Below are 57,671 nucleotides of genomic sequence, written 5' to 3'. Positions count from 1 at the left end.
GCCAACGAAGGGAAATCCTCTAAAATTAAATATCAATTTAGCACTTATGGTAATGCATTGGATATTTTAATAAAGCAGGGTAAACATTCTATAGTTATAGATGCGAAATATAAACTTCATTACAAGCATGGTGAAGTGCATGCGGACATGAGACAAGTAGCAGGATACGCCCGATTAAATAAGGTATTAAACGAACTTGCTTATAATAATGACGATTTTGTTAAAGATGCAGTATTACCATGCTTGATTATATACCCTGATGTTAAAAATGGTATTGATTTAGAAAAAAATCTATCTGCATTTAACATTGAAAACCTAATAACTCCGTATAGGAGAGTAAAGGCCTATAGTGAGATATATAAACTTGGGGTAAAACTTCCGTTAATATATGAATAGTAAAATATTGATCAGGCTTAACCTCTAAAAGCATTTATCACATAATTTCCCAAATCAACACTATATTCTTAAATTGGGCACAATTAGCCTTATGACCGACGAGATAACAGCAGCATTATTAAAGTTTAGAGACGAGCGCGATTGGGCGCAGTTTCATAATCCCAAAGATTTAGCCCTTGCATTGAATATAGAAGCAGCTGAATTGTTGGAGCTGTTTTTATGGAAAAATGCGGAGGATGCCAATGTTGATAAGATCAAAGAAGAATTGGCTGATGTTTTTTCTTATGCGTTGTTATTGGCCGAAAAATACAATCTGGATGTAAAACAGATTATTCTTGATAAGATTAAGCTTAATAATGCTAAGTATCCTGTGGATAAAGCTAAAGGGACGGCTAAAAAGTATAATGAACTATAAATGAGTAAGCGTTATCTAATTAGCAAGTCTGAATTTTCCGAACAAAGTTTAACAGATCTAAGTTTAAAACATGAGAATTTTTTATCCTGGCCATTAGTTTACTTTTTAAGTGAAAACAATAAGTATGAAGCTTACGTTGGGGAGACTACCGACCTTGTTAGTCGGATGAAAGCCCATTTAAAAAGTGATCACAAAAAAAATCTTAAATCAGCACATTTAATTTCAAGTGATCTTTTTAACAAATCTGCAACGCTTGATATTGAATCTAATTTAATAAAATACATAGCTGCCGATGGCCGCTATCAGTTACAGAATAGTAATTTGGGTATTGCTAACCATCATTTTTACCAAAAAAAGGAACTTTACTGGGATATATTTAAAGATATTTGGTCTGAACTCCGAACGCTGGGTATTACCAGACATTCTTTAGAATATATTGATAATAGCGACCTTTTTAAGTATTCGCCTTATAAAAGTTTGTCGGATGAACAGGTTACTGGTCTAAAAACGATACTTAAATGTTTGTTGGATGATCGGGCAAAAGTAAGTTTAATTGAAGGTGGTGCAGGAACAGGAAAGAGCATTTTAGCTATATTTTTATTTAAGCTCTTAAAAACAGATACCGAAGATTTTAATTTAACTGATTTTGACGAGAATGATCTGGAACTTTTTGAATTATTTAAAAAAGTTAAGCAACAATACGGTCATTTGGAAATGGCTTTGGTGGTGCCTATGTCGTCGTTTAGAAAAACAATAGAAAAAGTTTTTAAAGGGATTAAAGGTTTAAAATCGAATATGGTTATCGGGCCTGCCGATGTGGTTAAAAAGAAATACGATTTATTAATCATTGATGAATCACATCGTTTAAGGCAAAGGGTAAATTTAGGCGCTTATTTTGGTGCCTTTGATCAAAACTGTAAAGCACTAGGTTTCGACAAAATGACGAGTTCTGAGTTGGACTGGGTTTTAAAACAAGCCAATAAAAGCATCTTATTTTATGATGAACAGCAAAGCATAAAACCTTCTGATGTGTCGGCCAGTGCATTTAAGAATTTAAAGCAAAAAGCAGATACCCGTTACGAAATATTGAAAACTCAATTTAGGGTTAAGGGCGGGGCGGATTACGTAAAATTCATTCAAGGTCTGTTTACCGAGCAAAATAAGGTATTAAAACCTTATGCCGCTGGCTTAAACTATGAGTCATATCTCTACGAATCTTTAGATGATATGGTGAATGATATCAAATTAAAAGATCAGCAATTCGGCTTATCCAGATTAGTTGCAGGTTTTGCCTGGAAATGGATTTCAAATAAAGATAAAAGCAAATTTGATATTGTTATCGAGGATACAAAGTTGCAGTGGAATGCCGTAACCGTCGATTGGGTAAATACACCAAATGCCATAAATGAAGTTGGTTGTATACATACTATTCAGGGCTATGATCTAAATTATACTGGCGTAATCATTGGACCTGAAATTGGCTATGATCCTATATCAGAAAAACTAATTATTCATGATCAACTATATCAGGATAAAAATGGTAAAAACACCATTAAAGACCCTGAGATATTAAAAAACTATATTATTAATATATATAAAACCATTTTATTAAGGGGAATTAATGGAACTTTCGTTTACGTTTGCGATCCAGCGCTGCGTAATCATTTTAAAAAGTTTTGGCGGTTAAAAGAAACCTTTGCTGAAGTTAAGCCGCTAAACATACATCCGAACAAAATCAACGGGCAATGCATTCCTTTTTATGATTTAAATATTGCTGCGGGTTCATTTTCCGATTATCAGCAAGTTGAAAATATTAACTTTTTGGAGTTGCCTGAAAGCTTAAGGACAAATACCGATCTATTTGCTTGCAAGATTGTTGGCGAATCTATGAATAAAGTTATTCCTAACGGATCCATTGCGTTATTTAGAAAATATAGCGGAGGCTCCCGTAATGGATTGATTTGCTTAGTCGAATCAACCAGTATCTATGATAAAGAGTTAGGTGGTCAGTATACTATTAAAGAATACAGAAGCAAGAAAACCCAAACTGATGATAGTTGGGTGCATGAAGAAATTACCTTACATCCTTTATCGACCGATGAGTCTTTTAAGCCTCTTGTTTTAAGAGATGAAGACACTACTGATTTAAAGGTTATAGGGATTTTTGAAAGAGTGTTGGCTTAACACATTATTTTAAGTAAAAATTTTCTCTCAATACGGAAACCCGTAATTTTTACGTCTCATGGCCCGGTATCTTGGTGCCATGAAAAGATTTTATTACATCCTGTTCTTAAGTATTGGTATACTGGCCTGTAGCAAACAAAATGAAGTTGGGGCGGGTACAGATACCGAAACTTATACGCCATGTGGCACTTATAAATCCGGGCAAAAATTATATCAAGGCTCTAAAGACGGTTGCTTTTATTACAATAGCAAAGGTAATAAGGAATATGTGGAGAGGAGTGCGTGCAAATGTTAATTCAGCTTTATATCTTAAGAAGTAATTTTAGAACTTGCAAAGTTCAACTTATTGATCTATATTACAATATCTAAATAATTCTAGCTCAATTCTTTCCGTTTTTTCTCTCAAATCCTTTTTATAACAACCATTTTGTAATGCTGAATCGCAAAACTCAAAATTGTTGTTTGTACTCAGCTGTTTTACCTATTCCTGATTATGATTATATGAAACAACCAGACCAACTGATCTTAGATATCTATACCTCTAAAGCGCAAGCTGATAAAGCAATTAGTTCTTTAAAAGGAATTTTGCTTGGAATAAACTTAGATGGAGAAGTAAATGAAAAGGAAATTAATGAGCTGCAAAAATGGGCGAATGCACATGATGCTTTAATAGGTAGAAATCCTTTTAATGAGTTTATGAATATTATAGCAGAGGCAGCTAGTCAACAAATCCCAACTAAAGAAACTATTGAAGACTTGTATTGGCTATGTCAAAAGTTTGAGAACGAAAGCTTTTATTATAATCCCATCACCTCTGACCTACAAACCTTACAAGGGCTTTGCCATGGAATTCTGGCAGATGGCGTAATCAATGATCAGGAAATTATTGATCTCAATAAATGGTTAGAAGAAAATGAACACTTAAACACATATTATCCCTATGATGAAATTAGAAGTTTAATTCTATCTGTTCTTTCGGATAATAAAATTGATGATGAAGAACGATTGGTTTTAAAAGCTTATTTCAAAGAGTTCGTGAATCTCCAGAATGAAGATATAAATGAACAGATTAGAAAGGAAACAGCGCATATCAATATCTCTGGTTTATGCACAAGTGAGCCCAATGTTACATTTGTTGGCAAGACTTTCTGTATCACAGGCATACTACAAAGAATTAGCAGAGAGGGTTTGAAGAAAAAAATCCTCAATCTTGGAGGTATACCAACTGATGGTATTACGCTTAAAACAGACTATTTAATAGTCGGTGATAATGGTAACCCTGCATGGGCATTTTCTTGTTATGGTCGCAAAGTAGAGAAAGCTATAAATATGAGAAAGGACGGGCATACGGTAATGCTAATCCACGAATTTGATTTTGCTGATATTATTGATGATTTTAAATAGTGCCTAAAAGCCAAGAAATGGATAAAATTAAAATTGATTTAACAAATTGCTTTGGCATTGGAAAGCTAAGCCATGAGTTTGATTTTACAAAATCTAATACTTTTCTCATTTATGCACCTAATGGCACAATGAAAACATCATTTGCTCACACGTTTGATCTTATCTCAAAAAAAAATGCAGATAGAATTTGTGACCGTGTTTACAGCTCAAGATTGTCAGAAGCAATAGTTCTTGTAGATGGAAATGAAATTGCTCCGGAAAAGGTATTAGTAATTAATGCAGAGGATACATCTTTCGATGCCACAAGTAAAATAAGTTCTTTTTTAGCCAGTAAAGAGTTAAAAAAACGTTATGATGAAATTTATATAGATTTAAATGAGCGTAAAGGTGAATTTATAAAAAAATTAAAGGTTATTTCACAGAGCACAGATTGTGAAAGTGAATTTGTAAATACATTTTCTGAAGGAGCTAATATCTCTTTTTTTGAATTATTGCTAGTACATTTTGAATTTTTAAAAGAAAACTTTGAAAAAGTTACTTTTAGATATAATGACATCTTTGATAAAAAAGGCAATGTCGAAAAATTTCTATCTAAAAATAAAACTACACTCAATCAGTATGTAACTGATTATAAAAATATAATTTCAAAATCTAAGTTCTTTAACCAAACGGGAGAAAATAATTTTGGAACATATCAAGCTAACGAGATAATTAATTCGACTGCCGACAATGCTTTTTTTAAGGCGGGGCATAAATTTGTATTAGAAGATGGTACTGAAATCGATGATTACGAAAAACTAAAACAGGTTGTTCAGGAAGAAATACAGAATATTCTTAAAGATGAAAAACTACAAAAGGCCTTTGATAAGCTAGACAAAGGAATAGGCGCCAATGTTGAGCTGAGAGCATTCAAAAAAATAATTGAAAGAGATAATCTTTTACTCATTAAACTTGAAGATTATCAAAAGTTTAAAAAAGAAGTTTGGCTTAGTTATTTATCTGAAATTAAGTTTGAGGCTGAAGAATTATCAAATTATTATAAAGAACAAAAAAAGGAATTAGAAGCTATCATAAAAGAGTCTAAAAAAGAATTCGATCTATGGAATAAAATTATCAAAACATTTAATGATAGATTTTACGTGCCTTTTAAAGTTATTCTAGTAAATCAGGAAGATATAGTTTTAAAGCAAGAAACTGCAAACTTAGAATTTGAGTATTCAGATGGAGATGACAGTCCGGTAAGACAAAATCGTGATAATCTTTTAAGTGTTCTTAGTAAAGGCGAGCAGAGAGCTTATTTTATATTACAATTTTTATTTGAGATCGAATCGAGAAAACAAAGCCCTGATAAATCATTGCTTATTTTTGATGACATAGCAGATTCTTTTGATTATAAAAACAAATTCGCCATCATAGAATATATAAAGGATTTACATAATTTAGGTGCTTTTAGGATCATAGTTTTAACACATAATTTTGATTTTTATAGAACTGTTGCCTCTAGACTCTACTTACGCCGAGGAGTTATATACATGGCAACGAAATCAAAAGGTAAACATATAAATCTACATAATGGTCAATACTTAAAACATATTTTTACATACTTTATCGACAGATTTGATGATCCGAAGGTTTTTATAAGTTTGATAACTTTTGTTAGAAATTTAATAGAATATAGTGAATCTGATACTTGCCATCAGTATTTGATACTTACAAATTGTTTACATAAGAAAGAAATAAGTTCAGAATTAACTGCACAAAATATATTTGACATATATAAAAGCCGGCTTATTAAACTTGATGGAAAAACAGTCACATTCGGTGGAGAAAACCTTGTTCAAATGATTTTTAGTACAGCTAATAGTATATCAAAAGAATCTAATATTGATGAAATATTACTTGAAAATAAAATTACGCTTGCAATTGCTATTAGATTAAGAGCTGAAGAATATTTAATAAGCAAACTTGCAGATATCGATTTAACAAAGATAACATCTAATCAAACACAAGAATTATATAAAGAGTATAAGAATAAATTTCCATTAAGTATTGCGTTGATTACTTTAGATAAAGTTAATTTGATGACTCCTGAGAATATTCATATGAATGCATTTATGTTTGAACCATTAATAGATATGTCTGTATATCATCTAATAGATTTGTATAGAGAAACAAGTAATTTGTATTCTCCTGTATAGATACTTGTTTATCGTAGACATATACTAATTTGCATCATTATACTTTACCCGCTGTGATTTTTTTGTCATCTCCGTGGTTAAAATACAATTTGTGGTTAACCCTTAGCCCTCACCGATTTCAAAAACACAAACCCCACCACACCCGATAAGATCGAAGCCGTTAAAATCGCAAACTTCGCTTCCGAAACATGTAACACCTCGCTAAACGAGAGCAGCGCAATAAAAATCGACATCGTAAAACCGATTCCTGCGAGCATGCCCAAACCTAAGATGTGTTTCCAGCCTGCTCCGGTGGGTAAATCGGCCCATTTCAGTTTCACGGCAAGCCAGCTAAAAAAGGTTACCCCAATGGTTTTGCCAGCAAATAAACCTACGATAATGCCGAGGCCTAAAGGAGAAACCAGTCCCGTAAGCATTTCTTTCTGGAAAGTGATATTCGTATTGGCCAGTGCGAAAACCGGCATAATGAGGTAATTCACGGGAGTGGTTAAAAAATGTTCGAGTTTTTCTAAAGGCGATTCGATGTCGGTTTCGTTGGTGGGGATGGTGAAAGCCAGTAATACCCCTGCAATGGTGGCATGGATGCCCGAGTGGTGGATGAAATACCAGAGGAATATGCCGGGGATAAGGTAAAATACCAGTTTCTTTACCCCGAAATAATTCATTAAGCTTAAAAGCACCAGGATGCCCCCGGCCATGGCCAGGTATTCGAAATGGATCTGTTGGGTATAAAAGATCGCGATAACGAGAATGGCACCGAGGTCATCTACAATGGCCAGAGCGGCCAGGAATATTTTTAAACTCGTAGGAACGCTTTTACCCAGCATGGCGATAATGGCGAGTGCAAATGCAATGTCGGTAGCCATGGGGATCCCCCAGCCGCCAGCCGTTTCTGCGCCTTTATTAAACAGGCTATAAATTAAAGCGGGTACGAGCATGCCTCCTAAGGCGGCGATTACCGGTAAGGCTGCGCTTTTAAGGGAGGAAAGTTCGCCTTCTACCAGTTCGCGTTTGATTTCGAGTCCTACGAGCAGGAAAAATATGGCCATTAAGGCATCGTTTATCCAGGCTAAAATGCTGTAGTTCACTTCACCAAAGCCTAATTTGGTTGCTAAAAAGGCTTCGAAACTTTCTTTTGAGGCGGTATTGGCGATGAGTAGGGAGATGGCGACGCAAATGAGGAGTAAAAAACCGCCTACTTGTCCGGACCGGAAAAAACGCTGAAATGCTTCTAGGTTGATGAGTTTAGCCATAGGGGTAAAAATAGGAAAAATGAAGGGATGGAGGGGGTAAAAGGGTTATAATTATTCTTGCTTAATTCGGTTACTGATGAAAATCTCTATCGGCTCAATACTAATACGGTCAGCCTTGCCTCGCTGTTTTCTGTCATCCTGAGGTACGAAGGATCTCTAAGTGCTTAGCACTTGTTTGTGTTTGCTCACCGGCTAATAAGTTTCCCTTCGCTCAATCTTGCCTCGGCTCACCGCCGCCGAGGGGCTCTTACTTTTGGCTTGATCCAAAAGTAACAAAAAATCAAGGCTTGGATCTGATGTCGGATAAATTCGTCAAAGCTTTTAGGTCGCCAGCACAAGCCCCCGATGAAAAATCGGGGAGGGCGTGCTGCCTCTGGGCGGTGGTAGGTCGAAAAGAGATGCAAAAGCTTTAACGTTTTCTCCTTCCATCAGTTCCGAGGCCGGTAGCAGGGAGCAGATAGCATGACGCTTGAATGAATGCGTTAATTTATTTACAAGTCCTTTCCCTTCCAGGGGAAAGGTGCCGATAGCCGGATAGGGGTTTAATGCACTCGCTATAACACGGTCGTCATCTGATACCTATCGGATCCCGCGCAGGGGGGAACCTTAATGCTTTCGCTATTATTGTAAAATTATGTTGGCTTTTGCCTGGCATTGCTTCGTTGTTTTTTGTCATCCTGAGGCACGAAGGATCTCTGAGTGCTTAGCACTTGTTTCTATTTACTCATTGGCTAATAAGCTTCCCTTGCTCAGGTTTGCCTCGGCTACCGATGAAAAATCTCTATCGGCTCACCGCCGCCGAGGGGCTCTTACTTTTGGCTTGATCCAAAAGAAACAAACAATCAAGGCTTGGATCTGATGTCGGATAAATTCGTCAAAGCTTTTTAGGTCGTCAGCACAAGCCCCCGATGAAAAATCGGGGAGGGCGTGCTGCCTCTGGGCGGTGGTAGGTCGAAAAGAGGTGCAAAAGCTTTAACGTTTTCTCCTTCCATCAGTTCCGAGGCCGGTAGCAGGGAGCAGATCGCATAGGACATATTGTAGGGTGCGGTAATTTGTTTTTCAAGGCCTTTCCCTTTCAGGGGAAAGGTGCCGATAGGCGGATAGGGGTTAGGCACTGCGATCAATAAAAAAAGCCGCAGATACTTAAATCTGCGGCTTTTTGGTGTCGCTTCCGAATGAATCCGGGAGGTTGATGTTTATTTGCATTAAGATTCCCGCCTGCGCGAGATCCGATAGCTATCGGATGACGACCCTTCTTTTAAAATAAAATTATGGTTTCTTGCCAATATTTACACGGATATTCACTTCGAAATCGCCGTCGGTATAACCGCTGATGGCTGAAGTGGCGGTATTATAATAGGCCATAAAATATAAAGTCGATTTATAGTTCATTCCAAAACCAACGGTAGCATTCTGCGTATTGTGGTACATCGCCATCAGGTATAATTTATCGTTGGCGAAGTTTGCGTTTACACCTGCATCCCATAAATTTTCGTAATTTTTAATGCCCCTGAAAACACCTTTTGGCTCCAGGCTGATGCCATTGATGCCCGATCCTAAAGCGAATTTATAACTCACTGCGGAATAAAAGGTGGGCTTATCAGCAAAGTTTAAATCGTCTTTTCTGAAAACGGAACGCATGTTGGGCACGGCACCTTCAACGGTTAAACCTTTTGAAGTATAGGAAATACCGAAATCGCCATCTAAATAATAACCCCTGTCGTTAAAACGGGCGATGGATGGATCGTTAATATCACTATTCCTTACGCTGCTTAAATCAAGCTTGTCCTGGCTAGCACCAAAAGAGATCCCGAAGTTTAATTTCTGGTCGTCGCTGTTTAACGGAAGGTGATAGGCAAAGGTACCCACCGCTTTGGTACGCTGAATGCCCCCCGATTTCTCGTTGTAGATATTTATACCCCAGCCAACTTTGTTCACCTGCTGATCTAAGGTTACACTTTGTGTAATGGGTGCTCCCGGAATGTTCGACCATTGTTTGCGGAAACTTCCGTTGATGTTAAAACCTTCATCGATACCGGCCATTGAGGGGTTAACGAGGTAACGGTTCTGGAAATACTGTGCATTGAGTGGAAGGATCTGCGCTTTTGCAGATCCTAAAAATAATGTAGTTGCAGCAAATAGAAACGTTACGCGACGCATTTGCTTTATGTTTTTTGTAATTGCTCTCATGTCTGTAATTAGTCTCTGATGATGTTGATGTAACCTTTAAATGTACCGATACCATTACCTAAATCGATGATGTAATAATAGGTTCCTTCACTCAACGGACTGCCGTTTATGGTTCCGTCCCAATCATTGGTATAGGTATGTTTGGTGTATAACATCCTCCCGGCCTTATCGAAAATCTTTAAGGTATTGTTTGGATAATAATCGATGTTTTTTACGATAAATTTATCGTTGTATCCATCACCATTTGGCGTAACTACGGTACTGGCTTCCAGTTTATAATCTTCTATTACAGTAATGGCAATGCTTTGATCGCTCACACAACCACTTGCATTGGTTACGGTAACCCGGTAAGTGCCGCTCTGTTTCGGACGGATGGTTAAGGCTGGCGTGTTTTGTCCGCTAACCACATCAGAGCCTGACCAGTTGTACTGCGTACCGCCGGTAGCCGTTAAAATAATGGCATCACCTTTCGAAATCGATAAACCTTTATTGCTGCTGATCGAAGCCACTGGTAAAGCGTTTACGGTTACGGTTGCCGATCCGGTTTGTGTCTGGCTGGCATAAGCATCGGCCACGCTCACTAAAGTATAAGTAAAGGTACCCACCGTGTTGGTTGGCACGCTAACCGTCGCGGTAGTCGAGTTGGTGGTTACGGTGCGGTTGCTGCCTCCATTTACGGTATAGGTAAAGGTATAAGGAGCCGTTCCAACTGAACCTGTAAAAGTGATGTTTGGCGATGAACCGAAGTTACACACGGATGTATTGCCTGCAATGGTGGCCACAGGTAAAGGACGAATAATTACCGTTGCCGAACCCGTTTGCGGCTGACCACAGTTTACATCGGCCACACTTACTAAATTATACACAAAGGTTCCTACTGCCGAAGTTGGTGCTGAAACCGTTGCGGTATTGCCTGTTGAAGTTACCGTTCTGTTTGTACCACCATTAATGTTATAGGTGAAAGTATATGGTGCGGTTCCGTTGGCACCGGTGAAGGTAATATTAGGTGCTGCGGCCAGGTTTGGTACCGCTGTTGAACCCGAAATGCTTGCGGTGGCCAAAGCCCTTACTGTGATGGTTGCAGTTCCACTTTGTGCCTGGCCTGCGTTTACATCACTCACATTCAGTAAATTGTAGTTAAAAGTACCTGCAACGTTTGATGGAGCAGTTACCGTAGCTGTGGTGTTTGTACCTATAGTACTCACCGTTTGGCTTGCACCACCATTAATGTTATAGGTAAATACATAAGGCCCAGTTCCGTTTCCACCGGTAAAAGTAACCGTTGGTGCCGTTCCGTTTAAACATAAAGCGGTAGTTCCGGCAATGCTGGCAACTGGGATAGGATTAATTTTAACCGTAGTGGAGATGTTTTGAGGTTGTGTACTGTAAGCATCTGTAATGCTGGTTACCGTATAAACAAAGGTACCCACAACATTGCTCGGCGGGGTGATGGTTGCAGTACCTGTTGCTGATGTTAAGGTTTGGCTTGCACCACCGTTAATGTTATACGTAAAAGTAAATGGTGCGGTACCTGCAGTTGCGGTAAAGGTAATTACCGGAGCAGTGGTATTCACAGGAATAGAAATATTACCGCTTAATGCTGCAACCGGTTTAGCATAAATGTGCAGTTTGGCTGCGGTATAGTTAATCGCGTAATTGGTACTTAAAGCCAATGTTCCCTGTTGAATGGCATAATCGCCGGCAGTTTCGCCTGCAACACGGGTTAATGCGCCTGTAAAAGTATCTGTTCCAACCAATGCAGGTGTAGAAACATAGGTAAAGGCCGGATCAACTGTGCTTTCCACCTTGGTTTTGGCATCGGCCGTTACTGTAATGGCTTTTGGCGAAATGGTCAAAACCTGTTGTTTGGCAACTGCCGGGTTAAAGAAAGTATCGCCCGGTTGATTGGCAGTAATGGTCACTGTACCTGCTTTTACAATGTGGATATCGTTATTGCTGATGGTGGCAATATTGGTATCGCTGCTGGTATATTCAATGTTAATGGCTGTATTGTCGCTCGTGGCCCCTGCAACTAAATCAGGATCGCCATAAGTAGCGGTTCTGGTAGGCGCAAAGGTGATGAGCTGGTCTTTTTTAACGGTTGCATCGTCTCTGGTATACCAGATGGGGGAGGTAATGATCCGGCTTCCGTCTGATTCCACAATATCAGCATAATAGTAACCTGTGGCCAAATTGGCAAGAGCATTATCGGTATAAGTTAAACTTGCCGTTGGACTGGTGGTTAACTCTACGGGATTGGTGCCGCTTCCGGGTGTTCCGTATAAAATCCGGATGCTGGTTACCGCACTGGTGGTAATTGAACTCACCGAGAGCTGTGGCGCACCAGCCGTTTTAAATACACTTCCTACAGGCTGTTTGTTGATGGTGAAGACAACTTTCGCGGCCGAATCTTCTGAGGCGTAAAAACGCATCTTTTTAATGGCATCCAATAAATCGTTTTCGGTAAGGGCAGGGGCAAGTACCACTAACCTGGCACGGGTATGTTTACCAAAAGTTAAATTGTGGTTATCATGATCGATGGTTGCACCAAGGTGATATCCCCTGGCGAGCATGCGGTTATAATAACTTAAATAACTCATCGAGCTTGCGGGATCGGAATAGGTAACATTGGTCGAAAATGCAGGACCACTTTCTAAAGCCGCACCTACAATTGCACTATCAGCACTTAAATCGTAAGTTGCCGAGATGTTATTGAAATCTGTTGTGTTAGGATGGGCCAGGGTAGCTACAGCATTCAAACCATGGCGGTTAATAATCCTGAATAAACCTGCAGGACCAGTATAAGTACTTTTAGGTACATAAATCTGGTTTTCGCCGGGTTCCCAGCCGATCAATGAATCTATACCGTACACAATTACGTGTCCACCGCCACTGATTACACCCCATTCCATACCATGAAGGGCAACGAAAGTAGAAGTAGTTGCATTTTTAGCAGCGATGATACCGGGTTGCCAGTTCGCTAATGACATGCCCGCCTGTGTATGGTTATGCTCTGATATCCCAAGGAAATCGAGGTTCATCGCCGTTTTGGCAAAAGCATAATCATCTTCTGGTTTTTTGGTTAAATCGTCTTTATTTCCGTCAGAATAACTACTGTGACTGTGTAAATTACCATAATAGAAATTTAGTTTATTGACATCAAGGATGCCCGTTTTAAAGTTTCCTAACAGCGGTTGTGTGGTTAAATACAAAGGACCACCGCTACAGGCACTGTTTACGGCGTAGGTGAAAAAGTAATAATTGGTATTTTGCGTTAAACCATTTCTGATAAAAGAAGTACCGCTTCCTCTTTTTACTACGATACCACCACCTAAAACATCGCCGACATTATAAACCGTTTGGTTTACCGGTGCTGCGGTTAAGGTATTACTGGTGCTAATCACCACCAGGTATTCATCAGCTGCGCTGGCGGCCGTAAAAGAAGCCTGAATAAAGTTATAATTAGATGAGGTAATGGTAAAACCTGTAGGCTGTGCAGTTGGAGTGGCACAAGGCAATAAGGTTTTGGTGGTTTGTGCAGCGGTTAAAATATTGGTGGTTAAATATTTTGGTCCGCCGGTACAAGAAAGGTTGTTTAACGGAACAATAAAATAGTTGTAAGTAGTAGAACTGGTTAAACCATTATCTGTAAAAGTATTGCTTACAACTTTATTGATTACGGTACCACCACCAAAAGCAGAACCAATGGCATAAGCGGTTCCGTCAACCGGAAGCGCGCTTAAGGTAGCGTTTAAACTTCTGATGATCAGGTATTCGTTGGCATCTGCCGATTTGGTAAAGGTAGCGGTAATGCTGCCTGTGGTTACAGCGCTAAAAGCCAATGCGGTTGCAGGGCTGCTTGGCGCGGCGCAGGCAGGCAGGTTAGGTGGGAAATGTACACCTAATCTATTGGCATCATCATCATCAATGGCGTTCTGAACAGTAGCCAACGGCGTTCTGGTCCAGTCGTCGTCTACATAAGTAGGACTAGGCGCCGTTACATTCAAACTTCTTACATAAGAAACGTCTTTGGCATTTACCCCTTGCCCAAAAGCATCGATAATGTTGTTGTTGGCATCTAAAAGGGCCACACCATCGTTTCCATTGAAATTGATTACGGTATTGCTGTTTAATATGGCACTGGCAGGACTTAGGTAGGGTACTTCGGTATTGCTGTTACCTGTGTTACCCAATAGTACTGTTCCATGGGCTGGGATGGTAAAGTTTAAATTTACAATTTGCGATGGCGCACCGGTGATGTTGATGTTCCCTGCATCGCCCGAAATGTTGTATAAAGCTAATTTTAACTGTGGTGATGCGGTATTAATTGGCGCATTGCTCAGGTTGGTTAATTCGATCCATTTGTTTACAGAAGCACCCTCGTAATATTGACTGATGATTACAGGCGCGCTCACCAAAGGAGGATTAGCCGTTGTGGCATCAACCGTAGCAACAGTGCTTTGTAAATTGCCGGCATTATCCTGTGCAATTACATATAAGGTATAACCCGTACCAGTTGTTAATCCCGTGATGGATGCGCTGGCATCGGTATTGGCTGTATTGGTAAATGATCCCGATTTAAAAGCGGCTGCTCCGGTACCGTCCTGTGCAGCTTTAACCTGTGCAGGTGTTGGCGCAGTGCCTCCAGAAAGAGCTAAAACATAATAAGTGGTACCTGCTTCGTTAATGTTGTTTACAAAATCGACTGAGGTGGTGGTAACCGTTGTGGTCTTTGGATAGGTTGCTGTGGTTAGGGGAGGGGTAACATCAGCTGCACCAAGAGTGGTGAAACTTAATGTAGAGAAGGCAGTTTGTAAATTTGGCGTGGTGGCTGCATCTTCTGATACTGTATATATTTTGTAGGCGGTAGACAGTGTAAGTCCGGCAATAGTTGCCGTCGCGTCAGTATTGGCAGTATTGGCAATTGTACCAAATTTAAGTGCCTGAGCGTTGTTGCCATCTTTACCTGCTTTTATTTGTGCAGTTGTTGGTACTGTGCCGGTGGCCGGAAGTAACACGTAATATGTATTTCCAGCTTCGTTAATATTACTGATCAAATTAACTGTGGTGCTTGTTATAGAAGCTGTTTTAGGATAGCCGGCAGCATTGGTCGGCGGAGTTGTATCGGTTGTATTCGAACCACTTACCGAACCACCGATATTAAAGCCAATTCTTCCTGAAGCAGGAGAGTTGAACCCCCAGCCGCCTGTAGCTGTTTGTCCTGATGCATAATAACGAATGGTTATTGTTGTACCTGCGGCTACATTTTGCAAGGCTGTTATACCGGAAAGGTTAACAGTTGGAGATGCATTGGGCGCAACAGCTGTACTTGTGATTAATACAGGGGTTCCAATTAAAGTAAAAGTTGTTCCATCCAGGCTATAGGCATATTGCGAACTAACGCCTGCATTTGCATAATAAGTGGCTGTTCCCGCAAAAAGGGCATCAATCGAGCTAAGTGAAATTTTATTGCCTGTTGAAGCTGTTAATGTTACCTGGAAATAATCTGTATTAGCAGTCGAAATACCGTCGTTTTTAAAGTTGACAGTTCTGAACGAATTGTTGCCTGCACTTGCTATTGCAACGGCACTGTGGGTTAGAATGGGTGCAGCAGTTAAGCCAGGATCAAAGGTTGTAGCAGTAGAAGTTGCCAACATATTCTGCCCGGTAAAATCCCAACTGGCAATTTGTGCCAACGTAGCGAAGGGGAAATAGAGGGTAAGAAATAAGGATAATAGTAAAAGTTTTTTCATATAATTTGTTTAGGGATATGAAATGATGAATAATCTTTTTGAATAAGTTAGTGAAGCGAATTAAGGGTAATTGCCTGAGTTTCGGGAACGGTCCCGCGAGGATTCGAATAATTAGAAGTAGAATTTTGTCATACAGAATAATAAGGATTGTGATTGTAAGATTTTTGATCATTCAGCGCAAACCGCCACTATAGTGGTAAATACCTATAGTAATTATGCGAAAATCATTTGCATGACAAAGATTTTTTAACTGGAAAGCTTTATTGGAGTAATTGTAGCGCCATATAGAATGATTAGGTTACGAAAATATGCGTTGAATATTAATTCAATATTAGAATGAAGTTAACTTTAGTTGTTTGTTTTGTTAAAAGCTTGTGGAATACGGCATTAAAAATATAAATTTATATATTTCTTTGATATTTAGATGAGATGTTGATAAATTTTGCCTCCTATCTGTTGGGAATTTAGTCTTTTCCCTTTTAGGGGAAGGTACCGGTAAGGGGATAAGGGTTTAAGGCACTCGCTATAATACGATCGTCATTCTACTACAACAATAAATCCGTCATTGCGATGAGGCTTTTTCAGCCGGGGAAGCAATCTTACTACTATGGGTTGTCTGCGATTGATACGGCAGTCACTCCGTCGTTTTTTGCTTTTAACAATTTTCTGTCATCCTGAGGCACGAAGGATCTTTTACCGAAAGATTCTTCACTGCGTTCAGAATGACAATTGTAGGTTTTGCCCCAGGCTCGGACTTGCCTCGGCTACCGATGAAAAATCGGCACAGGTCAGCCGCCGCCGGGGGGCTCTTACTTTTGGCTTGATCCAAAAGTAACCAAAAATCAAGGCTTGGAACTGATGTCGGATAAGCTAGCCGAAACTTTATTTGCAACAGCGGCCAGGAACGAAGAAAAATGGTTCTTGCCTCTGTTTTGGTTCTTTGGGTTAGGTAAAGATTGTACACAAGTTTTAACTGCTTCTCCTTCCATCATTTCCCAGGCCGGATAGCAGGGTGCAGATGGCATGGCGCATATTGCTGGGTGCGATAATTTGTTTTTTAGCCCTTTCCTTTCAGGGGAAAGGTACCGATAGGCGGATAGGGGTTAAAGGCGCTCGCTATAATACGATTATCATCCGATAGTTATCGGATCCGCGCAGGCAGGAATCGCTACAAATACTCTTCAATATTTCCTTTGCCTTCACGGATGATTTCAAATTCACCGGTAGTGCAATCAATCACGGTAGAAGCTTCATTGTCGCCATAACCACCGTCAATGATCAGGTCAACCAGGTTCTCGTATTTCTCGTGAATCAATTCCGGATCAGTAGAATATTCAATTACATCATCATCGTCTTTTATCGAAGTAGAAAGGATAGGGTTGCCCAGTTCTTTTACAATACAGCGTGAAATGTTGTTATCGGGCACGCGGATACCCACTGTTTTTTTATTGGAGCTTAATAATTTAGGTACGTTATTATTGGCATTAAAAATAAACGTAAACGGACCCGGTAAGGCTTTCTTTAATACCCTGAAAGTGGTATTGTCTATGGGTTTAATGTAATCAGAAATGTGTTTTAAATCGTGGCAGATGAAAGAGAAATTGGCTTTTTCGGGTTTGATACCACGTATCCTGCATATTTTTTCGATGGCTTTTGGATTGGTGATATCGCAGCCTAAACCATAAATCGTGTCCGTTGGATAGATGATCAGGCCACCTTTTTTCAGCACTTCAACAACTTGTTCAATGGCCCTTTCGTTTGGGTTTTCTGGATAAATCTTAATAAGCATAGCGTAAAAATAACAATTTAATGCGTTTGTTGTTTAAATAACATTAATCATAAACATTCTAAATATGTACAAATAATTGTACAGTTTTTTTATTATCTTTAATTTTGAAGATTATAAACGAGTATTATGGAAATCACAAATTATACCTCATTCAGGCAAAGTTTAAAGTCTTATTTAGATAAGGTTTTCACTAATCATACCCCTTTATTTGTTACCCGGGCAAAAGGAGAAGACGTTGTTGTGCTATCGAAAGCAGATTATGATAGCATGCAGGAAACTTTTTATCTGTTAAAAAGCCCAAAAAATGCAATGAGGCTTGAGCAGGGACTAAAAGATTATGAGGATGGTTTAGCTAAGGAGCAAGATTTGATCGATAATGATTAAATTGTTTCTTGATGGTGCATGGGAGGATTATCTCTATTGGCAATCGGTTGATAAATCGGTGCTCAAGAAAATAAATGCCCTCATAAAAGAAATCGAACGTACGCCTTTTGAAGGAGCCGGGAAACCAGAGCCACTGAAACATCAATACTCAGGATGGTGGTCGAGGAGGATTAATTTAGAACACAGACTCGTTTACAAGGTAGAAGATAACAAAATTATACTTCTACAGTGCAGATATCATACTTAACAATAACAACATGAGAAAAGCTTTCGTCGCCATTGCTGCATTTTTAATTGCCCTAACCATTATGCTGGGCTTGTACCATCCTTTTTTATGGTGGACATTCATCTTCACCGGCCCATTTGTATTGCTTGGTATTTACGATTTATACCAGCCTAAACACAGTATCGTAAGAAACTACCCCGTTTTTGGGCGTTTAAGGTATTTTATGGAAGAGTTGAGGCCGAAAGTTTATCAATATTTCGTAGAAAGCGATACCAATGGTACGCCTTATAACAGGTTAAACCGCTCTTTGATCTATCAGCGTGCTAAAAAAGATAACGATACCATTCCATTCGGAACGCAGTTAAACGTGTACGATAATGGTTACGAGTGGTTAAGCCATAGCATTGCCGCTATTTCGCACCACGAGTTAAATTTAGATCCCCGCGTTACGGTAGGCGGACCAGATTGTAAAAAACCTTATTCAGCAAGTATTTATAACATTTCGGCCATGAGTTTTGGTTCATTAAGCCAGAACGCCATTTTAGCCTTAAATGGTGGTGCCAAAATGGGAAATTTCGCACACAATACGGGTGAAGGGGGAATCAGCGATTATCACCGTCAGCCGGGCGGCGATTTAATCTGGCAGATTGGTACCGGTTATTTCGGTTGCCGTAATGCCGATGGAACTTTCAATTATGATGCTTATGCCGAAAGGGCTAAAACTGATCAGGTAAAAATGATCGAAATTAAACTTTCGCAAGGTGCTAAACCTGGTCATGGCGGGATGTTGCCCGCTAAAAAAGTAACTCCGGAGGTGGCCAGGATCCGTTTGGTGCCCGAAGGTAAAGATGTATTGTCGCCACCTGCACACTCTGCTTTTAATACACCAATTGGTTTGATCGAATTTGTTAAAAAACTTCGTGATTTATCCGGTGGTAAACCAGTAGGATTTAAGCTTTGTATTGGCCGTAAAAGCGAATTTTACGCCATTTGTAAAGCGATGGTAGAAACTAAAATTTATCCTGATTTTATTACCGTAGATGGTGGCGAGGGTGGAACAGGTGCTGCGCCACAGGAGTTCTCTAACTCGGTAGGTATGCCTTTACGCGAAGGGGTGGCTTTTGTTTATGATGTATTAAACGGCTTCGACTTAAAAAAACACATTAAAATTATTGCCTCAGGTAAAGTGGCTACAGGTTTCGATCTGGTTAAAAATATCGCACTCGGTGCAGATATGTGTAATGCTGCCCGCGGAATGATGTTTGCTTTGGGCTGTATCCAGGCTTTAGAGTGTAACAGCAATACCTGTCCAACAGGTGTGGCCACGCAAGATCAGAGTTTAATGAAAGGACTTGTGGTGGAAGACAAAACCGTTCGTGTTAAAAACTTCCATAACCTTACCGTGGCTAGTGCCGTTGAGTTATTGGGCGCTGCGGGCTTAAGAGAAACACATCAGTTAAGCCGCGCTTATATCAACAGGAGGGTGAGTCCGAGTGTAATGCAGAGTTATTTAGAAAGTTTTCCATATATCCCTGCAGGCAGTTTGTTACAAACACCCTATCCAACCCGTTACGAACTGGGCATGGCATTGAGTACTTCGGCCAGTTTTGCGCCAACCGATTATAAAGTTTCGGCGGTAGATTATGCACATGCCAATCCATATAGCGATACGATGCATGATGATGGACGATAGTATTATGCGATAACTTCCGAAGTACTTGAGTTGGTGCTTCGCAAGTTTTTCTATAAATATAGAATTATCATCTATAAAGTTTTCATCCTGAGCCTGTAGAAGGACCTGTTTAACTGCTTTAAAAAACGTTTGATTGCTTCAGCCAATTTTATAGGAAGGTTAATGTGCCAGGCCTAAATAGAATTTATTATAAAGTGTTTTTTAGTTACAGGATTATTTTTTAGAAAAGCAGGTGCAGTAGTGCTTGGGTTTGTTCAGCCCTGCTTTTTGCTGCAAGTCCTCTCCCGATGAAAAATCGGGATGCGGGCTTTCCGCTTCAATCAGGTTTAGGTGGCCACAACAGATGGAGAATTAATGCTTAAATCACCAAACGTTCCTACGGAACGAAAACGCCAATTATTCTATTGGCTACCCATGAGGCGTCCCGCTGGGACGGTCAATTGATTAATCCTTCAGTAAAATAATGTCGTTATGTTAAGCATAAGTGTTTTCTGTCTGAGCGTAGTCTAAGACCTTTTACAGTTCGAAACAAAGAAAATATTTGTCTTTCGCCAGGATGCCATTGACGCATCTATTCAAATAGAATGGTCGTCATCTCAACTATAACTGCCGATTTTTCATCGGTAGCAGAATGGAGAGATCTGTGTAACAAGTTATTGAAATCAAATTTAAAAGATTTCTTCCCGAATTTTCGGGATCGAGGCGATACTTCGAGATTATTCAATTTCTTTTCTATCTGTAATTCACATTGATTTTCATACAATAAATTACCCTTCAGGATGGCAATGCTTTTTGCTTTCTTCTTAACCTTATGGCATTATGTGCGGCAAGAGATGTTCTTCAAATCAAACCGTCCCATCGGGACGACGCCTCCTCGGTAGAAAAAAATGAAATGTTTTTTCGTTCCGTAGGAACGTTTTGTATTTTCAGCAGCATAGAGTGATTCGAAGATAATATTATAACAAAAAAAAGGGTTCAAATTTTCATTAAAATTTGAACCCTTTATTGAGGCTATTTGTTAACCCTTAACCCTTAACCCTTAACCCTAAACCCTAAACCCTGCCTAAAACTCTGCGTTTTTCGGGAACCTTGGGAAAGCAATAACGTCGCGGATGTTGGTCATTCCGGTTACGAACAATACCAAACGTTCGAAACCTAAACCAAAACCAGCGTGTGGTGCGGTACCGAAACGGCGGGTATCCAAATACCACCAAAGTTCATCCTGAGGGATATTTAAATCTTCCATGCGTTTGGTTAAGCGGTCTAAACGCTCTTCACGCTGCGATCCACCAATCATTTCACCAATACCCGGGAATAAAATATCCATTGCGGCAACAGTTTGTCTGCCTTCCGCATCCGGCTCATTCTGGCGCATGTAGAACGATTTAATATCTGCAGGGTAATCCGTTAAAATTACTGGTTTTTTAAAGTGTTTCTCTACCAGGAAACGCTCGTGTTCACTTTGTAAATCAGCTCCCCACTCATCAATCAGGTATTTAAACTGTTTCTTTTGGTTTGGCTTCGAAGATTTTAAAATCCTGATCGCTTCTGTATAAGTTAAACGCTCAAAATCGTTTGCCAAACAGAAATCCAGTTTTTCCAACAAGCTGAATTCGCTGCGTTCGTTCTGCGGTTTTTGTTTATCTTCTTCCGCTAAACGGCTGTTTAAGAATTCTAATTCATCCTTGCAGTTATCTAAAGCATATTTAATCACATACTTCATCATGTCTTCTGCAAGCTGCATGTTATCTTCCAAATCTGCAAAAGCAAATTCAGGCTCAATCATCCAAAACTCTGCCAGGTGACGTGTAGTATTCGAGTTTTCAGCCCTGAAAGTAGGTCCGAAAGTATAAATCTTACCAAATGCCATGGCTGCTAATTCACCTTCCAGCTGTCCCGATACCGTTAAGTTGGTGGCGCGGGCAAAGAAATCCTGTGAGAAATCGACTTTACCATCCTCTGTACGTGGCGTATTGTCGAAATCTAAAGTAGTTACCTTAAACATTTCGCCGGCACCTTCTGCATCGCTAGCTGTAATAATAGGAGTGTGCATGTATACAAAACCACGCTCGTTGTAAAACTGGTGAATGGCAAAAGCCAATGCATGACGCACTTTAAAAACGGCATTAAAAGTATTGGTGCGGAAACGCAGGTGTGCAATTTCGCGTAAAAACTCTAAACTGTGTTTTTTAGGCTGTAAAGGAAACTTTTCAGGATCACTATCACCCAAAATTTCTACACTTGTAGCTTTAACCTCTACAGATTGACCTTTTCCAAGGGATTCGATCAATTTACCCGTTGCCGAAATGGCTGCGCCGGTTGTTATTCTTTTTAACAGCTCATCAGGTAAATTATTAAAATCGATTACAACCTGGATATTGCTCATGCAAGACCCGTCATTTAAGGCAATAAACTGATTATTACGGAAGGTTCTAACCCATCCCATAACCGTTACTTCTGTGTCAAATGCTGTCGACTTTAATAAATCTTTAATTTGCTGTCTCTTAATCATATTGTTATTTTTAAAAGGCGCAAATTTAGAAAAAAAAATGTATCAGTTAACAGTTTTCGGTTTTCAGTTGGCAGTTTTTTTAGCATGAGGTTAATTCAAATTGCTAACTGTTAATTGTAAACTGAAAACTACCTACTGCTGCTGCTGCTGTTGTTGCATGGCTTCCATGTATTGTTGGTAGCTATTTTTAGTCCTTACAGTGCTTATTGTTCCTGTGGGTTTGCTGTAGTTCACTTCTTTTGGCTGGAAATAGGTTTCCTGATCGTTGAAATCTTCATCATTATAGCCTACCGATACATTTACTTCCATAATATGTTCGAAGCCGCCTTTGTAAACGCCTTTTACAGGAGAGCAATCGGTAAAGTTACGTCCAACGGCCAAACGCACATGGTTTTCGTTCACAATGCAATTATTGGTCGGGTCTAAACCTAACCAGCCATATTCAGGCAGGTAAGCTTCGGCCCAGGCATGGGTTGCGCCCTCGCCCCGCATACCATCTCTGTTGGGACAAATGTAGCCGCTTACATAACGGGCCGGAATACCAGTTAAACGTAGCATAGCGGTTAATACATGTGCAAAATCCTGACAAACGCCTGCCTTCAGTTTTAAAATTTCCTCAATGGTGGTATCAACTGCCGTTACACCTTTAATGTATTCGAAATTGTTAAAAACATCCGCGCAGTATTTTATAGCGGTTTGGTAAGGGGTATCATCAGCACCTTTAATACCCAGAGCAGTTGCTTTAAGTTGACTAATGCCATCAAAACTTTCCTGCCGTAAATAATCGATATAAGGCACCTCATATTTAAGCATATCCAGGCTGTTCCATTGCTCGCTGCTAAACATATCATCCTGCGGTAAGGGTTTCGCAAAAGTTTCTACGCTTACCTTTGAGAAGATTTTCAGTTGCGTGTGTGGCTCGTTTTGTGTAAAAGTGCCTACCTCGTTGCCGTAATAATCAATAAATATTTCAATTTCGGGACTTCCTGAGATATTCAGGTCGTGTTTAACTACTTTTTGATAGTCATCCTTAATCGGGAACAAAATAATCTGATTGGCACTGTCGCGAACAGGCAATTCGTATTTATAATTGGTGATGTGTTTGATTTTGAAAATTGGCATATTGGCGGTTATTATGTTTTAACACAGCATAATATCCGTGTTAATCTGTGTCCATCTGTGGTTGAAGAATTATGAATTTGCGAAATAATACTCATTTAACAGGTTTCCTATTCCGAAAAGCTCAGCCCTGATCTCCGTAAGGTAATGGTGCAGCTGTTCTTCGTTCATGGTATTTACCGAGCTATAGGTAATCATACTTTTTAGGCGACCTATTTTAAATGATAGATTATTGTAATGTTCGATATTGCTTTCGCTCTTCAACCGGTTAAAATACCTTTCAATATTATTCATGGCGTACAATGCCGAACGCGGAAAATCATTGTTGAGCATCACCAGTTCGATGATGTTTTTCGCATCAAAACCCTGCCGGTAGGTTTTTAAATATAGTTCATAACCACCTAAAGATAATAATAAGTGTTTCCAGTAGGCAATATCCGTTAATAAATCAGGATTACTGCTGATGGAACTAAATTTGATATCCAGAATATCGATAGATTGGATACTTCTTTCCAGGTGTTTGCCGATTTTCATAAAACTTCTGCTTTCGCCGCGCTCCATTACGCTATCTGCTGTACCATGGTACAACATGACCTGTTTAATTAAAACATCCAAAGCTGTTACCGGATCATCCTTTTGTACATACCACAATAATTTTTCGTCCTTTACCGCATGGTAATATTCATTTAAGCATTGCCATAAGTCTTTCGGAATATGTTCCTGCACACTTCTTGCATTTTCACGTGCAAGCGTAACGATGTTTAAGATCGAATTTGGGTTTTCACGGTTTAACAACAGGTATTCAATTACGGCCCGGCTATCGTGCTGGATATTCAATAACTCATTTTCGTCATCTGATGAAAAAATCCTGATTACGGGTTTCCATGTAAATTCCTGTATGGTATCCTGAGAGGAAGCGTAATTTATTTTCAACATGCGCAGCATCCCATCGCTACGCTCCACATACCTGCTTAGCCAATATAGGCTTGATGCAACTCTACTTAACATATCCCGTATTTTAAGAAGTTAAAACCCATGTATCTTTACTGCCGCCACCCTGCGAACTGTTTACTACCAGCGAGCCTTCTTTTAAAGCTACTCTGGTTAATCCACCCGGAACAATCGAAATGCCATCTGGTCCGTTTAAGGCAAAGGGACGGAGGTCTATTCTGCGGGGAGCCAGTTTCCCGTTGATAAAACAAGGCGCAGATGATAAACTGATGGTGGGTTGGGCGATAAAATTGCGTGGATCTTTCAATACTTCAATTTTATATTCTTCTGTTTCCTGTTCAGTGGCCGCGTGTCCCATTAACATACCATAGCCGCCACTTCCATTGGTTTTTTTGATTACCATAGTATTGATGTTTGCAAAAACATATTCCAATTCATCTTTATTACTCAGCTGATAAGTGGGCACATTCTTTAAAATGGGTTCTTCATTAAGGTAGTACCTGATCATATCGGGTACATACGTGTAAACCGCTTTATCGTCGGCCACACCATTGCCTACCGCATTAATAATGGCTACGTTGCCCTTGCGGTAAGCACCCATTAAGCCGGCCACACCCAATACGCTGTTCGGATTAAATACTAAAGGATCAAGATAATCATCATCCACGCGACGGTAGATTACATCAACCTGTTGCAGGCCGGTAGTGGTTTTCATAAATACTTTTTGATCTTTAACCACCAGATCGCGGCCTTCTACCAGTTCTACACCCATTAGACGGGCCAAGGTAGTATGTTCGTAATAAGCAGAATTATACATGCCCGGACTAAGCAGTACTATGGTTGGGTTAGAAACTGCCCTGGGGGAGAGGGTCATTAAATTTTTATACAGTATGGCAGGATACTCTGTCACACTTCTTACGCCACATTGTGGAATCAAATCGGGGAATAATCTTTTGGTAATTTCCCTGTTCTCGAGCATGTAACTTACACCAGATGGTGTGCGTAGATTATCCTCCAGTACATAAAATGTTCCATCATGGTCTCTTATTAAGTCGATACCTGCAATGTGGATATAAATATCGTGCAATACATTAACATTGTGCATCTCTCTTAAAAAATGCGGACAAGAATAGATTACATTGATGGGTACAATTTTATCTTTCAGGATAAATTGATTGCTATAAACGTCCTTTAAGAACAGATTTAATGCTTTTAAACGTTGTTTTATTCCTTTTTCTATAAAACTCCATTCAGTTGACGTAATAATTCGGGGAATAATGTCGAAAGGAAAGATTTTTTCGATTCCTTCGCCGCTATCATACACGGTAAAGGTAATTCCCTGACTCATGAATAGTTTTTTTGCCAGTTCTTCCTTTTTGTTTAAGTTTTCGAGCGATTCTTTAGAGAAGTTATTGATAAAGTTTGAATAATGATTTCTATAATGATCACCATTAAGAAACATTTCATCGTAAGTTTTGGGATGATTAAAGTAATTTTTTATAAAATCTTCTATCATTTTGCTTAAATATTTCCTTAAAGTATGATTTTGAAAGGTAAAAATTTAATTTTTAAGGTAAAAAAATCAATTTTGTATATATTTTTATTGATTTATGAATTTATTTTTAGTGAATTATTGATTTTTATACAAAATATTTAATTTTTTTGTTGAAAATACTTGCTAATATCAATAAAGTTTGTACTTTTGTAATGCTCGTTAATTATTATTATATATTTGGTTTAAAAAAAGCGCTGGTAACGGCGCTTTTTTTACAAAAATTCAAGACTTATTCATAATCAACATAAACCAAACAACCTAAACTAAGTAAGCTCCAGAAAAACTGGGGCTTTTCTTTTTTTTTGTGTCATCATCAAAACGATCCGATAGTTATTGAATGAAGCGTAGAGGAAAGGAGGGAAATGTCGTTATCCTCGCGCATGCGGGGATCTTAATGCTTTAGCGCTAATATCTCGTCAAAATTTTTGGCATAAAAAAAGCTACCCTGATTAGGATAGCTTTTCAATATATGTTTTGTTGTTGTTATGCTTCTGAATAAGTGATTTTATTCACGTGTTTATCAATTTCCCATCTTCCTGTTCCTTCTTCACCAATTACTTCGAATAATTCCAGCGCTCTACGTGCTTTGTATTCTTCTTCGCGTTGCTCTTTCAGGAACCAGTTCAAAAATTCCATGGTTACGAAATCCTGCTCTTTGTGGCATTTTGCTGCCAGGTTTTTAAAGCTCTGTGTAATGGCGATTTCTGCTTCTAAAGCATCTTCGAAAACTTCTCTAAATCCAGCGAAGTCGGTTTTGATGCCGGTAACCTCTGGAGAGATTGCATTTCCACCCATATCCAATACATATTTGAATAACTTTAACTGATGTACTCTTTCTTCTTCAGATTGCTTTAAAAAATAATCTGCTGAAAAGTCGAATCCATTTTGGTCACACCAAGATGACATTGATAAATATAGTGATGAAGAGTGAGCTTCTTTTTTTATTTGCTGATTTAATAATGTTTCGATATCCTGAGATATTAAACATTTGATACGCATTAGATCTTTCATATTTCTGTACTTTAATAACAATACAAATGTAAACCGAATTTGTTCGCGATTCTAATTTATTTGCAATATGAAATTAGTCTAAATTGCTGATAATTAGTTATTTGTAATCAGTTTAAATAAGAGAAGTAAGGGAGTAAGATGTAGTATGGATGATGGAATAACGCGAGACGGATAGTAGTTGAGGATCAGCAGGATAATAAAGGGTTAATTACTAATTACCAATGATCAATTTGTCATTAACCAATTAGCGAATCGCCAAAGAACAGTTTCAGTTGGCAATTTTCAGTTAACAGTTTGCTATGACCAGTTAACCGATTTAAACAATTAACCGATTATACTAATAAACCAATCTATAAAGGCAATCGCTGATGATGTGGTTGAGTTTAAACATGGTAAAGGTTCCTTGCAATAAATCTTTCAAGGCAATAATTTCTAAGGCACTTAATAAATAAATGTGCTCGCAACCATTAAAGGTAACTAATTCGAAATCGGCTTTATGGGTATTTAAAAGAAGTGCGTCGATATCGATATTTTCGACAACCTTTTTTAGTTTTTGAAGCGAAAGGCAGTTATAGCGGGCAAACTTGCCGCCAAAATCTACATAAAAGCAGTTTAATTTATCTGACTGATAAATAGAACCATGGGTATTTGAGAATACGTTAACCAGTTCGTTAATGTCAATACATGCTTTTTCCATCGGTTACAAAAATTGGCATTATTTAGATTAAATACAAATAAAAACCAAAATAAATTTGAGAAGCAGTTGTGATTGGCGTTTGGCGGTGCCAGGAGAAAGACCATAGGCTAATTATTTGATTTTAAAAATCATGTGATGGTATAATCCGCCCATAAATTGTTTTTCGTTCTGGATAACGAAATTCATTTTTTCGTAAAGCCTCAAAGCGTCTGGATTGTTTTTTTCTACCAATAAGCCAACTGTATGTTGATCAAGTTTTTTAGCCCAGCTGATACCTGCTTTAATCAGTTGCTTTCCTATTCCTTTCCCTTGGGCTGAAGGGTTAACGCTGATGCTATCCAGGTAAAACTCTCCGTCTTCAGTTTCTGTATCTTGATTGGCGTTGTTTGCATGGTAATGTTCAACTACAAAATTAAGAAATGGTTTGCGGAGTTCGGGCAGTTTTCCTCCATCATAAGCGTTCAGTGATCCCAGAACTTTACCTTCTTCTTCAAAAACCAGCGTATTTTCGTAACTGTATTGATTGCCCTCCATCTGAAAAAAATGAGTAAAGATTTCTTTCAGCACGTGCCCCTCTTCAACATGGGTTAATTTACTCGCCAGTTTGCCCATCGCCTGGATAATCAATGGCACTACTGCTGTAGCATCAGTGGGTTTAGCTGGTCTGATCATTATATATCGCTCAGGTTAAAGGTTTCTGCCACACGGATTCCCTTTTCAGTGCATTGTAAGGTGCAGCATTCGTTAATGGGGTCGTGCTCTAAGTACAATATATAGTTGTTGTTAACGGCTTCTTCTAAAAAAGCCTGTTTTTCTGTTAATGTTTTTAAGGGGAACATATCATAGGCCATTACATACGGTAGGGGAAGGTGACCAACCGATGGTAAAAGATCGGCCATATAAACGATCGTTTTTCCTTTATAATTGATTTTAGGTAACATCATGGCATCAGTATGGCCGTAAGCAAAGCTGATATTGATATCCTTTTGCCATTCGATATTTTCTTTTTCGGCTACAAATTTAAGCTGTCCGCTTTCCTGAATAGGTAAAATATTTTCTTTCAAAAACGAAGCCTTTTCCCTTGCATTCGGTTCAACTGCCCATTGCCAGTGTTTTTCGTTACTCCAGTATGTTGCATTTTTGAAAGCAGGGATTAGCTTTTCGTTTTCCCTTACAATTGTCCCACCTACATGATCAAAATGAAGGTGTGTAAGGAAAACATCTGTAATATCTGCCATGCCAAATCCAAGGTGCGAGAGCGATTTTTCCATAGAATCATCACCATGCAGGTAATAATGGCTAAAAAACTTCTCGTCCTGTTTGTTTCCGATACCTGTATCCACTAAAATCAACTGATTTTCTTCTTCGATCAATAAACATCGCATGGCCCAGGTACAAAGGTTATTGCTATCGGCAGGATTGGTTTTTTGCCAGATGGCCTTAGGTACAACGCCGAACATGGCGCCGCCGTCTAATTTAAATAAGCCTGTGTTTATGGTGTGGAGTTTCATTTGATATTAGATGTAAAAGGTAAATGGCTGATGTAACTTGGGCTAAAAATAAGAAAACCCTTTAGGATTAACTAAAGGGTTTTTTTAATTATGATATAAATAACTAAAACTGATAGTTTACCAGGAGATAGCCGGTAGTTATCCCTGTTTTTATGGATGTTATTGTGGAAAATCCATTTGAAATTTCTCCACGGGCCTCAATTCCAAAATGCTTAACCGTTAATCCTGCACCCAAAAGGGCGCCTTGATCAAATTTCCTAAGTTTATCAAAGGAGTTATGTTGATTTATAGTTGTTGTTGAATGGAAAGTGTCCTCAAAAATTGTATTTTCTTTGAGTTTAATGGCATATGCACTACTTACACCTAAATTTAAGAAAGGTTTAAGTGAAGTATTAGCGAAAGTATATCTGAACATTGCGCTCAGCTTTAAATATTTTCCATCAAAAGCATAGGTTTGATTTGAGTATTGAAAATCAGATTGCTTGCTTTGGTTTGTGCCATTGAATTTAAATGACCTATAAAGTAAATCAAAATTAATGCCTAGTTTTTCGGATGATCTGGGGATTATTAAGAGTAATGATACTCCAGGCGCAATATTAGTTGAGCTTTTAAAGTCGATATCTCCGAATGATAGTGTTGAGTAACTTCCGCCTAAAATAAGGCTAAACTTAGCTGTTAAGTTCTCGTTTTTAGCGCTTGTAGGTTTATATGAATCTGGCTTAGATTGATTGTGTTTTTGAATAATTTTGATAATATCACTCTCATAGAAGCTAACTTTTCCTATTTCATTATCGCTGATCTCTTTGTCGTTGATAAATAGGTTTTTAAGTTGTTCTTTATAGTCTGAATTATATGCAATCTGATTTTTTGATTCATTTACATAATATCGCTTATTGATTAACTCTTCCGTTTTGTCCCCATTATTGATAAAAAGGTGGCTTCGGTCGTCAACGTATTTAAGTAAGGTTAAGTCGCCTTCGTTTAAAATACGGAGAAAAAGAACTTTATCCTCAAATGAAGGTTCTTTATCAAAGCCTAATTTACCTAATTGTTGTGGAGATGTTTCAAGTTTAACCGCTTTTGAAATATAAGACTCCTTGTATTTATCATCGGTTATTCCAAAACCATTGATGCTTTTTGCATCCAGGTTTTGTGGCTTATCATTTAAAGTAGGATAATAATTGATTGATAAAGGATTTTTGTTCCAGTTTTTGTAATCAATATATCCTTTAACTGTATCATTATTTAATTTAATAATATAGCCTTTAAGAATGGTTTTTTGAGCATGTAATAATTGAGCTGTGCTTACGATAGAAAGCACAGCTAAAAAAAGAGTTTTTTTCAATGTAAAGAAAATTGAGACGTTAATCCAGTGGTTTATTTTATAAATGTATCACTTCACCATATGCATCAGCAGCAGCTTCCATAATGGCTTCGCTCATAGTTGGGTGAGGGTGAACAGATTTAATTATTTCATGTCCGGTAGTTTCTAATTTACGGGCAACTACAATTTCGGCAATCATTTCGGTAACGTTGGTACCAATCATGTGTGCACCTAATAATTCTCCGTATTTGGCATCAAAGATTAATTTTACGAAACCATCTTTAGCACCGGCAGCACTTGCTTTACCTGAAGCTGAAAATGGGAATTTACCGATTTTTAATTCGTAACCTGCTGCTTTAGCCGCTTTTTCGGTATAACCTACAGAAGCAATTTCTGGTGTGCAATAAGTACATCCAGGAATGTTGTTATAATCCAAAGGCTCAGCATGCTGACCAGCGATTTTTTCTACGCAGATAATACCTTCTGCAGAAGCAACGTGTGCTAAAGCTTGTCCGCCAACTACATCACCAATTGCATAGTAACCTTTTACTGAAGTATTGTAAAACTCATCAGTAACGATTTTACCTTTTTCGGTTTTGATACCGGTTTCTTCTAAACCAATGTTTTCGATATTGGCTACAATACCAGCAGCTGAAAGTACGATATCAGCCTCGATAGTTTGCATACCCGAAGCTGTTTTAACTGAAACTTTGCAACCTGCACCGCTGGTATCAACCGACTCAACGCTTGCTGAAGTCATAACGTCGATACCCACTTTTTTCAAGCTGCGTAATAACTGTTTAGAAACGTCCTCATCCTCAACCGGAACAACGTTATCCATAAATTCTACGATGGTTACTTTAGTGCCCATTGTAGCGTAGAAATAAGCAAATTCTACACCGATAGCACCAGAACCTACCACTACCATGCTTTTAGGTAATTCAGGAAGTACCATTGCCTGGCGGTAGCCAATAATTTTTTTGCCGTCTTGTTTAAGGTTCGGTAATTCTCTTGAGCGGGCACCGGTAGCGATGATGATATTCTTAGCACTTAGTTCCTGTTGAGAACCATCGGCACCTTTAACTTCTAGTTTGTTCCCTGGTTTTACTTTACCAGTTCCCATGATTACGTCAATTTTATTTTTCTTCATTAAAAACTGAACGCCTTTGCTCATGCCATCGGCAACGCCACGGCTGCGTTTTACCACAGCTGCAAAATCTGCAGTTGCGCCAGCAGTAGTAATTCCGTAATCAGCAGCATGATTAATATATTCGAAAACCTGAGCGCTTTTTAAAAGTGCTTTAGTAGGGATACATCCCCAGTTTAAACAAATACCACCTAATGATTCACGCTCTACAATGGCAACTTTTAGTCCCAATTGTGAAGCTCTGATTGCAGCTACGTAACCACCTGGGCCGCTGCCTAAAACAATAACGTCGTAATTCATCTGTTTTTTTTAATTTGTTATTTATCTGTCAGATGGAGCTTACCATAATTAAATCATCATTTTTAGAGATATTTAATTATGGACGGTTCATATCTAATTTTAAAGAGATTTGTTTTTTAATTGTTCTGCATGTACAATGTAATGTTCCGATTCTTTACCGGTTAAAGGAATACTCCTTTGCATTACAAAAATTAAAAAGAGCTTGCTCCCTTAATAATCGCTCAAAACTAAAAAAAAAATGTCAATTGAATAGGGCAATATTGAGATAGCTGTTAAAATTTACAATGGTTGAATATTGTTTTGATCATTCTATTTTAAAATATCAGTCAGAATGAATACAATCTGCAGAATAATATATGGGTTAGTTAATAAAAAGTCAAATAACCAGGATGTTTAAGGCTTAAAAATTGTTGTTAATATGTATTATTTGAAAAATACCAATGTTAACTTAAGTTTCATGCTTAAATTATAATCAACTGATTGTTTCGTTATTAAAAATTTAGCTTTATTATCAATGTATTGATAAACTGAAAGTTATAACCCATGCAATATGTGTTAAATGTTGAAAAGTTTTGCCTGACTTAATAATTATTTAACATTGGATGTTAAAATGTGTTAAATTTTATTAGGACATTTGCAGCCATAAAATCCCTATTTAGATTATTATTCAACAACAAAAAACATTTAAAAAACAAAGTATGAAGAAATCTTTACTTTTAAGATTAGTACTGGTTATTGTTGCATTTGTAGGTATTACTTTTGGTGTTAACGCACAGGTAACTACATCATCAATAACAGGAACAATTAAGGATGCCAAAGGCGCCTTACCCGGTGCAAGTGTTAAAGCAACACATACACCAACGGGTACTGTTTATTCTGTATCTACAAACAATGATGGTCGTTTTACAATTGGCGGCACACGTGTAGGCGGACCTTACACTATTGAAATTAGTTTTGTTGGTTACAGACCTGAAAAATTAGCTGATGTTTATTTAAAATTAGGTGAGCCTTATTTATTGAACGTTGTATTATCAGATAATAGTTCTACCTTATCTGAGGTTAATGTTGTTGGTCAAAGTACTAATAGTATAATGAACTCAAGTAGAAACGGTACTTCTACGGTTATTACAAAACAACAGATTCAAAGTTTGCCAACTATTACTCGTAGTGTTAACGATTTAACACGTTTAACGCCTCAGGCAAATAATACTTCAATTGGTGGTGGTAACTATCGTTCAAATAACTTTACTGTAGACGGTGCTAACTTTAACAACCAGTTTGGTATTGGCCAGAACATCCCTGCTGGTGGTTCCCCAATCTCAATCGATGCATTAGAGCAAATTTCAATCAATGTTACGCCATTTGATGTTCGTCAAACTGGTTTTACAGGTGGATCTGTTACTGCAGTAACTCGCTCGGGAACAAATACTTTTACTGGAAGTGCTTTTTACACCATGCGTGGTGACGAGCAACAAGGAAAAAGAATTGGTGAAACTTATAGAATTCCTTCATTACAAAAACTTGATGAGAAAAATTACGGTGCAAGTTTTGGTGGACCAATTATTAAGGATAAATTATTCTTTTTCGTAAATTATGAGAAAAAGCATACCATCCAACCGGGCACTACTAAAATCGCTTCTACGCCAGAACTTCCATTCGGCGGATCATCTCCTTCTTTTGTATCTAGACCAACGGTTGATTTTTTAAATGGTGTTTCTTCTTATTTACAATCTAAGTACGGATATGCAACAGGTCCATACCAAGGCTATTCAAATATCAGCGATAACGAAAAAATGTTTGCCCGTTTAGATTGGAATATTTCTAAGACTCAACGTTTCAGTGTACGTTATAATCAGGTAGAAAGTCAATCGCCATCGTCTTTGAGTAATTCTACCACGGGTTCTGGTGTAACATTTGCGGCGGCAAATAATAGAGTTGCAAATACTGCATTATCATTTGCGAATTCAAATTACTATCAGGCAGCAAATTTATATTCAGGAGTTGCAGAGTTGACATCTTCTTTTGGTAGCAAGATTACAAACGTTGCAAGGGCGACTTATTCTCATCAAAATGATCCAAGGACATCAGATAGTAGCCCTTTTCCATTGGTTGATATCTTAGATGGTTCTTCTGTTATAACATCATTTGGTTATGAGCCATTTACTTATGGTAACTTAAGAGATGTTAAAGGTTATACTTATTCTGATGATTTAAGTATTGCCTTAGGTAAACACAACTTAAGTGTTGGTGTACAAGCAGAGTTTAGCACAACTAAAAATGGTTTCCAACGTTTTGGTACAGGTTATTATGTATTTAATTCTTGGGCTGATTTTGTAAATGGAGCAAAGCCATCTAATTACGCAGTAACATATCCTTTAACTGCTGATGGTTCTCAAGCTTACCCAAGCTTTAAATTCAATCAATATTCTGCTTATTTACAGGATGAATTTACTGTTACAGACCGTTTAAAATTAACTGCAGGTTTACGTGTTGAACAAGCTAGTTATCCAGATGTTAGTGAAGTTAAAACGCATCCTTTGGTAGCAGGTTTAAATTTTGCCGGACAAAAAGTAGATACAGGTGTTTTACCTGAAAACAGAATTTCTTATTCACCTCGTTTTGGTTTTAACTGGAATGTATTTGGTGATCGTTCGTTCCAGGTACGTGGCGGAACAGGTATCTTTACTGGTCGCATTCCTTTCGTATGGATCGTTTCTCAATCAGGTGATGCTGGTTTACTACAATATACTCAAACATATTCTGGTCAGGCTAATACTCCATTTTTTAATCCAAGTATTGCGCCGAATTTATTATCTGCAGCACCTGCGGCGGGTTCATCAATTCCAAGTAGTATTAGTGTAATGTCTCCTAATTTGAAATTCCCTCAAACCTGGAAATCAAGTATTGCATTTGATATTAAATTACCTTGGGGTATCGTTGGTACTTTGGAAGGTATTTATGGTAGAGATTTAAATGTAGCTGTTGCAAAAAATATCAACTTGGTAGATCCTATTGCTTTAAATATTAGTGGCTATGGTGATACAAGACCTATGTTCCCTTCTGGTGGACAGTTGCCAACAACTGCAATTGGTGCATTTGCAAGGCAAAACGTATCATTAACAGGTGCGGGTGCTGTTGCTACAACTGCAGCTACCACTAGTTCTTCTGGTTTTAACGTAATTCAAATGAGCAATGCAAAAGGCGGATATAACTGGCAAGCTACTGCTCAATTGACTAAACAATTCCAAGGTGGTCTTAGTGCTATGATTGCTTATACACGTTCTGATCAACGTAATTATGGTGATGGCGGCGGCGATCAGTTATTAAACCTTTGGTCGATACCTCAAACATCTGGTAATCCTAATTCACCAACTTTAAGCTACTCTAGTAACTTAAATCCTGATCGAATAATTGCTAATATCTCTTATAGAAAAGAATATTTTGCCAATTTAGCAACGTCATTCTCATTATTTTATGAGGGTTCTCAACAAGGAAGATTCTCTTATACTTATAGTACGGATTTTAACCGCGATGGTATTTCAGGAAATGATTTAATTTATATTCCAAAAGACGCGTCTGATATTACATTTAGTGGTAACGTAGTTGTAGGTACAGGTACTCAACAAAAAACATATACACCTCAGCAACAAAGCGATATTTTTATGGCCTATATTGAGCAAGATAAGTATCTAAGCAAGCATAAAGGTGAATATGCTCAGCGTAATGCTGCAACTTCTCCTTGGAGAAATCAATTTGATTTCAGATTAACCCAAGAGGTTTTCAAGAATTATGGAAAAAGTAAAAACTCTTTTCAGGTAACTGTTGATATATTTAACGTTGGTAACTTATTAAACCGTAAATGGGGTAATGTAAACTTCGTTAATAGTACTTCTATTTTAGTTCCACAAAACGTTGGTGCTATTAATAACACAACCAAACCAACATTCAGATTGAATACGGCTAATAATGATATTGTTAGAGAGACATTTGGTACCTCTCAAACAATATCATCAACTTATTATATGCAGTTTGGTGTTCGCTATAACTTTAACTAATACTTAATACAGTTATATTACTAATGCCTAGATCGAAAACGATCTGGGCATTTTTTTTATAATTTAGATTTAAATCGTTGTTTTTTAGTTGGTTCGTGTAATAAACTGACTACTTGATGTAAAGAAATAACTGCTTTAATAGTTGATTGCTATTTTTAACAAAGAAAACAAAAAACTATTATGAAACGCACGCTCTCTCAGAAAAACACTCTTTTCTCCAATTAGATTATAATGTTTTGCTTTTAAGCAGCACATCCCTCCAAATCTGATTCAATTTTAATGCCTAAACTTTTGTGCTTTTTATAATAGGATCACCCATTGTTTAACCCAATGATTAAATCTATATGAATTAAATTTTAAAACATCTAAACATGAAAAAAATCTATTATGCATTTGCGGTGCTCGTTATTTTTCTGAGTGCATGTAAAAAAGAAACTTCTGTTAAGGAGGAACAATCGCAAGACACTTCGGTAAAAGTTATTACCTATCATTTAAAGAATGGTGGGCAGGTTACTGTTCAAATTAATGATAATGGAGAATACGTTGTTGGAGGCGATGTTGTTTTATCAAAAGATCAGATTGCTTATTTGGAATACAATAAGGTTGGAGATGGTAAAACTACTACGCCTAGAAGCACCTTTACAGCTGAGTTTCAAAAATTATGGCCAGGGGGAATTGTTTACTACGTTATTAATAATGCCTCCCATAGTTCGCTAATCTTAAATTCGATTAGCGATTGGGAAGCCAGTACGCCAATTCGTTTTGTACAACGGACTAATCAGGCTAATTATATAAATTTTCAAGGAGCGCCACCAAATGGATCAGGAGATTCACAATTAGGTATGATAGGTGGGGAGCAGTTAATTAGGCTAGCTGCAAATGCAGATAAGACTACTGTCACCCATGAAATTGGGCATGCTATAGGATTATTTCATGAACAAACTAGGGCAGATCGAGATCAGTACATTAATATTAATTCTGCGAATATAAATAATACTTGGAGGTCTCAATACGAAATTTATAGCTTAGGTACAGGTTCTGAAATTGGAACTTTCGATTTTTATTCTATAATGTTATACTATCCATATAATAGTGCAGCCAGTGTGGGCGGGAATACCGCGCCTCAAATGACAAAAAAAGACGGTTCTATATGGGGCTATAATGAATATTTGTCGCAAGGCGATATAGATGGGGTTAATGCTTTGTATAAAACAATATATTATAAAGTTACTTCAGGACGTGGTGAGGAATATCAGATGGATGATTATAATGAGTCTTATGATACAAATGAATTAATTCAATTTTACAGTGATCCAAACTTAACCATTCCTTTAGAATTACCAAGAGATGTTACCATTCGTGTTTCTTACACAAAAGTTGAATATCCTTACTCAGAACATGCGGTCACTAGTAATATGTATTATGATGTAACGATACCCCAGGGCTATACAAATTTTGCAGCAGCAATGGAAACCCGTATACACTATAATGGAAATATGGGAATACAGGCAGGAAGTTATTATATGGGATTGAGTTCTATGAGCATCATAAATGCTTTTAGTGTTCATGTTTACTAAAAATTATAATCTTCTATAATATTGTGTTATTGGTAGATGCATCTCTACTTAGATATTGTAAATAAAAAAGGGGCTGAAATTTTATTTCAGCCCCTTTTCAATATATTATTAACTTTTAGTTATAAACGAAAGTTCCTTTTTCGCTTTCGATAGTTACCTGTTTCTGATCCCCTTTTTCTACACGGCCTATTACCTGCGCATCGATATTAAAGCTTTTTGAGATCTCGATGATGTGATCTGCAATCTCCTGAGGTACGTATAGCTCCATTCTGTGGCCCATATTAAATACCTTATACATTTCCTTCCAATCGGTGCTCGATTGCTCTTGTATCAATTTAAATAGCGGCGGGATAGGGAATAGATTATTCTTGATGACGTGGATATCCTCATTGATGAAGTGTAACACTTTAGTTTGAGCGCCGCCACTGCAATGTACAATACCATTAATCTGACTGCGATAGCTTTCTAAAATCTTTTTAATTACCGGTGCATAAGTACGGGTAGGTGATAATACCAATTTACCAACAGTTGTTTTGCCAAAACCTTCGATTTCTATTTCTTCGGCCAATTGTTTTTGACCAGAGAAAACCAGGTCGAAAGGAACGGCAGGATCAAAACTTTCAGGATAGGTATTGGCAACAGATTTCTCAAAAACATCGTGACGGGCCGAGGTTAATCCGTTTGAGCCCATGCCGCCATTATATTCGGTTTCGTAGGTTGCCTGTCCGTATGAGGCTAATGCCACAATTACGTCGCCAGGTTTAATGTTATCGTTGCTGATGATGTCTTCGCGCTTTAACCTGCAGGTTACAGTAGAATCGACGATAATGGTTCTTACCAGGTCGCCTACATCTGCGGTTTCGCCGCCGGTTGAGTAAATGGAGATGCCCTGTTCGCGTAAATCGGCCAAAATTTCTTCGGTTCCATTAATTACGGCAGCAATCACTTCGCCGGGAATCAGGTTTTTGTTGCGGCCAATGGTTGAGGATAAAAGGATATTATCGGTAGCACCCACGCAGATCAAATCGTCGATATTCATGATGATGGCATCTTGTGCAATGCCTTTCCATACCGAGATATCGCCGGTTTCTTTCCAGTAAACGTAAGCTAAAGAAGATTTGGTGCCGGCACCATCGGCGTGCATAATGTTGCAATATTCCTCATCTCCACCTAAAATATCGGGGATGATTTTGCAGAACGCTTTAGGGAAAATTCCTTTGTCGATGTTTTTGATGGCATTGTGCACATCTTCTTTTGAGGCAGAAACGCCGCGTTGATTGTACCTATTATCACTCATGTTGCCGCAAAGATAGTTTTTTAAGGTGGAAGGTAAAAGGGGAGAAGTTAGAAAGTAGGAAGTCGGGAGTCCGAAGTCCGGAGTCGATGGTAAACTGTGAGTCTTTGACAGAGGTTTTTACCTGCCCAAGGCTTATTCTAACAAGAAAATTGAAAGTGATTTTGGAAGCGAAAGTTGTCATTCCATGGCGGTTTGCAGTCCCGCTTTTCCTGCTGCCGTTTTAAAGCTGTGGAACAGAAAAAATATTTAACGAATAAAACGGCATTCGTACAATCGGGCTTAGGATATTGAGAGTTGTTCATTGTGGCGGTTTTTTTTCCTTGCACAGGCCTATCTAAAATAAACCTGATTGGATGGATGCTGGTGCAGCAATATTAAAATTGGTAGGACGATGGAAGCAGGAAGGAAAGCAGGGCTGCTTTAACCGATGAGTATAGGGATTGCTTTCCCTAAAAAAAATACGCGACACAATCAGCAGTTTTCAATTTGCAGTTTGCAATTTACCGTACGAATGAACCATTGGCAAATGAACCAATGAACTAAAAAAACAAAGGGCGTAAAGTTTAAAACCTTACGCCCTATACCTTAAACCTTACGGCTTAAATCTATTTCATGAATAATAATTCTCTGAATTTTGGTAAAGGCCAAACGCTGTCGTCAACAATCTGCTCTAATTTATCAGCATGGTAACGGATGATATCGAAGTAAGATTTAACTTTTTCATCGTAAGCGATCGCTTTTTCGCGGGTATCTTCGATTTTGTTGGTTACTTTACGTTCTTCTAACATCGCATCGATATTGGTTTTTACAATTTCTAAATGCTCAGATAGTTTTTTAACGATATCGATAGAAACTTTGCTGTCTACACCAATTGCTTTTAATCCTTGTACGTTTGCGATTAAAGAGTTTTGGTAAGCAATAGCAGCAGGAATAATGGCTGTGTTAGCCACTTCGCCCATTACACGTGCTTCGATCTGTAGTTTTTTGTAGAAGTTTTCTAACATGATTTCATGACGGGCATGAATCTCACGTGCACTGTAAATACCTGTTGAAGCAAATAACTCAGCAGATTTTTCAGTTAAATAAGCATCTAAAGCTTTTGGTGTAGTTTTGATGTTTGATAAACCGCGTGTTGCAGCTTCATCTTCCCACTCCTGGCTATAACCATTTCCTTCGAAACGGATGCCTTTAGATTCTTTGATGTATTTTTTGATCACTGTTAATAAAGCGATGTCTTTTTTATCACCTTTTTTGATCAATTTATCAACCTCTGTTTTAAACTTAACCAATTGCTCAGCCATAATCGCGTTTAAGATGGTCATAGGAGCAGAAGAGTTTGCTGATGAACCAACAGCTCTCAACTCAAATTTGTTACCTGTAAATGCGAAAGGAGAAGTACGGTTACGGTCGGTATTATCCAACAAAATCTGTGGGATTTTAGGAATACCTAACCAAAGTGCATTATCTTCTTTGATTTTTTTGCTAATACGTGAGTGCTCGATCTCATCTAATACATCGTTCAGTTGAGAACCTAAGAAGATAGAGATAATTGCAGGTGGCGCTTCGTTTGCACCTAAACGGTGATCGTTGCTTACCGATGCAATACTTGCACGTAATAAATCAGCATGCTCGCTAACCGCTTTAATTGTATTTACAAAGAAAGCAAGGAACATTAAGTTGTTTTTAGGCGTTTTACCTGGTGCCAATAAGTTTTTACCAGTATCGGTAATTAAGCTCCAGTTATTGTGTTTACCTGATCCGTTGATGCCAGCATAAGGTTTTTCGTGCAATAATACACGGAAATGGTGACGACGGGCAACTTTCTCCATCAAATCCATCAACAATTGATTGTGATCGATAGCTAAGTTGATTTCTTCATAAATTGGTGCACATTCAAATTGAGAAGGCGCAACCTCATTGTGACGGGTTTTTAATGGAATACCTAATTTCAAAGCTTCGTTTTCGAAATCTACCATGTAGCTGAATACGCGCTCTGGAATAGAACCGAAATAATGATCTTCTAATTGTTGTCCTTTAGCAGACATGTGACCGAACAAAGCACGACCGGTTAATAATAAATCCGGACGGGCGTTGAATAATGACTCATCAACTAAGAAATATTCTTGCTCAATACCTAATGATGCATTTACTTTAGTAATGCTTTTATCGAAATATTGGCATACATCAACAGCAGCTTTATCAAGTGCAGCTAATGCTTTTAATAATGGCGCTTTATAATCTAAGGCTTCGCCTGTGTATGATACAAAAACTGTAGGGATGCAAAGGGTTTTACCTGCTTTACTTTCCATAATGAAAGCTGGAGAAGAAGGATCCCATGCAGTATAACCACGGGCTTCGAAAGTATTACGAATACCGCCGTTAGGGAAACTTGAAGCATCTGGTTCTTGTTGAACTAATGCGCTACCAGCAAATTTTTCGATAGCACCATCACCGCTCGGCTCAAAAAACGAATCGTGTTTTTCGGCAGTTGTACCAGTTAATGGCTGGAACCAGTGCGTGTAGTGCGTTGCGCCAGCGCTCATTGCCCAGGCTTTCATAGCTGTAGCAATTTGGTTAGCATCGTCAGAATTGATTAATTCACCTTGGTTGATAGATGAAATTAATTTTTCATACACGTCCTTAGATAAGAAATCTCTCATTTTTTTCTTATCAAATACATTCGAGCCGTAAAAATCAGAAATTTTCGCCGAAGGAGATTTAACTTCAGGTGAAATTCTATTTTGAGCCTCTTTTAATGCGATGGTTCTTAAGCTTTTCATTAATTTGTTATGTTTTTTGTCAAAAATAGCATATTTTATTAATTTTTGTAAAACAATCGCATGAAATATGTGAATTTTACTGAAAATGAAATAAAAAAATGTTTTTCAGATGAAAAATTTCATTTTTTGTAAAGAAAATAGATTTTTTAAATGTTTTATGGAATCGATGATTTTGTTGCATCATCCTATAAAACTTTAAAACTATGTTCAACTCTTCAATTAACGTATACAAAACCGAGTGGCTCGATCTTGTATTTGCAAACCGCAACAAAAACTATGGTGCTTACGATTTAAGGTCTAAATCTTCGAAGATTATGACGAGGGCGCTTTTCGTAGCGGGAAGTTTATTTGTACTCGCCTGTTTCTCTCCTTTAATTTATGCGAAGTTGGTTCCTAAAGAAGATGCGGTTGTAGAAACAGCAAAAGTTATTGATTTAACGGATGTGATTCACCAGATGAAACCGGATCTGCCTAAACCAGAGGAAAAACCTGAGCCAAAAAAGGTAGAACCGGTAAAGGTTAAAACGGTAGCCTTATCTAATAATATAGTTGTTGTAAATAAAATAAATCTGCCAGATCCACCAACGATTAAAGAAATCGAAAATGCTGTGATCAGTGATAGAACACAAGAGGGGATTGTAGCTCCAAATCTGGTTATTCCAGATGCAAAAGGTAACGGTGATGGAACAGGAACTGCTAAAGAAGGTGAAGGAAAAGGAGAAGATACAAATATCTATATTAATGGTGGTGTTGATGAATATCCTGAATTTACCGGTGGTGCCAAGGCATGGTCTAAATATATGGAGCGTAATTTAAGGTATCCATCAAGAGCGCAGGATGAAGGTGCAGCCGGAAAAGTATTTGTGAGTTTCGTGGTAGAGAAAGATGGTTCCATCACCGATGTATCGGTAATTAAAGGAATCGGTTTTGGTTGCGACGAAGAAGCAATTAAAGTAATTAAAAAATCACCGTTATGGAAACCAGGTAAAAATAAAGGTGTGCCGGTGCGTGTGAGGTATAATATGGCCATCAACTTCCAGATTTCTAATTAAATATTGAAAAATGAAAAATGCCCTTTTAATATTCGTTTTTGTTTGCTTTACAGCTACTTATTTGAATGCTAAAATTGTAAAAGATGTAGATACTTCTAAAATACATAGCATTAAGCTGGCAAATGCCGATTTAAAGATTGGTAGGGTTAAGTTTTTAATCCGCGGGGGTATTGTATCTACTTATGTTAAAGGACAGGAAGTGTTTGAAAAGAAATATGGTATTGCTTATTATAGTTTTGGCTGTATTATGCCTACCAATATTTCAATTGAAGATTACAATAAAGTAGTTGCTTCTTATATGGACCGAAAATATGGAAAAGGGTGGAGAACAGAGGTTAGAAAAGACATTCAGGGAATATGATGGGATGGATGATGGGGAGAATTCTATTAACCTAGTTCCGTGGTCTGTGTCTCCTCAGACCACTTGGTAATCACTAATGGGTAGGTTTGATGATGGTCTGTGAGGACACAGACCATGGAGGAGAGACCGTGGATGTTGGGGTAAATTGAAGCGGTTTGGGCGGTGCCCGGACCGTTTTTTTGTTCTTGGGGTTTTATTGTTGTTTTTTTGGAAAGCAGGAACAGTACCTTTTTGTAATTGCAGTCCCGCCCTTTGTTTCAAATCCTTGCCCTCGTACCTCGGGCTGTGGGTTTCCACTCCGGTCTGGTTTAGGTGGTAAGGCCGTTAGTGCTATTAAAGGTTTATTGCGGATGCAGAAACAGGCCCGTATGCCGAAGAACAGGCTTTTTGTTTAATAAACCCCACAGAGCGGTTAGCCCGCAGTGAAGTGCAGCGGAATGAGGACTAGAAGCGATGGCGGGAGTAGAGTAGCTATGAAAAGCAAAACGCTCATTTCATAATAAAAGAAATCATTTAGAATAATACAAGAGAACAGTCATTTCGACTGAAGCTTGCCGGTTTAAGCATCTGTTATTATTTATCATGGTATGCTTGCTTGTTTCACAGGCTTCATCGGTAGCGAAATGGAGAAATCTATCTCGACAGATCTCTCGACTCCGTTGCACCCGATAGCTATCGGGTCCGCTCGAGATGACGAATGTGTTTAAACAAAAAATGGATGATGGTTTTTAATTCCATCATCCATTTTACATCTTCCATTTCTATTATGCTTTATTCTCAATCCACTTGCGTGCATTTACAAAGGCTTCCATCCATGGCGAAACTTCGTCTTTACGGCCTTGTGGGTAATTTGCCCAGTGCCATTGGAACAATGAACGTTCAATGTGCGGCATCATTACCAGGTGACGGCCGGTTTCGTCACATAACATTGCAGTATTATAATCTGAGCCATTCGGACTTGCCGGATAACTTTCATAAGCATATTTGGCTACGATTTTATATTTATCTTCTGTATAAGGTAACGAGAATCTTCCTTCTCCATGTGATACCCAAACCCCTAAAGTGCTTCCTGCTAAAGTAGATAACATTACAGAGTTATTTTCCTGTAAGGTTAACGAAGTGAAAATACTTTCGTGTTTACCGCTTTTGTTATGAAGCATTTTAGGTTTTTCTGCGTGGTCTTTATTAATTAAGCCCAACTCTACAAATAACTGGCAACCGTTACAAACCCCAACGGATAACGTATCAGGACGGGCAAAGAATTTCTCTAAAGCTACCCTTGCTTTTTCGTTATATAAAAATGCACCAGCCCAGCCTTTTGCCGATCCTAAAACGTCAGAATTAGAGAATCCACCCACTGCACCGATAAACTGGATGTCTTCTAAAGTTTCTCTGCCGGTAATTAAATCGGTCATGTGTACATCTTTTACATCAAAACCTGCCAGATACATCGCATTGGCCAGTTCGCGCTCTGAGTTACTTCCTTTTTCGCGGATAATAGCCGCTTTTGGACGTGGTTTGCCGGCGTCGATTACCGGTTTTTTACCATCAAATTGCGTTGGGAAAGTGTAATTTAAAACCTGGTTTTTATAATTATCGTAACGCTCTTTGGCTAAACCGTTACCGGTTTGTTTGCTATCTAACAGATACGAAGTTTTAAACCAAACATCACGTAAGTGGTCGATATCAAAACTGAAGCTGTCTGCAGCGTTTTTAACTTCTAATTTAGCTGAAGTATTTACCTCGCCGATTTTATGGAAAGCAACACCAGCTTGTGTAAAGCTTTCTTCAACCGAAGCATCGGCTTGGAAAACGATACCAATGTTTTCTGCAAATAATACTTTAATGCTATCGGTTTCTGCCAGTGAAGATAAATCGATCGATGCACCTAAATTGCGGTCGGCAAAACACATTTCTAATAAGGTTGTGATTAAACCGCCACTGCCAATATCATGTCCGGCCTGGATTTTATCTTCCTTAATTAATTGTTGAAGCGTATTAAAAGCAGTTTTAAATTGAGCAGCATCCTTAACATCAGGTGTTTCTGTGCCGATTTTGTTTAAAATCTGTGCGAAAGATGAACCACCTAATTTATAGGTATCGTTAGAAAGGTTGATGTAATAAATAGATCCGCCATTTTTCTGCAATACCGGCTCCACCACTTTGGTAATGTCATCGCAGTTGGCACCTGCAGAAATAATCACAGTACCTGGCGCAATTACATCGCCATCTTTATATTTCTGTTTCATCGATAACGAATCTTTTCCGGTTGGAATGTTGATTCCTAAATCGATGGCGAAATCAGAACAGGCTTTTACGGCTGCATATAAACGGGCATCTTCACCTTCGTTTTTGCAGGCCCACATCCAGTTGGCAGAAAGTGAAACACTTTTTAAACCATCCTTTAAAGGTGCCCAAACGATATTCGAAAGCGATTCTGCAATTGCATTGCGACTGCCAGCAGCCGGATCAATCAAGGCCGAAAGTGGCGCATGACCTACCGAAGTGGCAATACCTTCTTTTCCCTGAAAATCTAAAGCCATTACACCGCAGTTATTTAACGGTAACTGTAAGGGGCCAGCACATTGCTGTTTGGCTACGCGGCCACCCACGCAACGGTCTACTTTATTGGTTAACCAATCTTTAGCTGCAACAGCTTCTAATTGAAGCACCTGCTCTAAATAGGTATTTAATTCGTTGTTATTATAAGTAACAGCTTCGTAATTACGGTCGATGGTTTTGTCGTCCATTACGATTTTAGGTGAACTGCCAAACATGGCTGATAGCTCTAAATCCATCGGTTTTAAACCTGTTGTTGCAGATTTAAAAGTAAAACGGTGATCCCCGGTTACTTTACCTACCGTATACATTGGTGAACGTTCGCGGTCGGCGATTTTTTGTAAAGTCTCGATATGTTCGTTACCGATTACCAATCCCATTCTTTCCTGCGATTCGTTACCAATAATTTCTTTGGCCGAAAGGGTAGGGTCGCCTACTGGTAATTTATCTAAGTCAATTAGTCCTCCGGTTTCTTCAACCAGTTCTGATAAACAGTTTAAGTGACCGCCTGCACCATGATCGTGAATGGAGATAATCGAATTGTGATCGCTTTCTACCATACCACGAACGGCATTTGCCGCACGTTTTTGCATTTCAGGATTTGAGCGCTGGATGGCATTTAATTCGATCCCGCTACCATGCTGGCCAGTATCTGCAGATGAAACTGCTGCACCACCCATTCCGATCCTGTAATTTTCGCCACCCAGGATAACGATGTTATCGCCTTCCTGTGGTTTAAGTTTTTGTGCCTGACTGGCTTTACCGTAACCAATACCACCGGCGAGCATAATTACTTTATCGAAACCTAGCTTACGAGATGTCATACTGAGCTTGTCGAAGTGCTCGTGTTCGAAAGTTAAAACCGAACCTGTAATGAGCGGTTGTCCGAATTTATTTCCAAAATCGGTAGCACCGTTTGATGCTTTGATCAGGATATCCATCGGGGTTTGATATAACCACGCTCTTTCTTCAACACCTTTTTCCCATGGACGGTTATCCTCCAGACGAGAAAGGGCTGTCATATATACTGCTGTTCCTGCTAAAGGCAATGAACCTTGTCCGCCGGCTAAACGGTCTCTGATTTCACCTCCCGAACCTGTTGCAGCACCATTAAAAGGTTCTACGGTGGTTGGGAAATTGTGTGTTTCAGCTTTTAGGGAAATTACCGATTCGAAATCGCTTGTGGTATAATAATCAGGCTCATCGGCACGTTTAGGTGCAAATTGCTGCACTTTAGGCCCTTTTATAAAAGCTACGTTATCTTTATACGCAGAAACAATATCGTTAGGATTTTCTTCAGAAGTTTTTCGGATCAGCTTAAATAAAGAAGTAGGCTGTTCTATACCATCAATTACGAATTTACCATTGAAAATTTTATGGCGACAGTGTTCTGAATTTACCTGCGAGAAACCAAAAACTTCAGAATCGGTTAATGGTCTTTCTAATTTCTGTGCTAAGGTGTTTAAATACTCAACTTCTTCATCACTTAAAGAAAGTCCTTCCTGTTTGTTATAAGCCGCAATATCGGTGATTTCTAAAATCGGTTCAGGTTTGATGTTGATGGTATAAACCTCCTGATCAAGTTTATCGTATTTTTGAGAAAGCATCGGGTCGAAATCGGTATAACTTTCATCAACCTGCTTAAATTCTTCAATCCTGATGATGCCCTGCATGTCCATGTTCTGGGTAATCTCCACAGCATTGGTACTCCATGGAGTAATCATTGCTGCTCTTGGTCCAACGAAAAAGCCTTTAAGAGCTGTTTCCTGCGAGATTTTGGCGCCGCCAAATAACCATTCGAGTTTAGTAATATCAGTGGTAGAAAGCGCTTTGTCTGTTTGTAGAACAAAAATCGCCTGCGATTGACTAAGGAAGAAATGAATCATGCTTTTTTTTTGAAGTTGCAAAAATAGCGTTAAAAATTTAAAAAGCTTATTGAAGTGTGCAATATAATTGTGCTTTTATTACTTTTGACGTTAATGTAACCCTCAGATCGTCATTTCGAGCGGAGTGCAACGCAGTCGAGAAATCTATCGAGGCAGATCTCTCCATTCCACTGCGTTCCAGTCGAGATGACGGCCATTTTTAGAAGTGTTTGTGAATTTACAGCGGGCACAAAGTAAAAAGTTAAATCTATGTTCAATAAAATCCATCACATCGCCATTATCTGTTCTGATTACGAAAAATCGAAAGATTTTTATGTGAATAAATTAGGGTTTACGGCTTTGGCCGAGGTTTATCGGGCAGAAAGGAAATCGTATAAACTGGATCTGGCCGTAAATGGTGTTTACCAGATCGAACTTTTTTCTTTCGAAAATCCTCCTGCAAGGCCATCGCGACCGGAAGCACAAGGCTTGCGCCATTTGGCTTTTGAGGTAACCGATATTGAGAAAGAAATCGAGAGGTTAAACGGACAGGGAATTGTAACTGAACCTATCCGCATTGACGAATTTACCGATAAACGGTTTACTTTCTTTGCTGATCCGGATGGTTTGCCTTTAGAACTGTACGAGATTTAAGATGAGTATTTTTAAATTCAAACAGTTTGATATAGACCAAACAGGCTGTGCCATGAAAATTAATACCGATGGGGTATTGCTTGGGGCAATAGTTTCACATCCGTCGCCAAAAAGGATATTGGATATTGGGACCGGGACCGGCGTTATTGCTTTGATGTTGGCACAACGTTTTCCTGATGCAGTTATAGATGCAGTAGAAATTGACAGGCAAGCTGCTGAAACCGCGGGGAGGAATTTTCAATTATCAGTTTTTAGTGAGCGGTTAAGTATTAGCCATACCGCAATTGAACAATATAACCATCCTGGAAAATTTGATCTGATTGTTTCCAATCCACCTTTTTTTGTTAACGATTTAAAGAACGAAGAAGTTAGAAAAGGTATCGCCAGACATGCAGATGAGGATTTTTTTAGTTTATTGGTTGAAAAATCAAACTCGCTTTTGGCTGATGATGGGCAGATCTGGCTTATTTTGCCGGTTAAACAGGCGGACGAAGTGATTGATATCGCATCTCAGCATAATTTATCGCTTGCAGAACGGATTAATATTCATTCTGATGAAAATAAGCCAACTTTTAGACAAATCATCTGTTTGAAAAAAGGCGAAACGCTATTAATAGAAAGTGATTTTAATATTTACGAATCTTTAAAGGAGCATACCAAAGCATATAAGCTTTTACTAAAAGATTTTTTTCTGGCTTATTAGGGTTGGTTTAAAAATTAAGTAAAATTATTTCATTTGTCAGTTTGTAGAGATTTTCCTATCGCTCTATGCCGCGAGGCATGGTACTTTGGAGCGCCAAAGTACCCAAAGCGCTTCGTCAATCCAGCAATGAGCCTTTTGCACAATCCCTTGCGCATCAAAAAAACAGCGGCACTTCGTTTTGTGTTCAATGTTTTCTAAAATTAAATCATCGTTTATGAACACAAAACCACTGCGTTTCAGGTTTGTTGGTGCCATTTGTACTGGAGTGTGCCTGTTTTTTTGATTTTCCCGGCTCTTGGGATTGACGGGCGTTCTTCGGTAAAACCTGTTAGTTTTTCAAAGGAAGCTGGCATAACGCTTCAGAAAGTTATAAAAAGATGTGTTCATATGATAGGCGTAGGTGAGAATTCAATGTCATTAAGTTAATGCCTAGACACAGGTAAAATAATTTAACCACAGATAAAAAGTATGAACACAGATATGAAAATCCGTGTTTACCTGTGGTTAAAACATCTTAACCTAATGACATAAGACGAGAACTTAAAGCTTATTTCATTAAAATCCACAATGCGGTTAATCGCAATCTATCAATTCAAAAAAAATGCCCAGTCATTTTAATTGATTTATATGAAAAATTAAATATGGCTATTAAATGGTTTAAATTTATATCGTTTCTGATATAATTTTCAATAATCTCATTATCATTTGTAATTTAGGATGCATAAATCTCACCTAAATTAAAATGAAACGTATCCTAAATTTGTTCTTACTGTGCCTGGTGGCACTATCTTCTCTAGCTCAATCAAAAAAACAAAAAACAGGCGATCCATTAGCAGGGATTGATACCTTATTAAACAGGATCTTGAAAGATCAGCAAGTGGCTGGTTTTGCAGTAGCGGTGGTAAAAGGCGATCAGGTAATCTACAGCAAGGGTTTTGGTTATCGCGATGTAGAAAATAAAAAACCGGTTACGCCGAATACGCTTTTTGCCATAGGCTCGAGCACTAAATCCTTTACTTCTGCACTCATTGGTTTACAGCAAAAAGAAGGAAAACTCTCCCTTGATGGAATCGCAACATCTTATTTACCACAATTGAAGTTTTATAACGATAATATGAATAACCAGATTACGGTTCGCGATATGATGTGCCATCGCACAGGTTTGTCGCGTTACGATTTATCCTGGTTTGTATTCAATACTTCTAACCGTGATAGCATTATACAAAGGGTGCGTTATATGGAGCCCACCGCTGGCATACGAGAAAAATGGCAATATAATAACTTCATGTTTTTGGCTCAGGGTATGATAGTTGAAAAGTTGACCGGAAAAACCTGGGAGCAGAATATTAAGGAAAAGTTTTTCGATCCTTTGGAGATGAGCCGTTCCAATACCAATATTTTTGAATTTGAAAAAGATAGTGAAGCTTCTTTACCTTATACGGTAAACAATAAAGGTGCGATCGAAAAGGTTGATTATTTTAATATAGACGGAATGGGGCCTGCCGGAAGCATTAATAGCAGTGTGAACGATATGACACATTGGTTAAAAGTGTGGATCAACGGGGGATCTTATAAAGGGAAAGAGATTTTACCCACCTCTTATATAAGAGAGGCTGCAAGTTCTCAGATGGTGATGGGGGCTGGTTTACCCGAAGAGGATAAGGATATTTACCTCTCTACCTATGGTTTTGGCTGGATGATCAGTTCGTATCGTGGGCATTATATGGTAGAGCATGGGGGCAACATCAATGGTTTTTCGGCAAGTGTATCCTTTTTCCCTACAGATAAAATAGGTATTGTGGTTTTAACCAATCAAAATACGTCTAATGTTCCCAAAATCGTATACAGCAGCATTGCCGATAGGGTGTTGGAACTGAAAAATATTGATTGGAACGGCAGGGCCAACAAAGCAAAAGCTGAAGCCAGGGAAAGAGAAAAGGCTGCGAAAAAAACGGCTGTAAGTGCTCATGTTTTAAATACTAAGCCTTCTCATCCTTTAAAAGATTACGATGGTTTGTTTGATAATCCTGCTTATGGTGTAATTAACATATCGTTCAAAAATGATTCGCTTTTTGCCATGATGGGAAAAGAGAAGCTTTTACTTAGGCACTATCATTATGATGTGTTCAGCATCAGCGGTATCGATAAAAAAGGAAAAATTGACACGGCAGAAAGTGACCTGCGTTTTAATTTTATCAGCGGACAGGACGGCAAAATTGAAGGGGTCAGTATTCCACTTGAGCGGGGAATGAAACCAGCCATTTTTTCATACAAACCAAGAACGGTTGAGTTGAGTGCTGCAGATTTAGAAAGTTATACCGGTACTTACGGCGAAAAGGGGCTGGCCAAGGTATATTTAAAAGGCAAGATTTTATTTGTTTCAGTGCCCGGTCAGCCAGAATATGAAACTGTTTCAGTAGGGAATGATACTTTTAATTTTAAAAATCTAAAAGGCTTTAGTTTGAAATTCGAGAAAAAAGAGGGCGTATCAAAAGCCTTGTCTGTTTCGTTTATACAACCTAATGGGACATTTAAGCAGGTGAGGCAAAACTAGAAGAAAACCTGGTCATCGGGCTTAATCAGGATCTGAGCCCGATGATAATATCCTATAAATAAAAAATGATGATTTATCAGGTTTTGTTTGCTGTTTAAGCTAAAAAACATCTTTTTTGCAGTAGTTTTAAAAGAACTTAAAATAATTTACCGCAAAATAAAGGTGTAAAACGCGATGGGTACTAACTTTACAAAATGAAAAAAATAGGATTAATTTCTGATACCCATGGTTTTTTAGATGATGCCGTTTTTAAACATTTTGATGGTGTGGATGAAATCTGGCATGCGGGTGATTTTGGTCCGGATGTGGCCGAGCCCCTGGCGGCATTTAAACCTTTGCGCGGTGTGTTCGGAAATATAGATGATGGCGCAATCAGGTCAGCCTTTCCTGAACAAAATCGATTTAGCTGCGAAGGGGTCGATGTATGGATGACCCATATCGGGGGGTACCCGGGGAAATATTCATCTTATGTAAAGCCTGAAATATACACTAACCCTCCAAAACTATTCATTACCGGGCATTCCCATATTTTGAAGGTAATGTTCGATAAAAAAATAAAATGTTTGCATATAAACCCCGGTGCGGCGGGAAAACATGGCTGGCACAAGGTGCGTACCCTGATTAGATTTTGCATTACTGATGAAAATATTCATACCTTAGAGGTTATAGAATTATCGGGTAGATAATGTAAAATATACACTAAGTATGGTTTGTGGCGTTAAAACACTAGGACAATTTATTATAGAAAAACAGGCAGATTTCCCTTATGCCAAAGGTGAACTTTCGAGATTGTTGAGGGATATTGGCATTGCCGCAAAAATTGTAAACCGCGAAATTAATAAGGCCGGTTTAGTGGATATTCTCGGCGATATGGGAACCACAAATATCCAGGGAGAAGAACAGAAAAAATTAGATGTTTATGCCGATAAACAGTTTATTGCCGCTTTAACCAGTGGGGGCGAATGCTGTATTGTAGCCACTGAAGAGGAAGATGAGATTATTCATATCGAATCGCCGGTTTCGCAGAATGCCAAATATATTGTTTGTATAGATCCCTTAGATGGTTCTTCTAATACAGATGTAAATGTTGCTGTAGGAACTATTTTCTCTATTTATAGAAGAAAATCGGTAGATGGCAGGGCAAGTTTAGATGATGTACTGCAAAAGGGTACACAACAGGTGGCGGCAGGTTATATTATTTATGGCTCATCAACCATGCTGGTTTACACTACCGGAAAAGGGGTAAACGGGTTTACACTCGATCCATCCATCGGCGAATTCTGCCTTTCACACCCTCAAATGAAAATACCCGAAATGGGTTATTTATACTCAGTAAATGAAGGCAATTATGTGCATTTTCCCGATGGCGTTAAAAAATACATCAAATATTGCCAGGTAGAAGATGAAGCAACAAAACGCCCTTATACTTCTCGTTATATCGGTTCGATGGTGGGCGATATCCACCGGAATTTAATAAAAGGAGGGATTTATATCTATCCTACCACCTCGCGTTCTCCAAACGGAAAATTAAGGCTCTTGTACGAATGTAACCCGATGGCTTTTATTATAGAGCAGGCCGGGGGTAAGGCAAGTACAGGTTTCGAACGTATACTGGAAATCCAGCCGACGGAATTGCACCAAAGGGTTCCGGTTTTTATCGGCTCCAAAAAAATGGTAGAAAAAGCGGAAGAAATGATGCTGCTTTACACTGCAAAATCAATCTCAGTTGAGGCCAAAGCAGAAGCCAGACTGGAAGATTTAAATGTAATTGGTGGAATAGACTAAAGCTGTGCTTTACTTCTTTCAACTTCAAAAAAAGTATCTATCGCTAAATTTTGCTTGTCTTGCGAAGCAAAAACAGCTAAACGGTCGCAACGCTCGTTCTCCGGATGATCGTTGTGGCCTTTAATCCAGATAAATTTCACTTTGTGCAATTTATATAATTCCAGGAAACGCATCCAGAGGTCTTTGTTTTTCTTGTCTTTAAAGCCTTTGCTTACCCAGCCAAAAACCCATTTCTTTTCAACGGCATCAACCACATATTTTGAATCGGAATAAACGGTTACCTGCTGGTTCAAACTTTTTAATGCCTCCAAACCTTTTATAACAGCCAATAACTCCATGCGGTTATTCGTAGTCATCCTAAAACCACCGCTTAATTCTTTATAATGTTGTCCTGCCCTTAAAATGGTACCCCAGCCACCTGGTCCTGGATTCCCGCTGGCTGCTCCGTCTGTGTAAATTTCGATCATAAATGCTGTAAAGTTATGTTTTTAGCTTCAAAATAGCTTATTTTATCTGTTGCTGAAATTTTTTTTCAATTTCAAATAATTGAATGTTAACGAATTAAAAATTTGTTGTAAAAACTTTGAGAAAAATATTTGCAAGGAATATTAAAAGTCGTACTTTTGTGACATCAAAAAACACGGTGGCTGTAGCTCAGTTGGTTAGAGTATTGGTTTGTGGTGCCGAGGGTCGTGGGTTCGAGCCCCATCAGCCACCCCCAGTGGGACGAGGTCTTTTCAAAAGATTTTCGTCCCATTTTTTTTGCTCCTAACTCTTTGTTTTTCAAGTAGATGTGCTGTGCGATTTCATTTACTAAAAGTGTTCGATATCGGTCTCCATTGTATTCCAATTTTTCAGGAAATAAGCAACTTATTAAATATCTTTTGCCTTCTACACTCGAATTTTCATAAAATAGGTCGAGGTTCATTAAATTACTTATTGCCCGCTCTGCAATCGGTCTGATGTTTAAAACAGCTTTGTTTTTGGTGTTAAGATCTGCAAGCTTCGATTCCAGAATAGCGATTTTTTCATTGCTCTCTACTTTGATTGCCCTAAAATCTACAGTATCAATTTCGTTGTCCAATAATAAATCCCTGGCCTTCTCGACTTTCCTATTGTACTCTCGGATTTGTGTTGAATAAACTTTTCGCTCATCTAAAATGGATCCTACTTGGTTTTGGTAGGCGTCTGAAATAGTCTGCACAAAAATTTCTTCATAGCCATTTCGAGGTAGGTAAGCCAAAAGCTCAGTAGCAAAATCCTCATTGACCTTTTCAGACCGAAATCTAATGCCGCAAGAAGATGTGCAATGATAATAGGTGAAATGTTTGTTTTTACCTTTTGAAGAGCTTCCGCTCAATGACCGGTGACAATTCGGACATTTCAGGAAGCCACGCAACACAAGTGCTTCAGGCGTGGCAATAGGCTGGCCAAATTCCTTTTTTCTTCCGTTCAAAATGTCTTGAACGTTAAAGAACATTGTTTCGCTGATTAAAGCTTCGTGAAGTCCTTGAGCCAGGAATGCATCTTCGTTTTTGTATTTTGGTACAACTATCTTTCCGCAAAAGATTGGATTTCTTATAATTGTGTAAAAATTGTTTTTACTGCATTTTAAGCCCTTTTCTCTTGCCGAATGAAGTATTTGTTCCCCAGAATAAGTGCCTTCAGCCAATTGCTCAAAAATCCATTTCATCAGGGACGCTTCAGGCTGCTTCATAGCAATATATTTTTTTCCATTCTCAGCAGTTTTGTTGATGTACCCAATAGGAGCTTTACCAGTCCATCTACCTTCCTTTTTTGCCTGCCTGATTCCAGCTTTGGTGTTGAGCCCTCTTCTGTCATTCTCAATTTCCGGTGTGGTAAGATAAACTGCAAGCATCATTTTGTTCTCGGGAACATTCAGGTCAAGCGGTTGTTCAATTGCCTGTGGGTCGACACCAAGCTTGTTGAGCATAGCTATAGTCTGATATGCGTCGCTAGTGTTGCGGCTAAAACGGTCCCACTTAGTGAATAACAATAAATCAGTTTTTCCTTTATGTTTTTTGAGGTGAATAACGAGTTTCTTCCATTCAGGACGGTTGAAGGTTTTTGCAGAATAATCTTCAACCACAACCTTTCTAATCCTGATGCCGTTTAGTTCGCAATATTTTTCCAGAACTTCTTGTTGACTTCTGAGTGAATAACCTTTTTCCGCCTGCTCGTCTGTACTTACTCTTACATATAAATCAGCTATTTTCATTTTCTTTTCTCCTTCTTGTATGCCGGGTGTATCTTCTTAAACTCGCCCTTGGTTTTTGATCGGGCAGTCTTGCAATTGTTTCTCTCACAGATAAGTTACTCAATTTGTAGATGAGTTCCAAAACCTTTTCTGCTTTTTCTATACTAACTACTGTGCCATGATTTAGAAGGATTTTAACCACTTTTTCTGGCGTCACGGATCTTTTTTCTAGAAGCTTATAATAGTCCATACAATTATCTTTTTCACAAGATTCTCAGAAATATCTTGGATCGTTACGGTAGTTCCCTGGTAATCCCGAGCGATTTCAGTAAGATTTATGGAATCTTTGATTAGTCGGATATACCGCATAAAATGATAAGCATATAATATCAAATACCATATAATAATCAAACAGGCTTTTTTATTTCTCGACAGCCATCCATTTTTTGAATTTGCAAAACTATCAGTGACTTGCTATTTATCGTTCAAGGGTTTATAAACGGCTTCGCCGCCCTTGAGCGATAAGCAACCACTGAATTTATCAGGCAAAAAAAAATTAATGTATTGCTATGGAAACACTAACCACAACCCTGAATGAAATTACAGTGACGCAGTATTTAAATAGTCACCATCATATTCCCTATGAGCGAGAACTTCTCAATGAGATTTTGCAGAGTATTCAACAGAATGATCTTAAACAATTGAACTGGTTCGCACAGTTTGGCAATGGACTTAGAAGTATCGTTTTTAATGTTTACGCTTACCGTTGCGGATTAAAGTTTGGATTTACCGAGATAAATTTCGATGAATATGGCTGGTTTAAAAGGCCGTTATTTCTGGATCAGGAAGAGTTATGTTTTGGATTAATTGATAAAAATAAGTCTGTGAATTATAGTACAATTACATTAGGCAGAGGTCCAAATAATATATGGTCATTTGGAATGAGCATATCATACGGAACAGCGGGCTCTAGTTCAGGAATCTGCGTATATAGTCCGATTTTTAATTCAAAGTCGGAAGCGCTAAATCATGCGATCCAAAAACTAAAAAATGCAATTGTATCGAAAGTTGGAGATAAGGATACTACAAATTATAACCAGAAAATTATCAGAGCGACTTTGAAAGATATCGAAACCTTTAGAAATGCAAAAAGTCAAATGAGCCTGTTTTAAACTTTTCGGCTCTTCTAAATGAATCTTTGCATCACATAGCGATCTTGCAAAGTGGGCCATATAGCAATCATTACATTTAGATCGTAAGTTAATTGAAAATGATAAATTAAACTTAGGTTTAAATAAACAAATAGGGCGTCCTAATTCCGAACGGAGCAAATGTATCGACTTGCCTGACAGGCACGCAGATTGTTGTGACTACTTTACCATTCTAACGATGCGTGGTAAAGAAGTTTTTCATTAGTTGTATAGCATTTAGAATGCAATGCTTTACAAGTCGTTATCTTGAAGATGAGTTCAATGGAGTCATTCTTAAAAGTGGTGATATCTATAGCTGAAAAGATCAGCGAGCCTTATCAATTATTCAATGATATAGCCTCGCCGATCTTCATTTTATTTAGAAGATTAATTTAAGTTTGCCGATACCTATCACTATTGTAAACAGCATCAACAGATTTGGATTAACCATCGATAATTACATAGCGCTTTTTGACAAGACGCTTAGTCGATCCAAGTATTCTTTTTTTAGTTTCGGAGAAAAGGGACTCTGTATAACAAGTATGCCCTGACTCTTTAAATCTATGTTTATTTCCATAACAGATCCTTTAAAATGTTTTTCCATTTGTGGATAGAGAGATACGCGTTTGTCAGGATTTGGCCTGTAAGTAACATAAATTGTTATCTGCTTGTCATTATAGGCACCACCCTTAACATTGTATGTGATTTTTCTCGCCTTTTTGCCTTTGAAAAGACACTTTTCAACCTGATAAGTTTCATTGTGGAAGAACGCTCGCTCGCCACTAAAATCGAATCCGCTTTTTTTTTCAGATAGAGGCTTATATTTAAGAGCTTCTAGGTTTTTGAGATTTTCCGATTCCGCGTAAGACTGATGCTTGAGGTTGATTAGATAAAACCCTGTATGTACATTCTTAGGCATTTGTTCAATGCCATTTACTTCCATCAGGTCAGTCCTAATTCGAACTTCAGCAGCCCAGTGTTTAAAAATAGGCGACAATATAGCAAATTA

The 57,671-nt window shown here is 38.4% G+C and carries 39 protein-coding genes, 1 tRNA gene and 1 pseudogene (1 of these 41 running past the window's edge); 21 read left to right on the top strand and 20 right to left on the bottom strand.

Annotation, left to right across the window (positions count from 1 at the left end):
- The 6 genes from U859_RS32280 to U859_RS0125910 form a co-directional block, all read left to right on the top strand.
- On the top strand, window positions 1-396 hold the 3' portion of the coding sequence (locus U859_RS32280) for a 5-methylcytosine restriction system specificity protein McrC (protein WP_205314445.1). The gene continues 402 nt to the left of window position 1, outside the view; 396 of the gene's 798 nt are visible here — the last part of the coding sequence; its start codon lies beyond the left edge, outside the window; its stop codon occupies window positions 394-396.
- Between the two features lie 91 nt (window positions 397-487).
- Window positions 488-811 (top strand): nucleotide pyrophosphohydrolase, encoded by a 324-nt coding sequence (locus tag U859_RS0125930; RefSeq protein ID WP_025146160.1) that lies wholly within the window; start codon window positions 488-490, stop codon window positions 809-811.
- The gene (locus tag U859_RS0125925) at window positions 812-2,995 is read left to right on the top strand and encodes a DNA/RNA helicase domain-containing protein (RefSeq protein WP_025146159.1); all 2,184 of its coding nucleotides are present in this window, start codon (window positions 812-814) and stop codon (window positions 2,993-2,995) included.
- 79 nt (window positions 2,996-3,074) lie between these two features.
- Window positions 3,075-3,290 (top strand): hypothetical protein, encoded by a 216-nt coding sequence (locus U859_RS0125920; protein WP_162800053.1) that lies wholly within the window; start codon window positions 3,075-3,077, stop codon window positions 3,288-3,290.
- Between the two features lie 137 nt (window positions 3,291-3,427).
- Entirely contained in the window at window positions 3,428-4,399 is a 972-nt protein-coding gene (locus U859_RS0125915) for a BRCT domain-containing protein (RefSeq protein WP_205314444.1), read from the top strand.
- Between the two features lie 17 nt (window positions 4,400-4,416).
- Complete coding sequence (locus tag U859_RS0125910) at window positions 4,417-6,597, top strand: hypothetical protein (RefSeq protein ID WP_025146156.1); 2,181 nt, start codon at window positions 4,417-4,419, stop codon at window positions 6,595-6,597.
- A gap of 95 nt (window positions 6,598-6,692) precedes the next feature.
- Here the strand turns inward: U859_RS0125910 and nhaA are convergent, their stop codons facing one another.
- The 3 genes from nhaA to U859_RS0125895 form a co-directional block, all read right to left on the bottom strand.
- Window positions 6,693-7,850 (bottom strand): Na+/H+ antiporter NhaA, encoded by a 1,158-nt coding sequence (gene nhaA, locus U859_RS0125905; RefSeq protein ID WP_025146155.1) that lies wholly within the window; start codon window positions 7,848-7,850, stop codon window positions 6,693-6,695.
- Window positions 7,851-9,119: 1,269 nt separating this feature from the next.
- Complete coding sequence (locus U859_RS0125900) at window positions 9,120-10,040, bottom strand: type IX secretion system membrane protein PorP/SprF (RefSeq protein WP_025146154.1); 921 nt, start codon at window positions 10,038-10,040, stop codon at window positions 9,120-9,122.
- An 8-nt stretch (window positions 10,041-10,048) separates the two neighbouring features.
- Window positions 10,049-15,793, bottom strand: coding sequence for a CehA/McbA family metallohydrolase (locus tag U859_RS0125895; RefSeq protein WP_025146153.1), 5,745 nt, complete (start codon window positions 15,791-15,793; stop codon window positions 10,049-10,051).
- 858 nt (window positions 15,794-16,651) lie between these two features.
- On the opposite strand from U859_RS0125895, the gene U859_RS32100 reads away from it, so the two are divergent.
- On the top strand, window positions 16,652-16,801 hold the full coding sequence (locus tag U859_RS32100; protein ID WP_162800052.1) for a hypothetical protein: 150 nt from the start codon (window positions 16,652-16,654) through the stop codon (window positions 16,799-16,801).
- A 160-nt stretch (window positions 16,802-16,961) separates the two neighbouring features.
- Here the strand turns inward: U859_RS32100 and U859_RS0125885 are convergent, their stop codons facing one another.
- Complete coding sequence (locus U859_RS0125885) at window positions 16,962-17,582, bottom strand: L-threonylcarbamoyladenylate synthase (RefSeq protein WP_025146151.1); 621 nt, start codon at window positions 17,580-17,582, stop codon at window positions 16,962-16,964.
- Window positions 17,583-17,708: 126 nt separating this feature from the next.
- On the opposite strand from U859_RS0125885, the gene U859_RS0125880 reads away from it, so the two are divergent.
- Genes U859_RS0125880 through U859_RS0125870 form a run of 3 tightly spaced genes read left to right on the top strand, consistent with a single transcriptional unit; the run spans window position 17,709 to window position 19,885 of the window.
- Window positions 17,709-17,966, top strand: a complete 258-nt coding sequence (locus U859_RS0125880; RefSeq protein ID WP_025146150.1) for a type II toxin-antitoxin system Phd/YefM family antitoxin — start codon at window positions 17,709-17,711, stop codon at window positions 17,964-17,966.
- The gene (locus U859_RS0125875; RefSeq protein ID WP_025146149.1) at window positions 17,959-18,213 is read left to right on the top strand and encodes a Txe/YoeB family addiction module toxin; all 255 of its coding nucleotides are present in this window, start codon (window positions 17,959-17,961) and stop codon (window positions 18,211-18,213) included. The genes U859_RS0125880 and U859_RS0125875 overlap by 8 nt, the downstream gene beginning before the upstream one ends.
- A 10-nt stretch (window positions 18,214-18,223) precedes the next feature.
- The gene (locus U859_RS0125870; RefSeq protein ID WP_025146148.1) at window positions 18,224-19,885 is read left to right on the top strand and encodes an FMN-binding glutamate synthase family protein; all 1,662 of its coding nucleotides are present in this window, start codon (window positions 18,224-18,226) and stop codon (window positions 19,883-19,885) included.
- A 1,063-nt stretch (window positions 19,886-20,948) separates the two neighbouring features.
- Here the strand turns inward: U859_RS0125870 and asnS are convergent.
- The 10 genes from asnS to lpdA form a co-directional block, all read right to left on the bottom strand.
- The gene (gene asnS / locus U859_RS0125865) at window positions 20,949-22,397 is read right to left on the bottom strand and encodes an asparagine--tRNA ligase (protein ID WP_025146147.1); all 1,449 of its coding nucleotides are present in this window, start codon (window positions 22,395-22,397) and stop codon (window positions 20,949-20,951) included.
- A 132-nt stretch (window positions 22,398-22,529) separates the two neighbouring features.
- Complete coding sequence (locus tag U859_RS0125855; protein ID WP_025146146.1) at window positions 22,530-23,519, bottom strand: transglutaminase domain-containing protein; 990 nt, start codon at window positions 23,517-23,519, stop codon at window positions 22,530-22,532.
- A 69-nt stretch (window positions 23,520-23,588) separates the two neighbouring features.
- A complete protein-coding gene (locus tag U859_RS0125850; protein WP_025146145.1) occupies window positions 23,589-24,524 on the bottom strand; it encodes an alpha-E domain-containing protein in 936 nt (311 codons plus the stop codon).
- Between the two features lie 10 nt (window positions 24,525-24,534).
- Window positions 24,535-25,983 carry a circularly permuted type 2 ATP-grasp protein gene (locus U859_RS0125845; RefSeq protein ID WP_025146144.1) on the bottom strand — a complete coding sequence of 483 codons (1,449 nt, stop codon included), beginning with the start codon at window positions 25,981-25,983 and terminating at the stop codon, window positions 24,535-24,537.
- Between the two features lie 522 nt (window positions 25,984-26,505).
- Complete coding sequence (locus tag U859_RS0125835) at window positions 26,506-27,033, bottom strand: ferritin (protein WP_025146143.1); 528 nt, start codon at window positions 27,031-27,033, stop codon at window positions 26,506-26,508.
- 337 nt (window positions 27,034-27,370) lie between these two features.
- Window positions 27,371-27,730, bottom strand: coding sequence for a hypothetical protein (locus U859_RS0125830; RefSeq protein WP_025146142.1), 360 nt, complete (start codon window positions 27,728-27,730; stop codon window positions 27,371-27,373).
- Between the two features lie 111 nt (window positions 27,731-27,841).
- A complete protein-coding gene (locus U859_RS0125825; protein WP_025146141.1) occupies window positions 27,842-28,402 on the bottom strand; it encodes a GNAT family N-acetyltransferase in 561 nt (186 codons plus the stop codon).
- Entirely contained in the window at window positions 28,402-29,241 is an 840-nt protein-coding gene (locus tag U859_RS0125820) for an MBL fold metallo-hydrolase (protein WP_025146140.1), read from the bottom strand. The genes U859_RS0125825 and U859_RS0125820 overlap by 1 nt, the downstream gene beginning before the upstream one ends.
- 103 nt (window positions 29,242-29,344) lie before the next feature.
- On the bottom strand, window positions 29,345-30,586 hold the full coding sequence (locus U859_RS0125815) for an outer membrane beta-barrel protein (RefSeq protein WP_025146139.1): 1,242 nt from the start codon (window positions 30,584-30,586) through the stop codon (window positions 29,345-29,347).
- Window positions 30,587-30,623: 37 nt separating this feature from the next.
- Window positions 30,624-32,012: a dihydrolipoyl dehydrogenase gene (gene lpdA / locus U859_RS0125810; protein ID WP_025146138.1), complete on the bottom strand. Its 1,389-nt coding sequence runs from the start codon at window positions 32,010-32,012 to the stop codon at window positions 30,624-30,626.
- A 698-nt stretch (window positions 32,013-32,710) separates the two neighbouring features.
- On the opposite strand from lpdA, the gene U859_RS0125805 reads away from it, so the two are divergent.
- The gene (locus U859_RS0125805) at window positions 32,711-36,067 is read left to right on the top strand and encodes a TonB-dependent receptor domain-containing protein (RefSeq protein ID WP_025146137.1); all 3,357 of its coding nucleotides are present in this window, start codon (window positions 32,711-32,713) and stop codon (window positions 36,065-36,067) included.
- Between the two features lie 371 nt (window positions 36,068-36,438).
- Window positions 36,439-37,644 (top strand): M12 family metallopeptidase, encoded by a 1,206-nt coding sequence (locus U859_RS31370; RefSeq protein ID WP_025146136.1) that lies wholly within the window; start codon window positions 36,439-36,441, stop codon window positions 37,642-37,644.
- Between the two features lie 115 nt (window positions 37,645-37,759).
- Here U859_RS31370 and U859_RS0125795 read toward each other — a convergent pair whose 3' ends face one another.
- Window positions 37,760-38,941, bottom strand: a complete 1,182-nt coding sequence (locus U859_RS0125795; protein WP_025146135.1) for an AIR synthase related protein — start codon at window positions 38,939-38,941, stop codon at window positions 37,760-37,762.
- A gap of 605 nt (window positions 38,942-39,546) precedes the next feature.
- Window positions 39,547-41,721, bottom strand: coding sequence for a glutamine synthetase III (locus tag U859_RS0125790; protein WP_025146134.1), 2,175 nt, complete (start codon window positions 41,719-41,721; stop codon window positions 39,547-39,549).
- 203 nt (window positions 41,722-41,924) lie between these two features.
- Between U859_RS0125790 and U859_RS0125785 the strand changes: the two genes are divergently transcribed.
- Window positions 41,925-42,773, top strand: a complete 849-nt coding sequence (locus U859_RS0125785) for an energy transducer TonB (protein WP_025146133.1) — start codon at window positions 41,925-41,927, stop codon at window positions 42,771-42,773.
- Window positions 42,774-42,783: 10 nt separating this feature from the next.
- The gene (locus U859_RS0125780) at window positions 42,784-43,134 is read left to right on the top strand and encodes a hypothetical protein (RefSeq protein WP_025146132.1); all 351 of its coding nucleotides are present in this window, start codon (window positions 42,784-42,786) and stop codon (window positions 43,132-43,134) included.
- Window positions 43,135-43,898: 764 nt separating this feature from the next.
- Here U859_RS0125780 and purL read toward each other — a convergent pair.
- Complete coding sequence (gene purL / locus U859_RS0125770; RefSeq protein WP_262496822.1) at window positions 43,899-47,642, bottom strand: phosphoribosylformylglycinamidine synthase; 3,744 nt, start codon at window positions 47,640-47,642, stop codon at window positions 43,899-43,901.
- 186 nt (window positions 47,643-47,828) lie between these two features.
- On the opposite strand from purL, the gene U859_RS0125765 reads away from it, so the two are divergent.
- The 5 genes from U859_RS0125765 to fbp all read left to right on the top strand — a co-directional run bounded on the left by U859_RS0125765 (window position 47,829) and on the right by fbp (window position 53,254).
- Window positions 47,829-48,212, top strand: a complete 384-nt coding sequence (locus U859_RS0125765; protein ID WP_025146129.1) for a VOC family protein — start codon at window positions 47,829-47,831, stop codon at window positions 48,210-48,212.
- 1 nt (window position 48,213) lies between these two features.
- Window positions 48,214-48,915, top strand: a complete 702-nt coding sequence (locus U859_RS0125760) for a tRNA1(Val) (adenine(37)-N6)-methyltransferase (protein ID WP_025146128.1) — start codon at window positions 48,214-48,216, stop codon at window positions 48,913-48,915.
- A gap of 742 nt (window positions 48,916-49,657) precedes the next feature.
- Window positions 49,658-51,469: a serine hydrolase gene (locus tag U859_RS0125750; RefSeq protein ID WP_025146127.1), complete on the top strand. Its 1,812-nt coding sequence runs from the start codon at window positions 49,658-49,660 to the stop codon at window positions 51,467-51,469.
- 194 nt (window positions 51,470-51,663) lie between these two features.
- The gene (locus U859_RS0125740) at window positions 51,664-52,155 is read left to right on the top strand and encodes a metallophosphoesterase family protein (RefSeq protein WP_025146126.1); all 492 of its coding nucleotides are present in this window, start codon (window positions 51,664-51,666) and stop codon (window positions 52,153-52,155) included.
- A gap of 19 nt (window positions 52,156-52,174) precedes the next feature.
- Window positions 52,175-53,254, top strand: coding sequence for a class 1 fructose-bisphosphatase (gene fbp, locus U859_RS0125735; protein WP_025146125.1), 1,080 nt, complete (start codon window positions 52,175-52,177; stop codon window positions 53,252-53,254).
- Here fbp and rnhA read toward each other — a convergent pair.
- Window positions 53,251-53,721, bottom strand: a complete 471-nt coding sequence (gene rnhA / locus U859_RS0125730) for a ribonuclease HI (protein WP_025146124.1) — start codon at window positions 53,719-53,721, stop codon at window positions 53,251-53,253. The two genes, fbp and rnhA, sit on opposite strands and share 4 nt — an antisense overlap.
- A gap of 176 nt (window positions 53,722-53,897) precedes the next feature.
- Here rnhA and U859_RS0125725 point away from each other — a divergent pair.
- Window positions 53,898-53,971, top strand: a tRNA-His gene (locus U859_RS0125725).
- Window positions 53,972-54,710: 739 nt separating this feature from the next.
- Here U859_RS0125725 and U859_RS32420 read toward each other — a convergent pair.
- Window positions 54,711-55,493: pseudogene (locus tag U859_RS32420) on the bottom strand (recombinase family protein); the annotation flags it as partial.
- Window positions 55,494-56,041: 548 nt separating this feature from the next.
- On the opposite strand from U859_RS32420, the gene U859_RS0125710 reads away from it, so the two are divergent.
- Complete coding sequence (locus tag U859_RS0125710; RefSeq protein WP_025146122.1) at window positions 56,042-56,644, top strand: hypothetical protein; 603 nt, start codon at window positions 56,042-56,044, stop codon at window positions 56,642-56,644.
- A 475-nt stretch (window positions 56,645-57,119) separates the two neighbouring features.
- Here U859_RS0125710 and U859_RS0125705 read toward each other — a convergent pair whose 3' ends face one another.
- Window positions 57,120-57,605, bottom strand: coding sequence for a hypothetical protein (locus U859_RS0125705; protein WP_162800051.1), 486 nt, complete (start codon window positions 57,603-57,605; stop codon window positions 57,120-57,122).
- Window positions 57,606-57,671: the final 66 nt, after the last annotated feature.

The organism is Pedobacter jeongneungensis, assembly GCF_000633455.1.
In the GTDB taxonomy this organism is placed as follows: domain Bacteria; phylum Bacteroidota; class Bacteroidia; order Sphingobacteriales; family Sphingobacteriaceae; genus Pedobacter; species Pedobacter jeongneungensis_A.
This window is presented reverse-complemented; position numbering and strand designations above follow the sequence as displayed.

Excerpts from the sequence above, each read along its gene's own strand:
- U859_RS0125900 (WP_025146154.1), bottom strand. The coding sequence starts at position 10,040 with ATGAGAGCAATTACAAAAAACATAAAGCAAATGCGTCGCGTAACGTTT.
- lpdA (WP_025146138.1), bottom strand. The coding sequence starts at position 32,012 with ATGAATTACGACGTTATTGTTTTAGGCAGCGGCCCAGGTGGTTACGTA.
- U859_RS0125920 (WP_162800053.1), top strand. The coding sequence starts at position 3,075 with ATGAAAAGATTTTATTACATCCTGTTCTTAAGTATTGGTATACTGGCC.
- U859_RS0125790 (WP_025146134.1), bottom strand. The coding sequence starts at position 41,721 with ATGAAAAGCTTAAGAACCATCGCATTAAAAGAGGCTCAAAATAGAATT.
- U859_RS0125705 (WP_162800051.1), bottom strand. The coding sequence starts at position 57,605 with ATGGAAGTAAATGGCATTGAACAAATGCCTAAGAATGTACATACAGGG.
- U859_RS0125750 (WP_025146127.1), top strand. The coding sequence starts at position 49,658 with ATGAAACGTATCCTAAATTTGTTCTTACTGTGCCTGGTGGCACTATCT.
- U859_RS32100 (WP_162800052.1), top strand. The coding sequence starts at position 16,652 with ATGTCGGATAAGCTAGCCGAAACTTTATTTGCAACAGCGGCCAGGAAC.
- U859_RS0125910 (WP_025146156.1), top strand. The coding sequence starts at position 4,417 with ATGGATAAAATTAAAATTGATTTAACAAATTGCTTTGGCATTGGAAAG.
- U859_RS0125925 (WP_025146159.1), top strand. The coding sequence starts at position 812 with ATGAGTAAGCGTTATCTAATTAGCAAGTCTGAATTTTCCGAACAAAGT.
- U859_RS31370 (WP_025146136.1), top strand. The coding sequence starts at position 36,439 with ATGAAAAAAATCTATTATGCATTTGCGGTGCTCGTTATTTTTCTGAGT.
- U859_RS0125875 (WP_025146149.1), top strand. The coding sequence starts at position 17,959 with ATGATTAAATTGTTTCTTGATGGTGCATGGGAGGATTATCTCTATTGG.
- U859_RS0125895 (WP_025146153.1), bottom strand. The coding sequence starts at position 15,793 with ATGAAAAAACTTTTACTATTATCCTTATTTCTTACCCTCTATTTCCCC.
- U859_RS0125785 (WP_025146133.1), top strand. The coding sequence starts at position 41,925 with ATGTTCAACTCTTCAATTAACGTATACAAAACCGAGTGGCTCGATCTT.
- U859_RS0125795 (WP_025146135.1), bottom strand. The coding sequence starts at position 38,941 with ATGAGTGATAATAGGTACAATCAACGCGGCGTTTCTGCCTCAAAAGAA.
- U859_RS0125830 (WP_025146142.1), bottom strand. The coding sequence starts at position 27,730 with ATGGAAAAAGCATGTATTGACATTAACGAACTGGTTAACGTATTCTCA.
- fbp (WP_025146125.1), top strand. The coding sequence starts at position 52,175 with ATGGTTTGTGGCGTTAAAACACTAGGACAATTTATTATAGAAAAACAG.
- U859_RS0125880 (WP_025146150.1), top strand. The coding sequence starts at position 17,709 with ATGGAAATCACAAATTATACCTCATTCAGGCAAAGTTTAAAGTCTTAT.
- U859_RS0125780 (WP_025146132.1), top strand. The coding sequence starts at position 42,784 with ATGAAAAATGCCCTTTTAATATTCGTTTTTGTTTGCTTTACAGCTACT.
- U859_RS0125825 (WP_025146141.1), bottom strand. The coding sequence starts at position 28,402 with ATGATCAGACCAGCTAAACCCACTGATGCTACAGCAGTAGTGCCATTG.
- U859_RS0125760 (WP_025146128.1), top strand. The coding sequence starts at position 48,214 with ATGAGTATTTTTAAATTCAAACAGTTTGATATAGACCAAACAGGCTGT.
- U859_RS0125805 (WP_025146137.1), top strand. The coding sequence starts at position 32,711 with ATGAAGAAATCTTTACTTTTAAGATTAGTACTGGTTATTGTTGCATTT.
- nhaA (WP_025146155.1), bottom strand. The coding sequence starts at position 7,850 with ATGGCTAAACTCATCAACCTAGAAGCATTTCAGCGTTTTTTCCGGTCC.
- rnhA (WP_025146124.1), bottom strand. The coding sequence starts at position 53,721 with ATGATCGAAATTTACACAGACGGAGCAGCCAGCGGGAATCCAGGACCA.
- U859_RS0125820 (WP_025146140.1), bottom strand. The coding sequence starts at position 29,241 with ATGAAACTCCACACCATAAACACAGGCTTATTTAAATTAGACGGCGGC.
- U859_RS0125855 (WP_025146146.1), bottom strand. The coding sequence starts at position 23,519 with ATGCCAATTTTCAAAATCAAACACATCACCAATTATAAATACGAATTG.
- U859_RS0125835 (WP_025146143.1), bottom strand. The coding sequence starts at position 27,033 with ATGAAAGATCTAATGCGTATCAAATGTTTAATATCTCAGGATATCGAA.
- asnS (WP_025146147.1), bottom strand. The coding sequence starts at position 22,397 with ATGATTAAGAGACAGCAAATTAAAGATTTATTAAAGTCGACAGCATTT.
- U859_RS0125710 (WP_025146122.1), top strand. The coding sequence starts at position 56,042 with ATGGAAACACTAACCACAACCCTGAATGAAATTACAGTGACGCAGTAT.
- U859_RS0125870 (WP_025146148.1), top strand. The coding sequence starts at position 18,224 with ATGAGAAAAGCTTTCGTCGCCATTGCTGCATTTTTAATTGCCCTAACC.
- U859_RS0125915 (WP_205314444.1), top strand. The coding sequence starts at position 3,428 with ATGCTGAATCGCAAAACTCAAAATTGTTGTTTGTACTCAGCTGTTTTA.
- U859_RS0125885 (WP_025146151.1), bottom strand. The coding sequence starts at position 17,582 with ATGCTTATTAAGATTTATCCAGAAAACCCAAACGAAAGGGCCATTGAA.
- U859_RS0125740 (WP_025146126.1), top strand. The coding sequence starts at position 51,664 with ATGAAAAAAATAGGATTAATTTCTGATACCCATGGTTTTTTAGATGAT.
- U859_RS0125765 (WP_025146129.1), top strand. The coding sequence starts at position 47,829 with ATGTTCAATAAAATCCATCACATCGCCATTATCTGTTCTGATTACGAA.
- U859_RS0125845 (WP_025146144.1), bottom strand. The coding sequence starts at position 25,983 with ATGATAGAAGATTTTATAAAAAATTACTTTAATCATCCCAAAACTTAC.
- U859_RS0125850 (WP_025146145.1), bottom strand. The coding sequence starts at position 24,524 with ATGTTAAGTAGAGTTGCATCAAGCCTATATTGGCTAAGCAGGTATGTG.
- U859_RS0125930 (WP_025146160.1), top strand. The coding sequence starts at position 488 with ATGACCGACGAGATAACAGCAGCATTATTAAAGTTTAGAGACGAGCGC.